Below are 57,671 nucleotides of genomic sequence, written 5' to 3'. Positions count from 1 at the left end.
TTCCGGACTTATCGCCCAGAATACGCAACTACTTCTTAAATTGATAAACGACGTTCTTGACTTCTCACGCATAGAGTCTAACAGGGTACAGCTTAATCCAGAGCGTGTGGAACTCGTCGGCCTGGCTCGTTCTCTGATACAGACAGAGACACAGAGTAATTTGAAGAATGGCGTAAAACTACGTTTCATAACGTCTTACGATGAGCTGTGGTATATGATAGACGTGCGCTATTTGCAGCAGGTTATCATCAATTTGCTCAATAACGCGATAAAGTTTACGGACGAGGGCACTGTAACTCTGGAATTGCAAAAGGAAAAGAGTGAGATCGTCTTCTCGGTTACCGATACGGGAATAGGTATTCCGCTTGAAAAGCAGAAACTTGTGTTCCGTCGTTTTGAGAAACTGGATGAGTTTAAGCAAGGCACTGGATTGGGGCTGTCTATCTGTCAGACAATCATAGAGAAGATGGGTGGCAGGATATTCGTGGATCCTGAATACAGGAATGGAGCACGCTTTGTGTTCACTCTTCCGTTGAAAAAATGAATGTGGCCCTGCTGAAAAATTGTATAGCCCTTTATTTCGTCGGTTTGTAATTGGGGGTGTTATACTTCAAGTAAATAATCGGACTGACGTTAAAATAAAAATCGCTTGGACACGCATTTGCGTCCAAGCGATTTTTTATTGTTTACGGATCAGATCCGTAATTGGAGATCGCTGAGTGTTTGGAGGAAGCCAATAATGTTTTTTCTGATAACATTAAAGATTGCTTCTTAGTTCCTGAACACAAGCCCTTCTCCGAATGAATCTATTATGATAGGTTTGTCTTTGTTCACGTCTCCTGAGAGGATTTTCTTCGACAGGTCGTTCAGCACGAGGTTCTGGATGGCTCGTTTTACCGGACGGGCACCGAATTCCGGGTCAAAACCGGCTTCTGCCACGGCATCTATAGCACTCTCGGTCACTTTGAGGACAAGTCCCTGTGCGGCGAGCATCCTGCTGACACCGTTCATTTGCAGTCTCACTACATCGGCGATCTCATTTTGTGTGAGCGGCAGGAACATGATTGTGTCATCTATTCGGTTGAGAAACTCCGGCCTTATCGTCTGTTTCAGCATGTTGAACAGTCTGGCTTTGAGCGCGTCGGTCTGGCTGTCGCTCATCGTTCCTCCGTTTTTCTCGATATCTTCCCTTATCGTCTGGCTGCCGAGATTGCTCGTCATTATGATGATGGTGTTTTTGAAGTTAACCGTTCTGCCCTTATTGTCAGTCAGACGACCGTCGTCAAGCACTTGCAGCAGTATGTTGAAAACATCCGGGTGAGCCTTCTCTATTTCATCGAACAGTACCACCGAGTATGGTTTGCGCCGCACTGCTTCTGTCAGTTGGCCGCCCTCGTCGTATCCTACATATCCCGGAGGCGCTCCGATCAACCGGCTGACGCTGAACTTTTCCTGATATTCGCTCATGTCTATGCGGGTCATCATCGTTTCGTCGTTGAACAGATATTCGGCCAATGCTTTGGCAAGTTCTGTTTTCCCTACGCCTGTCGTTCCGAGGAATATGAACGAGGCGATTGGACGTTTGGGATCTTGCAGACCGGCACGGCTGCGTCTCACGGCATCGCTTACCGCCCTGATGGCCTCTTCCTGTCCTATTACCCTGCGGTGAAGTTCCTCTTCGAGGTGCAGCAGTTTCTCCCGCTCGCTCTGCATCATCCGTGTGACCGGTATCCCTGTCCAGCGGCTTACAACTTCGGCGATGTCGTCGGCAGTCACTTCTTCCCTTACCATCGCTTCGGCACCTTGGGCGTTTATCAGTTGGCTCTGTATCCTGTCGATGTCGTTTTCAAGTTCTTTTAGCTTGCCGTATCTTATTTCGGCCACTCGTCCGTAGTTTCCTTCGCGTTCGGCCCGCTCAGCCTCGAAGCGCAGTTGCTCCATCTCTTGCTTGTGCTGTTGGATTTTGTTGACGAGCGCCCGCTCGCTTTCCCACTTTGCCTTGAACTGCTTTTCCTGGTCGTGCAGGTCGGCGATGTCCTTTTCAAGCTGCTTCATCTTATCCCCGCTGCCGGCATGCTCCGTTTCTCTTTTCAGCGATTCGCGCTCTATTTCCATCTGTTTCAGCTTTCTTGTGATTTCGTCAAGCTCCTCAGGCACGGAGTCACGTTCCATCCTTAACTTGGCCGCGGCCTCGTCCATTAGGTCTATCGCTTTGTCCGGCAGGAAGCGGTCGCTGATGTATCGTTCCGAAAGACGTACAGCCGCAATGCATGCGTCGTCCTGGATGCGCACTCTATGGTGGTTCTCGTACCGCTCTTTCAATCCCCTGAGGATGCTTATCGCGCTCAGTTCGTCCGGTTCTTCCACAAGAACGGTCTGGAAACGACGCTCCAGTGCCTTGTCTTTCTCAAAATACTTTTGATACTCGTTGAGCGTTGTTGCGCCGATGGCACGCAGCTCGCCTCGTGCCAATGCCGGTTTGAGGATGTTGGCGGCGTCCATCGCTCCCTCGCCGCCTCCCGCGCCAACGAGTGTGTGTATCTCGTCGATGAATAGTATAATGCGGCCTTCCGCCTTTGTGACCTCGTTGATGACGGCTTTCAACCGCTCTTCAAACTCACCTTTGTATTTCGCTCCTGCCACGAGTGCTCCCATGTCGAGGGAGTACAGTTGCTTCTCCTTGAGGTTCTCGGGAACATCACCACGCACGATACGTTCGGCCAGCCCCTCTACTATCGCGGTCTTGCCCGTACCCGGCTCGCCTATTAGTATGGGGTTGTTCTTGGTGCGGCGGGATAGTATTTGGAGCACTCGGCGAATTTCGTCGTCACGTCCGATGACTGGGTCGAGCTTGCCTGCACGAGCCTGCTCCACGATGTTTTTCGCGTATTTGGACAGGCTTTGATAGTTGTCATCAGCGCTTTGCGACTGCACCTTCTGGCCTTGCCGCAGTTCATTGATGGCCGCTCGCATGTCTTTTTCGGTCATTCCGGCATCTTTCAGTATTCTGGATGCCGTAGAGTTTACGGCCAATAGGGCTTGCATTATCGGTTCCACCGACACAAACTCGTCGCCCATGCTTTTGGCTATGTCCTGCGACTTGAGCAGCACATTGTTCGATTCGTTGCTTAGATACGGCTGTCCGCCACCCTGGATACGGGGCAGGTGCTGTATCTCATTGTTTACTAAGTTTTCTATTTGTGCGGCATTTACGCCGAGCTTTTGAAATATGAAGTTGCTGACGTCTTTGCCTTTCGATATGATTCCGTACAGTATATGCACCGGTTCTATACTTTGCTGTCCTGCGCGTTGTGCGGTGTTGACCGCTTCTTGTACGGCTTCTTGTGCTTTAATGGTAAATTTTTCCAATGTCATGTCTTTGTCTCCTTTCTTTTGTTGTGTTATTGATTATCCCGGGTCGTAAGAAAAGAGACAAAAAACATGCCCGCACTTTATATGCTGACAGTTTGTCAGTAGCTAATGTTTTTTGTTCCCGTGCATTCCTTTATTTCTTTTGGAATATACTCTTGAGGTGTTCTGTTTGGTATTAAGTTCGTCTATTTCTTTTTCCTGGTTGGTATTTGTTTTGTTCGCTTTTTCCGCTTTTCCCTGTGTTTTTTGCTGTATTTGTGGCTTGGCGGGTTGGATGTTCCGTTTTTTCGGTATTGTGTGATTGCGTTCTTTGATAGTTTTTTTCATCTCGTACCATTCCGGCCTGATGCAATCCGTGAAGTTGTTGTTGCTGAAATCGAGTTCGGGCAGTTCGATGTTCTCGTTCGGCCTGAACGGGACTATTGTGGTATTCACAGGTGCCACCGATACCATTGCCACACCTTGGACGAGTATTCCGAGCTCTTTTGCCGCCCGCCATGATAGGTCTATTATGCGTCCGCGTCCGAATGGCCCCCTGTCTGTCACTCTTACGATGACCGATTTCCCGTTGGCCGGGTTTGTTACTTTTAATCTTGTGCCGAAAGGGTGGGTGCGGTGTGCGCAGGTCAGACTGTCATGGTGCAGTCTTTCGCCGCTGCTCGTTCTCGCTCCCGTGGCTCTTTTGGAATAATATGAAGCCTTACCCTTCTGCGGGTTTTGTGCCCGCAGAGGAGTAAGGCATAATAGGGATATTGCTAATATTAACGTTTTTCTTATGTGGTTCACGTTCACGGTTTTGGTTTTACACTATTCCTTGTGCCATCATGGCATTGGCTACTTTCATAAATCCGGCAATGTTTGCTCCCTTTACGTAGTCTATGTATCCGTCAGGCTGCTTTCCGTATTTCACGCATTGCTCGTGTATATTGTGCATAATGCCGTGCAGTTTTTCGTCGACCTCGGCATCGCTCCAACTCAGTCTTATGGCATTTTGTGTCATTTCCAGTCCTGACGTGGCGACTCCGCCGGCGTTTACGGCCTTACCGGGAGCGAAGAGCGTTTTCGCAGCTATGAATTTCTCTGCCGCTTCTGCCGTGCAACCCATGTTGGATACTTCCGCTACACACAGCGGCTTGTTTGTCAGAAGCATGTCGGCATCGTCACCGTTAAGCTCGTTCTGTGTGGCGCAAGGCAATGCGATGTCACACTTCACCTCCCACGGCTTTTTTCCTGCAACGAATGTGGCCTCGGGGAACTCATCGGCATACGGTTGGCATACGTCGTTTCCGCTGGCACGCAGTTCAAGCATGTATTCTATTTTCTCGTCATCGAGTCCTGCCGGGTCGTAAATGTAACCGTCGGGTCCCGATATCGTTATTACTTTCGCTCCCAGTTCGGTGGCTTTCTTGGCTGCGCCCCATGCCACGTTTCCGAATCCGCTGATAGCGACAGTCTTGCCTTTAATGTCGTGTCCGTGTGTGTGCAGCATCTTGTTTACGAAATACAACGCTCCGTATCCTGTGGCCTCGGGACGTATTCGCGAGCCGCCCCATTCGAGCCCCTTTCCTGTCATCATGCCGCTCCATTCGTGAGTGAGCTTCTTGTACATTCCGAACAGATAGCCTATTTCACGTGCTCCCACACCGATGTCGCCAGCCGGAATATCCTCGTCTGGTCCGATGACACGGTAAAGCTCTGTCATAAAAGACTGGCAGAAACGCATCACTTCGTTGTCCGAACGGCCTCTGATGGAAAAGTCGGAGCCACCTTTGCCTCCTCCCATAGGAAGAGTGGTCAGGGCGTTTTTGAATGTCTGTTCGAATCCGAGGAATTTAAGAATGGAAAGATTTACAGACGGGTGAAATCTGAGACCTCCTTTGTATGGGCCTATGGCACTGTTGAACTGTACACGATAGCCGATGTTCACGTGTACTTCTCCTTTGTCGTCTACCCATGGTACACGGAAAGTTATCACACGTTCCGGTTCCACGATGCGTTCTATCAGTTTCGCTTTCTCGAATTCCGGATGTTGGTTGTATACGTCCTTTACGGATTCGAGCACCTCTTTGACGGCTTGCAGGTATTCGGCCTCGCCCGGATGTTTCTGTTCCAGGGCTTGCATTATTTTTTCCACTTCCATAGTAATGTATTTTTTAAAGGTTTGAAAAACTCTTTGTCATTTATGTTATTTGTACACTACAAAAATAGTGAAAATCTCTCATACGGCAAAAGTAAAGCAAAGAAAAAATATCCGTAAGGTTACAAATTGTTAAATGCTGATACCCGTTTTACCCTTTTGCGCCTACGTGTTTGTAAAATAGTAAAAAATGGCAAAAACATAGATTGTTATCAATAATTTGATATATCTTTGCAACGGCAATCCGTGACTGTTTTTCGGGTTGTCATACTTGCGTTTTCATTGAGAGGCAGGGATTTTGTTATTAATATAATAAAGGTGTTTTTACTAATATAATAAAATGTGATTATCATGAGCGGCACAACAGACAAACATATATTAAAGAATGTGCGTCAGGCACAGAAAGACCTTTTTTTCATCAGTTTTGGTATATTGCTTTATGGCGTGGGATATACGGCTTTCATCCTTCCCGAGCAGGTTGTCATGGGAGGAGTGTCGGGTATTTCGGCGTTGCTGTTCTATGCCTTCGGCTTCCCCCCTGCCATATCCATATGGGTTCTCAATGTGACGATGCTTTTGATCGCTTTCCGTGCGTTGACACGTCAGTTTACGGTGCGTACCATAATAGGTGTCACGATAATGTCTGTGATTATCGGTGTTTTGCAGCCTTTTTTTTCTGCCAACCCCATAATAACGGCGGGTGAGGATAAATTCATGCATGTGCTTATCGGCGGTGCCATGAGCGGTGCCGGCCTTGGCCTGGTGTTCTCTCATAACGGTTCTACCGGTGGCACGGATATTATCATAGCGTTGCTTAACAAGTATTTCCGTATGAGTTTCGGACGTGCCATGCAGTTCATAGATATAAGTATCATTTGCTCTTCCTATGTCCTGTTCCACAGTGTTGAGACAATTGTATACGGTGTGGCTTTCACCCTGGTGGCCAGTTTCGTATGTGATTATGTTATCAACGGTTCCCGCCAGACGGTGCAGTTTATAATAATATCGAAAGAATACGAGAAGATAGCCGACACGATAAACACGAAAGTCCGTCGCGGTGTTACCATGATAGAAGGCAAGGGCTGGTATTCCAAGAGCGATGTGAAACTGCTCATTGTACTTGCCCGAAAGTATGAGTCGCAGGATGTTTTCAACTGGATTAAGGCCATAGACCCTTATGCTCTTGTTTCGCAGTCGTTCTGCCAGGGTGTGTTCGGTGAGGGATTTGACAAGATTAGGTAGTAAAAGAGGCGGAGCGTCGGCTCCGCCTCTTTTACTATGTTTTTGCCTGCTTACCGGAACAACCGTCCGGTAAGTTTTTTTTGTGTTACCATGATAGCTCAGAGAGCTTTGTCAAGAGCCTGCCTGATATCATCGAGGATGTCATCGACATTCTCTATTCCCACAGACAGCCGTATCAGGTCAGGGGCAATGCCTGCTTCTTTCAGTTGCTCTTCGCTCAGTTGGCGGTGGGTGTGGCTTGCCGGGTGCAGCACACAAGTACGCGAGTCGGCCACATGGGTGGCTATGTTCACCATTTCAAGTGAGTCCATGAACTTTATAGCCGTATCGCGGTTGCCTTTCAGGCCGAATGCCATTACGCCGCAGCTGCCTTTCGGCAGGTATTTTATGGCAAGGTCGTGGCATTTGTCATCTTTCAGTCCGGGGTAGTCTATCCATGCCACGCGCGGATCGTTGCCAAGAAATTCGGCCACCCGCTGTGCGTTTTGGCAGTGCCGTTCCACACGCAGGTGCAGCGTTTCGAGACCGAGGTTTAGCAGGAATGAGTTCTGCGGTGCAGGAATTGAGCCTAAGTCGCGCATCAGTTGGGCCACAAGCTTGGTCATATACGCCATCTTCCCGAATGTTTTGGTATATGTCAGTCCGTGATAAGACTCGTCGGGAGAGGTCAGTCCGGGATATTTTTCCGCGTAATCATCCCATTGGAAATTGCCGCTGTCTACCACGCAGCCGCCTACTTGCGTGGCGTGCCCGTCCATGTATTTTGTAGTAGAGTGTGTCACGATGTCGGCTCCCCATTCAAACGGACGGCAGTTTATCGGTGTGGCGAAAGTGTTGTCTATCATGAGCGGCACGCCTTTTCGGTGGGCTATGCGTGCGAATTTCTCAATGTCGAGCACTTTGCATCCCGGATTTGATATGGTCTCCCCGAAAAGCAGTTTCGTGTTCGGCCGGAACGAAGCCTCAATATCCTCTTCGCTCGCTTCCTGGCTCACGAAAGTGCAGTCTATTCCGAGTTTCTTCATCGTCACTCCGAACAGGTTGTATGTTCCGCCGTATATCTCGGTCGATGCCACAATGTGGTCGCCGGCCTCGCATATATTGAACACTGCGTAGAAGTTTGCCGCCTGTCCGCTCGATGTCAGCATCGCCCCGACTCCGCCTTCGAGAGCCGCAATCTTTGCTGCCACGGCATCGTTTGTCGGGTTTTGCAGCCGTGTGTAGAAATATCCCTCTTTTTTCAGGTCGAAGAGCATCGCCATCTCTTCGCTGTTGTCATACTTGAATGTGGTGCTTTGCACTATGGGCAACTCCACCGGCTCCCCATTTTTCGGTTTCCATCCTCCGCGTATGCAGAGTGATTCGGTTCTTAGTTTGTTTGCCATTATAATTATGTATTACTCGTCTTTTACCATTTTTTGCTTTCAAACTGTTTTGTTTGTCGTCCGCAAAGTTACGATATTAAATTGAAAAAGAAACGGAAAAGAAAGCATAAATTGACTTTAAAGCGGATATGTCGCATTATGGATTTGCAAATATCAATGTGTGTTGTCGACAGGGCTTCAACTGACGGAGAAAGCAAAGCCATGGATTTGGTTTATTGAAGATAAGGTGGCTCGGCGGTATGGCTCCAACCGTGTTTTGTGTGGCGGCAGTTGGATGGAAAAAGAGAGAAGTCCGCGACGGTATGGATTGGAGTCCGGAAATAACTGCGCCCCAAAGGTTTTGGAAAACTTTTGGGGCGCGGTTCGTAATCATTAATCTTGGTGCCGGGCATGGCTTTTGCGCATTTTCCGGCGCGCCGGTTTATTCCTCACGGCTGTATTCGGCTATCTCTCGCTCGCCGGAGCGGGCAAAGCCGTAATGTTCGTCGTGCTGGCTCATGTCGAGTCCTATAAGTTCGCTGCCAGCCGACACCCGCATCGGAATCATGCTGTCTATGAACCGGTATCCGAGATAGCTCATCGTAAACGTATATGCGGCAACCGTCACCACGGCCAGCAGATGGTAAAGGAATATTACCACTCCCTCCCATGAGCCGGATACCAATCCCTCACGGATGAAAATACCTGTAAGCACGGTGCCTACAATGCCTCCGGTGCCGTGTGTGGGGAATACGTCGAGCGCGTCGTCTATGCGTGTATGGCTGCGCCAATATACGGCGATGTTGCATATTATGGTGGTCACGAACGATATGAAGATGCTCTGTCCAACGCTGACATAACCTGCCGACGGCGTTATGGCCACCAGGCCTACCACGCATCCCACGGCAGCCCCCATGGCCGATGGCTTGCGACCGCGGAGGCAATCGAAGAAAATCCACGTCATCATGGCTGTGGCCGATGCAGTATTGGTGTTGAGAAAGGCCTTTATTGCGGTGCCGTCGGCCATGAGAGACGAGCCGGCGTTAAATCCGAACCACCCGAGCCACAGCATGGCGGCGCCGAGAAGAACAAACGGTATGTTGGCCGGGGTGGAGCGGCGTGTGGACGTGCGGCGGCGTCCGAGGAATATGGCACCTGCCAAAGCCGCCACGCCGGAAGAGGCATGTACCACTATTCCTCCTGCAAAATCGACCACGCCCCAGCGCATGAACAGTCCGTCGGGATGCCATGTCATGTGGGCCAGCGGACAGTATATGGCCACGAAAAAGAACATCATGAAAAACATGTAGGCCGAGAACCTCACGCGCTCGGCAAAAGAGCCTGTGATTAGCGAGGGGGTGATAATGGCAAACTTCATCTGGAACAGGGCAAAGAGAGCCAGCGGGATGGTTGCTCCTCCGAGTGTCTTGCCGGTATCGGTGGTATATACCGAGGCGCCTACGCCGTCGAGCATGAAGAATGTCAGCGGATTTCCTATCACGCCGCCTATGTCATCGCCGAAGCACAGGCTGAAACCGAACACTACCCACATTACCGATATGACTCCCATGGCGATGAAACTTTGGAGCATTGTCGATATCACATTCTTGGCGCCGACCATTCCGCCGTAAAAGAATGACAGGCCGGGAGTCATCATAAGGACGAAAATGGTGGCTGTGATGAGCCATGCCACATCGGCGGCACTTATAACGGAAAAGTCGCACTCAAACGAAGGCTCGTCTGTAAACAGGCCGGTGACGGCGGTAAGTGCCATGGCCGTCATCAATATAATCCATCTTTTTTTCATAACCATTATATATATGTTTGTATTGTCATCGCAGCCCCTTTCCGCATTATTGCCGCCGGTTTATAACGGCATCATGCGGGAATTATGGTGCAAAATTACAACATTATGACATGAAAAGATGCCTGTTGTCCGGCATATTGTTGTTTAAATCCGATGTATTGTTATATAATTATTGGTATCAGTCTTGTTTTGTTGCAATGTGTAATCGGTGTGCCTTGTTTGTTTTTTAAATTGTAAGTTGGGTTGTGCGTGCTTTTCTTTCTTGTGTGGTCAGCCGTTCCGATGGATTAAATAATCATGAATGTCCAACCTGCCCCCAAAAAAAATAGGCATAAAAACAAACCACCGAAAGTAGTGTTTTTACTTTCAGCGGTTTTTGGTTGCGGAGGCAGGACTCGAACATGCGACCTCCAGGTTATGAGCCTGGCGAGCTACCAACTGCTCCACTCCGCGATGTTATTTCTTAATTGCGGGTGCAAAGGTAAGGCTTTTTTTTGTTATATGCAAATTTTTGCATGACTTTTTGACGCGAAATATTTGTCAATACGTATTAAATGTGTTTTCGGCTGTGTCTGATACAGTAATAAATTGTAAATATTATTATCCGAAAAAAGCGTGTTCTGAAAAGTCCGTTTTAGAGCCGAAACCGATATACAACGATATATGTATATCGTGCTTCCGGCGGTCTTGTTTTGTAACGGGATACTCGTTGGGAGGCGTTTGGCGGCATATTGCTCGGCGTTTAGTATCCCGTTGGCTTCCGACGGGTATCTAAATGCAACACAACGAGCGGCTTAATGCAATCCAATAAGGTGCTTATTGGAAAAAACGGGATGGGCGGGTATGGCATGGCTGGCCGTTGTTTCCGGATGTGCGGATGTATGACTTTGATTGACAGGTTGTTACGTAAAAGCTCGAAATACGGCGGTTTTTCCGGCCTCGGGATTTATATTTTAAAATAACCGAGTATTCAGAATGCTTTTGTTGGATTTATTTACCGCTTTGGCGGGCTGTTTGTTTTCTTTGATAAATCTTTGTGTCTTTTAGTGTTTGAGTACGGTGAATGTAAATGATGGATGTGTCTTCCGTTTCCATTTATGGTGTTTGTCGGTCACAGATTGCCTTCTGTGCTAAAAAAGGCCACAAAATACGATTTATCGGCTAATTATTTGTATGTTTAAAATTTAATTAATAAATTTGCGCATGATATTTGCGATGTGCAATATTGTATTTTTAGAGGAGAGGCGTATATATGTCAATATCAAAAACGAGACAGAAACTGGTGGATGTGGCACGGCAACTGTTTGCCAAGAACGGATTAGAAAACACGACGATGAACGATATCGCCATGTCTTCGGGCAAGGGACGCCGTACGCTGTACACATACTTCAAAAGCAAGGAAGATGTATATTACGCCGTAATAGAATCCGAGCTCGAACGTCTCTCCGACAAACTCGATGAGGTGGCGGGCAAGAAAATACGTCCGCAAGACAAGATTATAGAATTGATATACACCCATCTGAGCATGATTAAGGAGACGGTGGTGCGCAATGGGAACCTGCGTGCCGAGTTCTTCCGCAACATCTGGATGGTGGAGAAGGTGAGGAAGAAGTTTGACGAGGACGAGATAGAGCTTTTCCGTAAGGTCTATGCCGAGGGCAAGGCCGACGGGGAATTCGACATAGATAATGTGGATCTTGTGGCAGACATTACCCACTATTGTATAAAGGGACTCGAAGTTCCGTATATCTACGGCCGAATAGGCCATGGAATGACCGAGGAGATGAGCAAGCCGTTGGTGGCTAAGGTCGTATACGGAGCGCTGGGAAAGAGCATGATAAAATAGAGTTTTCATATAACGAACAATAATAAAAAACAGAAAAATGGGATTATTGACAGGTAAGACAGCCCTGATTACAGGTGCTGCGCGCGGTATCGGAAAGGCTATCGCGCTGAAATTCGCCGAGGAAGGTGCCAACGTCGCGTTCACCGACCTTGTAATCGACGAAAATGGAAAAGCCACCGAGGCGGAGATTGCCGCCAAGGGAGTAAAGGCAAAAGGATATGCAAGCAACGCCGCTGATTTCGCTCAGACGGAGGAAGTGGTGAAATTGGTGAAAGAGGAGTTTGGCTCTGTGGATATCTTGGTGAACAACGCCGGTATCACGAAAGACGGTCTGATGCTCCGTATGACAGAGGCTCAGTGGGACGCTGTCATAGCCGTAAACTTGAAGAGCGCTTTCAACTTCATCCATGCCTGCGTGCCGGTGATGATGCGCCAACGCGGCGGTTCGATCATCAATATGGCATCTGTCGTGGGTGTTCATGGAAATGCCGGCCAGAGCAACTATGCCGCCTCGAAAGCCGGTCTGATAGCTCTTGCCAAGAGTGTGGCTCAGGAGATGGGTCCGAAGGGTATCCGTGCCAATGCCATTGCCCCGGGCTTCATAGATACGGCCATGACCCAGGCCCTGTCTGACGATGTCCGTAAGGAGTGGGCAAGCAAGATACCTCTCCGCCGTGGCGGTACGGTAGATGACATTGCCAACTGCGCGGCTTTCCTCGCGTCGGATATGTCAAGCTATATCAGCGGCCAGGTGATACAGGTAGACGGCGGCATGAACATGTAATGCCGTGTCAATGGATATATGTAACTTATGGTTTTATAATGGCTGCGCCGTAAAAACAGCGCGGCCATTATATTTTGGCGGATGGCACGTGCTGCCGTTTGCATATGGCTGCTAATGCCGTGCCGGACATCTGTTGACGAAGCGTTGGCCGCTTGTCCGCACGACGCCCATACATTTCCGGCAGGTAATATTTATTTTATCGGCTGATAATTATAATAATCCACAAATCAAACATCATCGTAGCGCATGACGGTTCTTTACGAAGATAATCATATAATTATAGTAAACAAGGAGAGCGGGGAGATCGTGCAGGGTGACAAGACCGGCGACACGCCTCTGTCGGATATTGTCAAGGCATATATAAAGGAAAAATACGCCAAGCCGGGCAATGTATTTCTCGGTGTGGTGCATCGTCTGGACCGCCCCGTGAGTGGAATAGTGGTCTTTGCGCGCACGTCTAAAGCGCTGTCGAGGCTCAATGAGATGTTCCGGGACGGCGAGGTACACAAGACATACTGGGCCATAAGCCGCAACACGCCTGAACGTGATGAGGGCACGCTTACGGGATGGATAGTACGCAATGAGCGGCAGAACAAGAGCTATGTGTATGACCGTGAGGTGCCGCAGTCTAAAAAGGCGATGCTGATGTATAAGGTTATAGGCCGAAGCGACAATTACACGCTGATGGAGGTGAGGCTCATGACCGGCCGGCATCATCAGATACGTTGTCAGCTCGCGGCCATGGGATGCCCCATAAAAGGCGACTTGAAGTATGGCGCGCGTCGCAGTAATCCCGACGGGAGCATATCTCTCATGGCGCGTCGCATAGAGTTTGTACATCCCGTCAGCAAGAATACCGTGTCGGTGGAGGCTCCCCTGCCGTCCGACAACCTGTGGCGGGAGTTTGTCTAATAATAAAGAATTGTTGTTTTTTTTCGTAAAAACATCCTGCTTTCTGAGGATTTTTTGCTTACTTTGCAGTTTTGTTTAACGTTGTAGTGTTGAAGTAAGCGAGATGAAAAAAATCTTTTTGTGGATAGGTCTCATCCTTTTGAGTCCTATTCTGCTGTTTATCATATTGACAATAGCCCTCTATCTGCCTCCCGTGCAAAACTGGGCGGTGGATAAAGTGGTGGAATATGCGTCTGAGAAAACCGGATATGGGATAACGGTAGACAGGGTTGACCTTGTCTTTCCGCTTGATCTCGGGATAAACGGGTTCTGTATGGTTCAACCCAACGACTCGCTGCCTCAGGTGAACGATACTGTGGCCGATGTGAGAAAGTTGGTCGTTGATGTCAGTCTCATGCCTTTGCTGGACGGCAAGGTGGTGATAAATAGCTTCGAACTGAACCGGGTCAAAGTCAATACGGCCGATTTCATAGCCTCTGCCCGTGTGTGTGCCACGCTCGGCAAGTTGAGCCTTTCGAGCCGTGGAATAGACCTCAACAGGCAGATAGTGGATCTGAACGACACCCGGTTGAGCGATGCCCGCATCAGCATTGAGCTTAGCGACACGGTGCCACCGGACACGTCGGCCAGCAAGACGATGTGGCGGATATATGTAGACAGCCTCAATATATATCGTACAGACATTACCGTCCGCATGCCCGGCGATACAATGGGCATCCGGGCATATCTCGGCCATGCCTCGGCACGGGGTGGAGATATAAACCTCGGGACAGAGAAATATGGGATAAACCGTTTTTTCTGGCATGACGGCGCACTAGATTATGACAACCGTTTCGAGCCCGAGGTGGATGGGCTGGACTACAATCACATATCTCTCACCGGTATAAACATAGGCATAGACAGCTTGTCATATAGTGCTCCAGACATCGGCATGAACCTGCTTTATTGCCGTATGAAGGAGAAAAGCGGTCTCGAGATAAGCAACCTGTCAGGCCCCGTGAGTCTCGACTCTGTGCGTCTGAACCTTCCGTCCCTAATTCTCCGTACTCCCGATTCGGATATCGAGGCGCAGGTAAAGATGGACCTAAATGCCCTCGACAGCATAAATCCCGGTAAGATATATGCCCGTTTGCGCGCTTCTGTAGGTAAACAGGACATCATGATGTTCTGCGGTGGCATGCCCGAACAGTTTGTACGCCGCTATCCCAATCGCCCGTTGACAGTCCGTGGCTCGGTGGACGGCAACATGCGGCGTGTGGATATATCGGGGCTTGAAGTGAGTTTGCCCACAGCTTTCAATATGTCAGCACGCGGGTTTGCGGCCAATCCCACGGACATGAAACGCGTCAAGGCAGAGGTTAGACTGAGCGCTCAGACATTCGATCTCGGCTTTGTCACTTGTTTGCTTGACCCTAAGGTTATGGCCGACTATCATATCCCGTCGGGAATAAAGCTTGATGGTGACGTAAAGGCAGACGGCCGCCGCTACTCCGCCGATGTGAGAGTGCGTGAGGGCGGAGGGACGGTCGACCTGAACGGTCGTTTCGATGCCTCGTCCATGAGCTATAAGGCGTCGGTGGGAGTAAAAGACATCAATATTCACCATTTCATGCCTAAAGACTCGCTCTACAATCTGACGTGCGACATAGACATAGAAGGGCATGGAACAGACCTCTTGGCCAAAGGAAGCCACCTCAAAGCGAATGGAAAAGTAGACGCTTTCCGCTACGGAAGCATGAATTTCGACAGGATAAGAACCGACATTCTTATTGCCAACGGTATCGGTAAGGTGCGGCTTGACAGTAGGAATGAGCTTCTTGACGGTACGATAGACGTAGATGCGCTGCTCGATCCTAATAGAGTGCGGGCTACAGTGAGTACAGACTTGTCGAAAGCAGACCTTTATCGTCTCCGTGTCATAGACCGGCCGTTCACCGCCGCTATGTGTGCTCATGTCGACATAGCGTCGGATCTGAAACAGTCGCACATGGTGAAGGGCTTGTTCAACGATTTCACGGTGCGTGATGCCCGGCGGACCTATCGCCCGGCTGATGTCGTTCTCGACGCTTCCACCAACCGTGATACTACTTGGGCAAAACTGTATAGCGGCAATCTCGAAATGTTCTTCACCGCATCGGGAGGCTACGAGTCTCTTATGGATGAGGGAAAGCGTCTCGGTGACCTGATAACGACCCAGATTGATAATAAGACCATCGACCAGCCGGCAATTCAGGCCATGCTCCCGACAATGCAGATACGCCTCAAGAGCGGTAATGAGAACTCTTTTGCCGGCTTTCTTAAAGCGAAGGGGGTGGAGTTTGATGATTTGTTTGTAGACCTGTCCACATCGCCTGCGGAAGGTATAGAAGGAAATATGCATCTCTATTCGCTTGTTGCCGACAGTATGCAGATAGACACGGTGAGCATGACCATAACGCAAGATGACACCAATGTACGCTTCTATGGGCAGGTGCGCAACAACAAGAAAAATCCCCAGTTTGTGTTCAACAGCCTTTTTGAAGGCTCCGTCTTGGAGCGCGGGGCTGAACTTAGCGTAAAGTATTACGATGCGTCTGACAGGCTCGGAGCCTCTCTCGGAGCGCGCGCCGAGGTCTGTGACAGCGGTATCACCGTCAGATTGTTCCCCGACAAACCGATACTCGGGTATAAGGCGTTCAATCTTAATAAGGACAACTTCGTGTTCCTCGGCCGTGATAAGAGGATACAGGCCGGCATAGATCTGGTGGCCGACGACGGGACAGGTGTGAAGATATACTCCGACGACAACGCCGGAGATATGTTACAGGACATCACTGTCAGCCTTAATAAATTTGATCTGGACAAGCTCACTTCCGTAATTCCGTATGCGCCGCGCATGAGCGGACTGCTGAACGGTGACTTCCACGTGATGCAAGATCGCAACGAGAAGTTCACGGTGATATCCGATATGGGAGTGGACAAGATGACATACGAGCATTGTTATATCGGAGATTTGAACAGTGAGTTCTCTTACATGCAGAAAGACGAGAACTCGCATTACGTCTCTGCCAATCTCATACTCGACGGAAGAGACATAGGTGTGCTTTCCGGTACTTATACGCATGGTGACAAGGGTTATTTGGATGCCACGTTCGATATGAGCCGTTTCCCGCTATCCATGATAAACGGATTTATTCCTGATCAGATAATGGGATTTGAGGGATATGCCGAGGGAAGTGTTGCCGTGAGGGGAGAGCTTGACAAACCGCAGGTAGACGGCGAGGTATATCTCGACTCTACACATGTAATAAGTGTGCCGTACGGTGTCAATCTCAGGGCTAATGACAAGCCGGTGCGTATTGTGGGCAGTAATCTTCTCTTTGAAAATTTCGCGCTTTATTCCCATAATGACAGCCCGTTGAACATCAACGGCAATGTTAATTTCGCCAATCCCGATAAGATTCGTCTTGATATGAGGATGCAGGCGCGAAATTACCAGATTATCGACGCCAGGCAAACACGCAAGTCTGTGGCATACGGCAAGGCTTTTGTCAACTTCGGCGCCGTGCTGAACGGGGCTTTGTCAGACCTGAAAATGCGTGGACAGCTCGATGTTCTCGGTAAGACCAACATGACATATATACTTAAAGACTCGCCGCTTAACACCGACGACAGGCTTAAAGATCTCGTGACGTTCACCGACTTCCGTGACACAGCCGAGGTGAAGGTGAACCGCCCGGAACCCGGAGGGCTCGACATGCTTCTGATGATGAACATCGAATCGGGGGCGAGGATATTCTGCGCCCTTAACGCAGACCAGTCGAACTACGTTAATATCGAGGGTGGCGGCGAGTTGCGCATGGTATACAATCCGACTGATAATCTGCAACTTTTCGGCCGTTATACCATCAATTCTGGCGAGATGAAGTATGAGTTGCCCATCATTCCGCTCAAGACATTTACGATAAGACAGGGCAGTTACATAGAGTTTACCGGCGATGTGATGAACCCCACGCTTAATCTTTCGGCCACGGAGCAGGTCAAGACCCTTGTGGCCGCGGAGACGGGAAACAGCCGCAGCGTGCTGTTCGATTGCGGAGTGAAGGTTAGCAAGACGCTCAGCAACATGGGATTGGAGTTTACGCTTGACGCTCCCGAGGACATGACGATAAAGAACGAGCTTGCTGCCATGAGCATGGAGCAGAGAGGCAAGCTTGCCGTGACCATGCTGACGACAGGCATGTACCTGGCTGATGGAAACACGGGAGGCTTCTCCATGAACAGCGCCTTGAACTCGTTCCTGCAAAGCGAGATCAACAGTATTACGAACAGTGCCATGCGTACTGTGGATCTCAGTCTCGGACTCGACCAGAGTGCCGATGCGTATGGCAACACGCACACAGACTATTCGTTTAAGTTTGCCAAGCGTTTCTGGAACAACAGGGTGAACTTCGTGATAGGAGGAAAGATTTCCGGTGGAGGCGACAGCGGCCCGGAAGAACAGGACCAGACCTTCATCGACAACGTGTCGCTCGAATACCGGCTCGATCAGACGGCCATGCGTTATGTAAGGATGTTCTATAACAAGTCTGCCTACGATATGCTTGAAGGCCGTATCACGGAGTATGGTGCCGGTTTCATGTGGAGGAAGAAAGCCGATCGGTTCTGGCAACTGTTCAATTTCAGAAGCGATGACAATACAACTGAAAAATCATTGGAAAACGATACGGTAAAGGTAAATGAAGAAAAGCGATAAAATCATCTTGTCACTGACAATGTCTCTCGTGTGTGCAGGCTGCTCCACGACGAGCAATCTTCCCGAGGACGAGGTGCTGTATACGGGGTTGAAGAAGATAGACTATGTCGACCGGGCCAAAGACGAGCATTACGTCACTATGCAGGAGGAGGTGGAGGCCGCACTGGCCTGTGCCCCGAACGGAGCCTTGCTTGGCAGTTCTTATTATCGCACACCCATTCAGTGGAAACTGTGGATATACAACAAGTATGCCAACTCGACATCAGGGTTCGGTAAGTGGATGCTCAAATCTTTCGGACACGAACCCGTATTGATGAGTTCTGTCAATCCGGAGGTGCGGGCGCTGGTCGCCAGAAACGTGCTTCGTGCCAACGGATATTTCGACGCCAAGGTGGACTATAGTGTCATACCGCAGAAAAACCCGAAGAAGGCAAAGCTCAGTTATACCGTCACCAACAACAGGCTTTATACTTTCGATTCTATCCAACACATAGGTTTTTCCGCCGGGGCAGACAGCCTGATACGTGCCACGGCCGACCAAAGCTATCTCAAAAGTGGCGAGGCGTTCACCGTGGCTAAGCTTGACGCCGAGAGGAATAGGCTCAACAGTCTGTTCCGGAATAACGGATATTATTATTATCGTGCCGACAATGCGGCCATACTGGCCGATTCCGTGTCTAATCCGGGGCGTGTGGCGGTGCGCTTGCAGCCTGTCGCCGACATGCCCGATGAGGCCCGGCGTCGCTGGTATCTCGGAAAGATGAGAGTAGAGATGCGCCGCTCGGTCATGGAACCGTTGACCGACTCTATCGTGCACCGCAACCTTTCGGTATACTACTCGGGCAAGAAACCGCCTATCCGTCTGCGTACCTTGTTGCGCGACATAAAGCTGAGACGGGGCAAGCAGTTCAGCTACGACGAGTACATGGAATCCTCGGGAGTGATAAACAGTCTCGGATTGTTCAGTCTTTCCGACTTCACGTTCACCCCGCGCGATACCACTTCGACCTGTGATACTCTCGACATGAGACTGAATTGTGTGTTCGACAAGCCTTACGATGGGTCGATAGAGGCAAACTACTCGTTGAAGAGTAACGATCGTACAGGTCCGGGACTGGTGCTCAGCATGAACAAGCGTAACGCTTTTCGCGGAGGAGAGAAGCTGAGCGTGAGCCTGAAAGGATCCTACGAGTGGCAGACGGGGAAGCGTGTGGCCGGTAGCAGTTCCACTATTAACTCATACGAGTATGGTGCCGATGTGTCGATTGAGTATCCGCGTCTCGAAACACCGTTCAAGGTGTTCCGGCGGCGCCGGTTCTTCACCCCGCCTTCTACGTTGTTCTCCCTGTCGGGCAACGTGCTCAACAGGGCTGATTTCTTCAAGATGCTCACTGTCACGGGAGCCGTGACATATAAGTTCCAGACATCGGCCAATTCGAAACACGAGTTCAGCCCCTTGCTTCTCGACTATAATTACTTACAGAGCACCACGGAGAAGTTTGACCAGATAATGACGGACAATCCCGCCGTATATGTGTCAATGCGCAACCAGTTTGTGCCGAAGATAAAATACACATATATATACAGCAGTCCGGCGGCATACAAAAATCCGATAGCATGGGAGATAACCCTCACCGAGTCGGGCAATATCCTCTCGGCGGGATATGCCATGGCAGGTAAGAAATTCAGCGAGAAGGAGAAAGGGATGTTCGGAAATCCGTTTGCACAATTCCTCAAACTGAACACCACCTTGCGCAAAACATGGGTCACCGGGTATAAGTCGGAACTTGTGGGGCGTGTGGCGGCAGGAGTGCTGTGGGCCTATGGAAATTCGGAGCGTGCTCCTTACAACGAGCAGTTCTATGTGGGCGGCGCGAACAGCATACGCGCTTTCACCGTGCGAAGCATAGGTCCCGGCAAGTATGTGGCACCAAACTCCACCTACTCATACCTCGATCAGACCGGTGATGTTAAGTTTGAGGCCAATCTCGAATATCGTTTCAATCTCTTCGGCAGTCTGTATGGGGCGGTGTTCCTCGACGCTGGAAACATCTGGTTGCTTAAAAAAGACCCAAACCGCCCCGACTCCGAGTTCAAGCCTACCACTTTCTTGCGGCAGCTTGCCACCGGTACCGGTGCCGGATTGCGCTACGACATGGATTTCATAGTGCTACGCCTTGACCTCGGTGTGGCCTTGCATGTGCCTTATGATACGGGCAAGGGCGGATACTACAACATCCCGAAGTTTAAAGACGGGCTTGGCTTCCACTTCGCCATAGGCTATCCTTTCTGACGGATGTATGGCGATGTGTATCGCGATAAAGTTTGTTTTTCAAGGCGTTTTGAGCTATATTTGATGCCTGAAAATAACAAATCAAGCGATATGACAATGAAAAAAGCATACAAAACGAACCGTGCCGGATGTATATTCATGCACTTGCCGGCACCCGTGATATTTGATAATGCGTTCCCGCTGCCGTGCCACGGCCTCTCGTTTGGGTGCGCGGAAAGCCCGCCCGGCGGGTAAAGTGACATTTATATGTGCGTCTTTCGCCTCGCTATGCGGGGCGGGACAGTGCGCCTCGGCAGGCGCATGAATATGCACGGAGTATATTCGTGCGTGCCGGAAAAGGCCTCGTTTCATCGAAATGAGGCCTTTTTTGTATTGCGAAGGGATAGCGGCAGGCGTGCGTTTGGCCGCCGGATGGAGCGCAACGGAATACTAAACGCCGGCCAACCGCTATCCCGTTGCGTCATAGCGGCCGCCCCGTTGCGAAACGGCGGTCGTATTGTCGTTTTTCATTCGATTTTCGTATCAATAATCACAGTGTTTTCTTCGTTTCTCGTTCGTTTTTCCCTCCGTTTTGCATAAATATGCGGAGCTGCCGTGCCGGGCATCGTGTGATATAATGTTTACAAATGCGCATAGTCGTAAATATGCTATCCAGTTATTTTGTAGTTTTACAGTTTGTGAAATTGGATTGATAGATAAATATTGTCATCCAATATATATGATTCCAATAATTGAGGTCTGTCATTAGAGAAAATTATCTGTTTTTTCGTATCTTTGCATTTGAATTAATAAAATTGAAAATGGATAAGGATACTTTTTTACAACTTCTTACGGATGAAGTTAATACATATAAATCTCTTATGGAGACTGATTGTGGAGATTGGATAGTTAAAGGATTCATAGATATAGATAAGAATGTTTATACTATTACTAATGACACAAAGGTAGTATCTAAAATTATAGAGATAATGTTAATACCACGATTGAATGATTTTGCCGTGAGGCATGGAATGTCGATAGTGTTGCCATCTGCGCAAAATTTTTATCCTGATATTACATTCAAAGATATAGAAGGTAATCTTTATGCGCTTGATTTCAAATCAAGTTTTTATGCGAATGGTCGTTCATGTGGTTTTACACTTGGTTCATATTGGGGATATTTTAGGCAAAGAGACAAAAAGAAGAATACGGATTACCCATATAATGAGTATAAATGTCATTTAGTATTGGGGATATTATATAAGCAATGTACTGAAACATATAATGAGAAAACTCTATATAGTATAGATAAACTTGATGTGATAAAGTCTGTTATCCGTGATTTTACATTTTTTGTTCAACCCAAATGGAAAATTGCGAGTGACCGTCCCGGTAGTGGCAATACACGTAATATTGGTAGTGTGTTTGGATTGGATAATTTAGTGAATGGTAAAGGAACGTTTTCTGAGTTAGGTGAAGATATATTTGATGATTATTGGATAAATTTCTTTAATACAGTAGATGCGCGTAATGCTGGTATGGAAAAACCACATTATACGAATATTTCAACGTATAAGGAATATTTGAAAACACAACAAGATTTGTTGAAAAAGTTGGAATAATGTCTATAATAATTCCTCCAATAAAATCACAGGGTATCAAAACAAAACTTGTTCCTTGGATAAATGACTTGATACTTAGTTCCGGTATCCGGTTGGATGCCAATTGGATAGAACCTTTTTTTGGAACAGGTGTAGTTGGATTTAATTCGCCTATGCGTGGTCAGCATATAGTAGGTGACACAAATCCTCATATTATCAATTTCTATAAAGGGATACAAAATGGAGTAATAAGTTCTTATTCTATGAGAAAATACCTTGAACGTGAAAATAGTTTACTTAAATTCTCGGAAGAAGAAGGATATGTGCATTTTCGTGAAGTCCGTGACCGTTTTAATTCAGAATATAGTCCTTATGATTTTATTTTTCTTTCTCGTGCCGGTTTTAACGGGATGATGCGTTTTAACCGTAAAGGTGAATGGAATGTTCCATTTTGTAAAAAAGCGAATCGTTTTTCTATGGCATACGTTACAAAGATTTGTAACCAAATAGAACGTGTAACCCAGATTATACGAAAAAAAGATTGGAGCTTTAATAATGTGTCTTTCATTGAAACGATAGAAAAAGCGGGAGCGGGTGATATTATATATTGCGATCCTCCGTATTTCGGACGTTATGTGGATTATTATAATGGCTGGACAGAGAATGACGAGCAAAGTCTTTTTGAGGCATTGTCCCATACTTCAGCTAAGTTTATTTTATCAACTTGGCATCATAATGATTATCGTGAAAATAATATGGTCAATAAATATTGGAGACAATTCAATGTTATGACGAAGGATCATTTCTATCATAATGGTGCACGGCTTGAAAATCGTCGTTCTGTTGTTGAAGCGTTGATTTTTAATTTTGATGTAAAGGAAAGGATAGAAACAAAACAGGTATGTCAATTAAATCTGTTTACGGAAATTGTTTGAATATGATTTATTTCCAATATGGTTTTATACGTTATATAAGTTACGGCTTTTCTTATAAATAACATGACATTCGTTATTCCGTTTCGGAAATATTTATTACTTTTGCATACAAACAAAAATAATAACCTAACAAAGCATAACTTAAACATGAAACCGACTTTATTACTCCTGGCTGCCGGCATGGGCAGTCGCTACGGAGGCCTGAAGCAGCTCGACGGGCTGGGTCCCAACGGCGAGACAATCATGGACTATTCTATCTATGACGCTATAAAGGCCGGATTTGGCAAAATTGTTTTTATAATCCGAAAGGACTTTGAGGATGACTTCCGGGAGAAGGTTCTCAAAAAATACGAGGGGTATGTGCCTGTGGAACTTTGTTTCCAGAGTCTCGACGCTCTGCCAGAGGGATTCGAGTGCCCCGCCGACCGTGTTAAGCCATGGGGCACAAATCACGCCGTGCTCATGGCGAAAGACGTGGTGAAAGAGCCGTTCTGCGTGATAAACTGCGACGACTTCTACAACCGTGACGCATTCATGGTGATCGGCAAGTTTCTCGCCGACCTTCCCGAGGGCAGCAAGAACAACTATGCGATGGTAGGATTCCGTGTGGGCAACACCCTGTCCGAGAACGGAAGCGTGGCCCGCGGCATCTGCTCGAAAGACGATGCCGGGCACCTCACGACCGTTGTCGAGCGCACGGAGATTATGCGTGTCGATGGTCCGATATGCTATAAGGACGAAGATGGCTCGTGGGTTCCTGTGGACGACAACACTCCCGTGTCCATGAACATGTGGGGATTTACTCCCGACTATTTTGAGCACAGCGAGGCATATTTTAAGGAATTTCTCTCAGACCAGAATAATATGGAGAACCTTAAAGCCGAATTTTTCATTCCGCTGATGGTCAACAAACTCATTTGCGACAAGACAGCCACTGTGAAAGTGCTCGATACCACGAGCAAATGGTTTGGCGTGACATACTCGGCCGACCGCCAGTCTGTGGTCGACAAGATACAGAACCTTGTCGACGAGGGGGTATATCCGGCCGGTCTGTTCTGATATTCGTTTTCTTACAGTCCACGGATATATTATCTACATATACAAAGAACAATATAAACAGCGTGCATGCTTTCGTGATACAGGCGGCACGCTGTTTATGTTTGCCTCATTTTCAATAATATTTCGTTTTCCCGATACTTCCTTGTCATTATTGGTATAAAGTCTGATCTTTTTAGTACCTTTGCGCCATTATGCTTAAAGATATATTGTCCAAGGATGAGCGCGACGTGCTGGAGACGCTTGTCGAAGAGTCGGAAAACATAGTGTTGTGTTGTCATACCAATCCGGATGGCGATGCCATAGGCTCATGTCTCGGCATGGCCGAGTATATGCGTTATCGTGGAAAGAGGCCGTTGGTAATTGTTCCGGATCTTTTTCCCGACTATTTGCAGTGGATGCCCAATACCGAGAAAATATTACGTTACGACAAGCATACCGCCGAAGCGGATGCCGTGATGGCAGGTGCCGATCTGATATTCTGTCTCGATTTCAACCAGACGAAGCGCACTGATGCCATGGCGGCCTCTCTCGAATCGGCAACGGCACGCAAGGTGATGATAGACCATCATCTGGAACCTGATATGGATTGTACCCTTGTCATTTCAAGGCCCGAGATGTGTTCTACCTGCGAGATGGTGTTCCGTATCGTGTGGCAGCTCGACTGTTTCACGATGATGACCTCGCAGTTTGCCGCTCCTATATATTGCGGCATGATGACAGATACCGGCGGGTTTGTATATAACAGCTCGTCGCCTGATATATTCTTCATCATAAGCCGGTTGCTGACAAAAGGGATAGACAAAGATAAAATCTACCGGAACGTATATAATAATTACAGTGAGAACCGTCTGCGTCTGATCGGCTATGTGCTTTACAGCAAGTTGGTTGTCGTGAGCGACTATCACGCCGCCTTTTTTACGCTCACCAAGCAGGAACAGCGGCGTTTCCGTTTTATCAAAGGCGATGCGGAGGGACTTGTAAACATGCCTTTACAGATAAAGGGACTCAAGCTTTCCATATCATTGCGTGAGGATACCGAACGGCCGAATGTGGTACTTGTCAGTCTGCGGTCGGTCGGGAACTTCCCGTGCAACAAGGTGGCAGAGGCGTTTTTCAATGGCGGCGGACATCTGAACGCTTCGGGCGGACGTCTCGAATGCGGTATTGACGAGGCTGTCGAGATAACCAAAAAGGCTTTGTCTCATTTCGCAAGCACGTTAAAGTAGAATAAGATTGCCCGTATTTGACGATATTTTATTAATTTTGCGGGTTGTGAATATTATAAATGAACCTAAGAATAAACAGATGATAAGAATGAAAAAGCCTTTATTCATGCTGGTCGCGCTTGCGGCGGTGATGTCGTTTGCCTCTTGCGACGATTATGAGACATACGGTGAAAAGAAGGAAAGAGAGCGCGACGCTATCAGCGAATACATCAGGAGCGAGAAGATAAACGTGATTGACGACAGCCGTTTTCATGCGCAGGGAGATTCCACTTCCGTAGAGAAAAACGAGTTCGTGTATCTGCCCAACAGCGGTGTTTACATGCAGATTGTGCGTAAGGGCGCCGGCGAGAAACTTGAAGAGAACAAGCAGGTCAATCTGATTTGCAGATACATGGAGTATAACATATTCGACAAGGCAGTGCAGTCCCGTAATGACTACAATCCCAGAAACTACGACAAGATGTCTGTCACACGCACCGGAAGCCAGTATACCGCATCGTTCAGTTCGGGAGTGATGTTCAGTACCTATGGCGCGTCGGTGCCGGCCGGCTGGCTTGTTCCGCTGCAATATATCAGGGTGGGACGCCAGACCACACCAGCCGATGAGATTGCGAAGGTCCGCCTGATCGTGCCACACACCCAGGGACATTCATACGCCACTTCGAGCGTATATCCGTGCTATTATGAGATAACCTATCAGAGGGAGAAATAAGCATATTGCGGTATGTGTCGAGTATATCCGGGAGTGACGGTAAGCGTGCTCTGGAATACGGACATACGTGTTATTGCGCGGTGATAATCATATAATAAGACGATACCGGTACACCGTTAGATATGGAATGTGTGTTATCGGAAATCAGAAAAGGTACATCAAAGATATAAAGGAATGACTCTTATAAAATCAATATCAGGCATACGGGGTACTATCGGCGGCGCTACAGGCGACACGCTGAATCCTCTCGACATAGTGAAGTTCACCACGGCATACGCCACTTTCATACACCGCAATACACCGTCGGGTAGCGGTAAGATCGTGGTCGGTCGTGATGCGCGCGTCTCAGGCGAGATGGTTCGCAGCGTAGTGTGCGGCACTCTCATGGGCGTGGGTTACGACGTGATAGACATTGGTCTCGCGACAACGCCCACCACCGAGCTTGCTGTTCGCATGTCGGGTGCCGATGGCGGTATAATCATTACCGCAAGCCATAATCCACGTCAGTGGAATGCTTTGAAACTGCTTAACAATGAGGGAGAGTTTCTCACCAAGGCAGATGGAAGCGAGGTGCTGGCGATAGCCGAAAAAGAAGATTTCGAGTATGCCGATGTCGACCGTGTCGGGCATTACACGGTTGACGATACATACAACAGGAAACACATTGACTCGGTGCTTGCCCTCGCTTTGGTAGACGGGCAGGCGGTGAGAAGTGCCGGATTTCGTGTCTGTGTGGACGCTATAAACAGCGTGGGAGGCATCATCCTGCCCGAATTGCTTGATCGGTTGGGTGTGAAATACAAGTTGATTAACGGTGAGCCTACCGGCGATTTCGCCCATAATCCGGAGCCGTTGGAGAAAAATCTCACGGGAATAATGGATGAGATGAAAAGCGGCGGCTATGACCTCGGTATCGTGGTGGATCCCGATGTGGACCGTCTTGCGTTCATCTCGGAAGACGGCACGATGTTCGGTGAGGAGTATACGCTCGTCAGCATTGCAGATTATGTGCTCTCGCACACACCCGGCAATACGGTGAGCAATCTCAGTTCTACCCGTGCTTTGCGCGATGTGACTGTCGCTCACGGCGGTGAATACACGGCGGCGGCAGTCGGTGAGGTGAATGTCACCACGAGAATGAAAGAGGTCGGCGCGGTAATCGGCGGAGAAGGAAACGGTGGTGTGATATACCCTGAGAGCCATTATGGCCGTGATGCGCTTGTGGGCATAGCGTTGTTCCTGTCTTCTCTGGCTCATAAAGGGTGCAAAGTGAGCGAGCTTCGTGCCTCGTTCCCGAATTATTTTATAGCCAAAAACCGTATAGATCTCACCCCGACGACCGACATCAATGCCATACTTGACAAGGTTAAAGACATGTACGGTGACGAGAAAGTGAACGATATAGACGGTGTTAAGATAGACTTTGCCGACAAGTGGGTGCATCTCCGCGCCTCAAATACAGAGCCGATAATCCGGGTTTACAGTGAGGCTGCCACTATGGAAGAGGCCGACACGCTCGGAAAGAAACTCATGCAGGTGGTATACGACATGCAGAAAAAATAACAACGACCGATAAAAAACAGCCGAAAGATTCTTTTCTTTCGGTTTTTTTTTTATCTTTGCCACCGTAGCATGTATTGTAATGCATGCCTTGACTAATACTTAAAACTATCAATCATGGGTAAATCCGCATTCGTTAAATCATTGTTCAGCATCATTCTGTTTGCCGCTTGGCATATAGAAGTGTCCGCACAGGTTGAGGCCCGTGTGGAATGGGACAATAAGGGTGACTACAACAATAGTTACGTAGAGTCTATGAAAGAGAAAGGCGCTCTGCTTCTGCAATTCGCCAAGGAAAGCACCGGCGGCCTCCACTATTTCAAGATAAGCCATTACGATACCGGCCTGCGGCTTGTCCGCTGCGACTCCTTCCTCATCGACAAGCATCTCGACATGTATTCGTTGTTCCCCGACGGCGACATGCATTACAGCGTGCTGCGCCGTAAGAACGGGGAGATGGCAGTAGTGGCCTACGATCTCAATACAGGCGAACACCGTGTGTACGAAAGCGATTACAGTCGCAAGTCGCAGATGTATGACGAGCAGATACACGGCGGCAAGATGATATTCAGCAGCAGCCGCAAGAACTTGAAGCGCGTGGGCATTCTCGATCTCGCGAGCGGCGCGATAACACATGCCGACATGCACTTCAAGGGTGTCAGCGACTCAAAGGTGAACATAATAGAGACCACCGTTGTCGACGGCGAGATAAACTCCATAGTGCGTCTCGACAAGGAAGTATGCCTCTTCAAGATTGATATGCAGGGAAACATCATCAGTCGAACGAAACTCGATTTGCCTGCCGGCAGGATACTTGCGTCGGGCTCCGTGTCGAAGACAGGCGGCAAACGCTTCCTCACCGGCACATACGGCGACAAGCCCGGACGGTCGCAAGGCATATATTTTGCCGAGCTTGGCAACGACAATCTCCGCTTTGTCAGGTTCTACAACTTTCTCGAGCTCAATAATTTCACTGATTATATGAGCGAGCGCGGACAGAAGAAGGCCGCACGCAGGGTAGAGAAAGCCAAGAAGAAGGGAAAGGAGTATACACGCAACTATCTCATGGCCGGCCACGATATCATTTCCCACGGCGGCGCATACTACTATCTCGGTGAGGCTTATTATCCCACTTACACAACCACGATGGTTGGCAACACCGTGCGCACGACATTCTCAGGATATGCCTACACGCATGCCGTGCTTGCCAAGTTCGACGCCGGGGGCAACATTCTGTGGGACAATTGTTTCGAGATGGCGCCGCGGACGAGACCTTATTATGTAAAGCGTTTTGTCAGTGCAGGTGTCAGAGACGGCAATATGGCGATGCTCTTCGGCGACGGTAAGAAAATCTTCAAGAAGGTAGTCAGCGACCGTGACGGTTCCACTTTGCATGACCGTGAGTCGGAGATACTTGCCACCGACGAGGAAAATGAAGACGTAAAGAAAGCTCGCAGCACCAACACGCAGCATTGGTTTGGCGACTGTTTCCTTGTCTACGGCAATCAGATAGTGAAGAACAAGCAGACCGGAGAGCGCCGCCGTGTGGCTTATATCAACAAGTATGTCATCAAATAGCAGGCCAATGACTGTCACTGAAATGAGCATAATTAAGAGAATGGTGCTTCTGCTCCTTCTCGTATCCGGTATCAGGGATGCCGGGGCACAGGCTTTTGACGGAAATTTCGACTTCAAACTGTATGCCGGTTATATGACGGTAGACTTCGATCCCGGCTTCGAGATAGGTGCAGACTACGGGTGTAACGACTGGCTGTCGTTAGGCACGGGTGTCAGATACCGTATTGCAGACAAGTCTAAGTTTGACGAACCGCCGCAGGGTATGGATGGACTCGATGTAAAGACGCATGCCTACATCCACGGGCAGCACCTGCTGGGACTGCCCTCGTGGCTCGATGTCTATGCCGGTCCGTTTGTGGGTTTCCATACCGGTGGGATGTGTGGCGGCGTCCGCATGAATTTCAGCGAGTGGATAGGTGTGTATGCCGATTGTGCGCATCCGCTGTTCAACACTTTCAAGAACAAGTCGAATGACGACCTCGGCCTGTATCGCGGCCATACTGTCATATCAGTCGGATTGACCGTAAATCTCGAATGAGGCCATGCCTGCTGTGTGCCGGGTGTCACGCGGCGTTTATAACAGCGACACGAGCCAGCCTCCGAGTTTCACGAGCAGTACCGCCATGGCTGCTATCAGCCCGAGCAGCACGATCATCATAGCAACGGCTCCCAGCGCCTTCCGGTTCACCTCGCCCACAATCCTGCTGTCTCCGTTGACAAATCCGATAATCATTTTCAGATTGCGCAAGTTCGACCGGTAAAAGAAGTCGAGCACGTTGCCTATGAAAAACGGCACCATTCCCACGAGCACGTCGCGAAGCGTGTTGTTGATGACGGCCAGCGTGAGAGGCATCGACCTCGCCACCACCAGCGTGAAATATACGAACGGCACTGTGCACAGAGCCGAGAATACGTCTCCCATGCCCGGCACGAGGCCAATCACGCCGTCTAAATAGTATTTGTCCATATACCGTGCAATCCGTTCGAGCGTGATGAACATAGGGTGCTGTTTCAGCTCTTTCCTGTCTTTCATATCCTTATCCTCCATTATTTAAAGTCATATCATACGGCAAATATACGAATAAGCCCGCTTTTGGGCGAATAATGGTATCTTTGTGAGGTGTTTTTTAGCATCGTCTAACTATTTTTTCGGCTACATTTGCAATTCCATGAACCGACACGGGCTGCGCGGAACGGCGGACGGTGAAAAGTCTTGTCCGTATGTTCCGTGCAGCCCGTGCCGGTCTGTATTGTTGTGAGGGAGCCTCAGTCCTTATTCTCCGGCAATTACTTTGGCTCTTGCTATAGCCTGATCTATATGCCCGCAGATATTCTCTTCACCCACAATATCGTTAAATCCGGCTTTTCTCAGGGCTTTCTGTACCTTGTCGTTCACTCCGGAAAGCACTATCCGTATCCCTTCTTTAGCGCTCATTTCGCAAAGGTTTGTGAGGTTGTGGATACCGGTCGAGTCAACAAACGGCACCTTTCGCATGCGGATTATGCGCACCTTCGGACGGTCGCCGAAAGATGCCATGATTTCCTCAAACTTGTTTCCCGCTCCGAAGAAGTAGGGGCCGTTGATCTCATAAACCTCCACCCCCTGCGGTATCGTGAGATGTTCGAGGTTACCGGAGTTGATGTCTGCCTCGTCGTTGGGATCGATTTCGTCCATGATTACTTTCACGTCGGTAGTCTCCGACATTCGTTTCATGAAAAGCAGACATGCTATTATCAGTCCCACTTCAATGGCGATGGTCAGGTCGAAGATTATGGTCAGGAAGAAAGTGATCAGCAGTACGCTGACATCGCTCTTAGGGTTTCTCATCAGCGCCTTGAAAGAGCGCCACCCGCACATGCCGTATGCCACCACGACGAGCACTCCCGCAAGGCAGGCCATCGGTATATACTGAGCCAGTGGCATGAGAAACAGGAATATGAGCAGAAGCACGGCAGCGTGTATTATGCCAGATACGGGTGTGCGTCCGCCGTTGTTGATGTTGGTCATGGTGCGTGCTATTGCTCCGGTTGCCGGTATACCGCCGAACAGCGGAGAGGCAAGATTGGCCATGCCCTGTGCCACAAGCTCGGTGTTTGAGTCGTGGTGGTCGCCAACCACGCCGTCGGCTACTGTGGCGGAGAGCAGCGACTCGATGGCTCCGAGTATCGCTATCGTGACAGCCGGCGACACGAGGCTCTTTATTGTGTCCCAATTCATTTGCGGAACATGCACTTCCGGCAGTTCGCTGCTTATCGAGAACCTGTCGCCTATTGTCTCGATAGTGGTTACCCCGGCCATGTTTTTCAGCAGCAGCGCCGCTACCGTCATTATTATTATGGCTATGAGCGAGCCGGGTATCTTCTTGCTGAATTTCGGGCTTACGGCAATCACCGCCACGCTAAGTATTCCCACCGCAGCACTCCACGGGTCTATCGTGGCCATGTTTCGTCCGTAGGCAATCCATTTCTCTATGAAGTCGGCCGGTACGCTGTCCATAGTCAGTCCGAGCAGGTCTTTAATCTGTGTGGTGAATATAGTCACCGCTATACCGCTTGTGAATCCTACGATAATCGGGTAGGGAATGTATTTGATGATCGTGCCGAGCCGCAGCACGCCGAAGAGCACGAGAAAGGCTCCGGCCATGAAGGTTGCCACGGCCAGTCCTTCCATTCCATACTGCTGTATGATGCCGTAGATGATGATGATGAACGCTCCCGTAGGGCCGCCTATCTGTACTTTGCTGCCGCCGAATACGGATATTATCAGTCCTGCCACGATGGCCGTGATGATACCTTTCTCGGGTGTCACGCCCGAGGCGATGCCGAAAGCGATGGCGAGCGGCAGGGCTACGATGCCCACTATGATGCCTGCCATGATGTCGGCGGTGAGTGTTTTCTTGTCGTAATGTTTCAGAGTAGAGACAAGTCTCGGCCTGAATTGAAATGTTTTCATTGTTAAATAATTTATGTTATTCTGAAAAAACGTTGCAAAGGTACTTCTATTAGTCGAAATGACAAAATGTTTTTAAACTTTTATGATGCCTTGTTGACACTCGGAATAATTATTACAAAAGGCTGTTTGTATTTCGGTTATTTTGAAATTAAAGACCCCGTGGCCGGAAATATCGCCGTATTTTTCGGTTTCGCATAACTGTTTGTGTCTCAGTTTGATATACTTGCGTTCGGTGATGTTTATATATAATAAGCCGTTCGTCCATATCTGATTTTCCGCAATAAGCGCCTTATTGCGTCGCATTTAGCGGCCCGTTGGAAGACAACGGGCCGCTAAACGCATTGCAATAGCATGCCGGATGCAGACCAACGGGTGTCCCGTTGCAGGATTTTGACTTGTTGTTCGGTTTGCGGAATGCGCACTATCGTATTGTATATAGCGGTACGTATCGTGTCGATTTTTCCGGAATGAGAAAAAACAGAGCCGCTTTTTTATGATATAAATATTACAATTCGTTCCATTGCGGAAATGTATCCGTTTTATTGGCGGTATGTGTGACAATGCCTGAAACGGCTTTTTGTACACATTACGGCAATCAAGTATCAATATTTTTCCGTATCTTTGCGACTAAAACAAATCTACTGATCTGATGACTGGTTATATCGCAAAATTTTCAGCCGGGCGAATGGTGTTGCTGTTCGTTTTCGGCTTGTCGGCCGTTGTGCTGATGGCGCAGACAAAAACAGTTTCCATTCTCGGTGACTCGTATTCCACGTTTGAGGGATTTATCACCCCGAAGTCCAACTACACATGGTATAATGCCGCTCCCGACTACAAGAATACTGACGTGAACAGTGTACGGCAGACGTGGTGGCACAGGGTGATTACTGACAACGGATGGCGTCTTTTTGTCAACAACTCGTTCTCCGGGTCAACCGTGTGCTTCCGTGGATATCACGGTAGCGACTACCGTGACCGCTCTTTCATAGCCAGGATGGATAATCTCGGGTGTCCCGATATTATCTTAATATTCGGTGGGACAAACGACAGTTGGGCTGGTGTGCCCGTCGGTGAGTATCGTTATGATGGAATATCGGAAGCCGATTTATACACGTTCCGTCCCGCCATGGCTTACATGCTGGCGTATATTAAAGACCGTTATCCGAATACTGAGATATATTTCCTGCTCAACGACGGACTGAGAGACGACATTTCATCTTCCGTCAAGACCGTATGCAGGCATGAGGGAGTGCCTTGCATAGAGTTGAGAGGGATAGACAAGAAGAGCGGGCACCCTACGATAAAGGGACACGGGCAGATAGCCTCGCAGGTAAATCAAGCAATTGGAAAAAGGAAATGAAGCATAAGTTTATTTTTATCATCGCCTGCCTGTTATGGACATCCTGTCTGTGGGCACAGAATCCGGCCGTGGCATGGGATGAGCATAGTCTAATGATAGACGGCCGCAGGGTGATGCCCGTGATGGGCGAGGTACACTACTCGCGTATTCCGGCCGGCGAGTGGGAGCGTGAGGTGCGCAGGATAAAGGCCGGTGGTGTGACAGTCATTGCCGCATACGTGTTCTGGAATCATGTGGAAGAACGTGAAGGAGTGTTCGACTGGAGCGGATGCAGAGACTTGCGGCGCTTTCTCGAGATATGCGGGAAAGAGGAAATGCCGGTCGTTTTGCGTCTCGGCCCGTTCTGTCACGGCGAGGTCCGCAACGGAGGCATACCCGACTGGATGTTCGACAAGGGGTGCAGGATGCGTGAGGAAAATCCTGTGTTCATGAAGTATACCGGGCGGTTGTACCGTCAGATATTCGCCCAGGTGCAGGGTTTGCAATGGAAAGACGGCGGACCCGTCATGGCGGCGCAGTTCGACAATGAGTATCGCGGTCGTGGCAGCTATCTCATGGCATTGAAGAAAATGGCTCTCGACATCGGGTTTGACCTGCCGTTTTACACCCGTACCGGTTGGCCCGAACTCCGCACACCGGTTCCTTTCGGCGAGATGCTGCCCTTGTATGGCGACTATGCCGACGGTTTCTGGGAACGTTCGACGGCCGAGACAGCCGGAAACTACTATAAGGCGTTTAACTTCAAGGCTTTCCGCAGCAGTACGGCGATAGCCACCGAGCAGCTCGGCGAGCAGAAAGAAAAGCTCAACAATGGCGATGAGCGTTACCCGTATTTCACCTGCGAACTCGGAGGCGGCATGATGACATCCTATCACCGCCGTCCGTATATCTATCCTGAAGACGCTTACTCTCTCGCTATTGTGAAACTCGGCAGCGGCAGCAACCTGCTAGGCTACTACATGTATCACGGAGGCACCAACCCAGAGGGGTATACTTATCTGAACGAAACGCAGCGTACCAGAGCCACGAACTATAATGACCTGCCTGTGAAGACATACGACTTTCAGGCCCCGCTCGGGGAGTTCGGACAGGCAAATCCGCATTATTTCACTCTGCGCAAGCTCCACCTGTTCATGAAGGACTACGGCGAGACTCTCGCTCCGATGACCGCTTCTTTCCCGTGCCGGCAGGAGATTAAGAAAGGCGACGACTCGTTTCTACGCTGGTCGTACCGCTCCAGGGACGGCAGCGCTTTTGTGTTTGTCAACAACTACGAGCGTCTGCAAAACCTTTCGGCCAAGAAAGGGGTTACGTTCGATGTCTGCGGAGTGCGTTTCCCATCGAAGCCGGTCACCATTCCGTCGGGCACGATGTGCATATTTCCCGTCAATGTAGACGGTATCCGCTATGCCACCGCACAACTTATAGCCCGTCGCGACGGCAATATATATATGGAACAGATCACCGGTGTGCCTGTAGAGATAGCCGTGGACGGCAAGGTATTGAAGAACGTCAAGGCACGGGGATTGGGCAAGCCGGTATATAAGAATATCTATTTGCTTGCTGGCGATGAGGCGTCGAGGCTGTTCTATGAGGATGAAGGCGTGGAAGACATAGGGTCGGATGCCGCCTGCGTGAAGGTGAGAGACGCCGCTCCGCAGCAGCGTAAGATAACAATCGGAGTGCAGAAAGTGGCCGAAGAGCCGACGGATGACGACTTCGGGAGTGCCGCCGTGTATCGGATTACCGTTCCGCAAGAGTCTGCCGGCAAGTTCCGCAGGATGCTGGAAATAGACTATCGTGGAGATGTGGCGCGTCTTTATGTGAACGGAAAGCTCGTGGCCGACAACTTCTACAACGGCCGTCGTTTCCTTTTCGGTCTTTGGCGGTTGCCCGAGGGATGTACTGAAATGGAACTGCGGATACTCCCTTTGCAGGAGAACATGCCTGTATATTTCCCCCGTGAGGCTAAAGCCGGCAGGCCGGGAGAGGAAGTCGTGGGCGTGAAGATAGTTCCTGTGCCGTGATTTCACGGCGGGTATTGTGATTAAACGCGCCGTCACGGATGTGTGTATGGCATGATTTAAACAAGCCCAACTATTCGGTATAGGCGTAATGAATACGTAATGAGGCCGGATACAATGGATAACGGAAATAAAACAAATAGCATATGACAATGAGAAAATACATTTTTGCGCTTCTGGCTGCCTTTTGTTCGGCAACCGTGGCACAGACCATAGACTTGTCGGGAGAGTGGAATTTCGCCATGGGCGACAAGCCTGAATATAATGATAAGATAACCTTGCCGGGCTCGATGCTAACCAATGGCAAGGGCGATGAGGTGACGGTAGACACCCGTTGGGTGAGCAGTCTTTACGATTCCTCGTTCTTTTTCAATCCCTACATGGAGAAATACCGGGTGGCCGGGAAGATGAAATTTCCTTTCTTCCTCACTCCCGGCAAGCATTATGTAGGCCCGGCGTGGTACATGAAGCGTGTGGATGTGCCAAAAGCGTGGCGCAAGGGCCGTGTGCTTCTTTATCTCGAACGGCCGCATATCGAGACTACGGTCTACGTTAACGGCCGCATTGCGGGGCGCGACTCGTCGCTGAGCGTGCCTCATGAGTTTGACATCACGCCCTATGTGAAGTCCGGTCAGGCCAACGACATCGCAATACGGATATACAACGGCATTGAGAACGTGTGCGTGGGGCAGGACTCACACAGCGTGACCGACCAGACACAAGGATGCTGGAACGGTATCGTTGGCAGGATAGAGCTGCGCAGAGTGCCGCGTGTTTACATCGATGACGTGCAGGTTTATCCGGACGTGCAGGGCAAAAAGATACGTGTCGAGGTGCGGACGGCAGGTGACAAGGGGCGTAAGAAAATTTCGTTCTGCCACCCGCTGTTGCTCAAACCCGACGGAACATCGGGGCGAAAGGAGACGGTAGCGGTAGTCAATACATCCGACGACACCGCTTCGGTGGTGCTTGAAATGGGCGGTGACGTGAGGCTTTGGAGCGAGTTCGAGCCTAATCTTTATGAATTGACCGTCTCGGTGGGCGATGATGAGCGTCGTGTCACGTTCGGAATGAGCGAGATTGCGATAAAGGGAAAGCAGTTTTACCTCAACGGTAATCCTATATGGATGCGCGGTACGGTGGGCAACTGTTGTTTCCCGCTTACCGGTTATCCGCCGACGGACGAGCAATCGTGGCTTGCCATATTCCGCAAATGCAAGGAATACGGCCTTAACATGATGCGTTTTCACTCGTACTGTCCGCCGGAGGCTGCCTTTGCCGCAGCCGATAAGGTGGGTTTCTATCTGCAACCCGAAGGCCCGTCATGGCCCAATCACGGTGTGCGTCTCGGCAGGAAGATGAATATAGATCATTATTTGCTCGAAGAGACGCGGCGCATGGTGAAGGCTTATGGCAACCATCCGTCGTTCTGTATGCTGGCGGCCGGCAACGAACCGGCCGGCGACTGGGTGCGCTGGGTGGGCGATTTCGTAGACTACTGGAAGAGCACGGGCGACCGTCGCCGTGTATATTGCGGCGCGTCGGTCGGCGGAGGATGGGCCTGGGACCCGAAGAGCGAGTACCATGTCAAGGGCGGCGCGCGCGGACTCGACTGGGACAGGCATGCCCCGCAGTCGGAAGACAACTACGCCTCCGCAATAACGAGCTTCACACAGAAGGGCCGCAAGCCGCTGACATTCGAAATAAACGAACCGTACATAAGTCATGAACAGGGCCAATGGTGCGCGTTCCCCGATTTCAAGGAGTTAAATCAGTATACAGGTGTATACAAAGCCGGAAATTTCGAAATATTCCGAGATCTCCTTCGCGATAACGGAATGGCCTCGCAAGCCGAAAAATTCCTCATGGCCAGCGGTAAGTTGCAGACTCTGGCGTATAAATACGAGCTTGAACGCAACCTGCGCACCAAGGACTATGCCGGTTTTCAGCTTCTCGGCCTGAACGATTACAGCGGTCAGGGCACGGCGCTTGTGGGCGTGCTGAATGTCTTCTGGCGTGAGAAAGGCTACTGCACGGCTGACGATTGGAGCGGATTTTGCGCCCCGATAGTGCCTCTTGCCCGTTTTCCGAAGTTCGTTTACACCAACGACGAGACACTGGCTGTGCCTGTGGAACTGTATAACGCATACAAGGAAACGTTGGTGGGAGCCGTGGCTGAGTATACTGTTTCATGTGATGGGAAGGCCGTCTTTGCCGGAAAGACAGACGGTAAGGACATTGCCGTGGGGAAGAACCATGGCCTGTGTGATGTGGTTTTCACCCTTGCAGGTATACAGGAGCCCAAGAAACTGTCTCTCAATGTAGCCGTAGTGTCGGACAATGCTCCAAGGGCAGAGAATAAATGGGATTTCTGGGTATATCCCAAGACCGTCGGTATGCCGTCGGCCGACGGCATACATATCACCGACACTCTCGATGCCAAGGCACTGGCGGTGCTCGAGCGTGGCGGCCGTGTGCTTATTGCTGCCGCTGGAAAGGTGCGCATGGGCAACGATATAAAGCAGACATACCTGCCCGTTTTCTGGAATACAAGTTGGTTTAAGATGCGCCCTCCGCACACCACCGGTGCCTCGATAGACGTATCACACCCGCTGTTCCGTTGTTTCCCGACCGATGATTGGAGCAATCTCAACTGGTGGGAACTGCTCAACAAGGCTCAGGTGATGAACCTGCGCGAGTTTCCTGCCGATTATCAGCCGCCGGTACAGCCGATAGACACGTGGCACATAAGCCGCAAGATCGGCATGGTCGTAGAAGCCAATGTGCTGAAAGGCAAGCTGCTCATGACTACGATAGACATTGATAGCGATCTTGACCGTCGTGTGGTTGCTCGCCAGATGCGCAAGGCTATGATAGAATATGTGGGCGGAACCGATTTCAAACCGTCTTTGACACTCGAACCGCAGACAATAACAAACCTCTTCGAGAAAGAGGCTCCGGCGGTGAATATGTTTACGAAAGACTCTCCCGACGAGTTGAAACCGAAGTTGAAGTAGGTGGATCAGGAGTTGAGGAGTAAGGAGGATAGCGACATAAGTTAAAGAATGCTTTGTTACTATCCTCCTTACTCCTTAACTCCTGATTATTAGAAATTCACTCCGCAGTTGATATACAGACATCCGTTTCTTGATGAGTCGAAATCGCTGTGGCATATATTGGCAAGGCCGAATTCGTAGGCAGCCTCGGCATAAATCATGCTGTATTCAAGGCCGCATCCGATGCGCAGACCGCCATCGAAGCGTTTGAAATAATCCGAAGAAAACGATGAGCAGCTCTCCCTCTCCTTATAGTTTTTCACTTTTCCACCTATGCCGAAAGCGATATACCCGCCGCCGAACGGTTGAATGGAAAAGTTGTCGTCCAACTCATATTTGTATTTCACAAGAATGGGAATCTCTAAATAGTTGAGGTCGAAAGTGAACTTTACACCGTCTATGACACCCTTTCCTCCTTTTTCAGTGTAGAAAAGACCGGTTTCAAGACATACAGGAGTGGTGGGTGAAAGCTGTATACCGACCACACCGCCGAAGTTTAAACCCGACTGGCTGCTGCCGCCGTCGAGTCGCGGGTCGTCGGAATGTACCGAGCCTACGGCCAAACCGAGCCGCAGGCCGTAGTAGATATTGTACTCGTTCATAAAGTTGGAATATCCGTTATCCTGAACCCTGTAACTGTCGTATTGCGCGCATGCCGGCAAGGCCATGACAGCGGCAATTATTGCAATGATGATCTTTTTCATGTCGATGTAAAAAATAAAGTCTATGACGGATGCAAAGATATACAAATAATCTGATAAAACTGCCATGGGTGATGCAGATTTTTTGATTGTCATGCTTTGTTTGCTATCAAAAAACATACAAAACAACTTCCAGAACCCGCTTGTCTTGAAAAAAAGCAATCTGCCGGTCGGAAGTATTCGTATATCTGGCGGGTTTTGTTAATTTGTTGACCGCCAATGGCGTATGTGTGGTTGCGGTAAAGCCGTGCTGTCGGAGGGCATTTACAGTCTGCGTTTATTGCAACGGGCGTCCGAATGCGGTCAAGACCATTGTGATGTGCTTGTGGATGATACCTGTGTATCGGGTCTTGTAATAGGAATGCCGTTTTATTTCGTGGAGAGATAAAATGTTAGATTTATGACATAATGTTTACATTAAGGTCGGAGTGGGTCTTCAAGGAACGGTTTGGCGGCAAGCAATTAACGTTATTTTTTACTTTATATTAATATGTGAATGATATTTTGTGTAACTTTGCATTTCAATATTAAAGACAGTCATGAACGATAAAAAGACAGATAACACAAAACGCATAAACCCATTTTTCGAGCCTTACGGCACACCACACGACACGGTGCCTTTCGACCGTATCAGGCTTGAAGACTACGAGGAGGCTTTCATGGAGGGCATACGCCGTGACAACGAGCAGATAGAGAAGACGATAAACAACCCCGAGAAGCCAACATTCGATAATACGATAATCAACAAAGACGAGACACGTGAGGGCTATTATGATTTGCTTTCACGTGTTTCTACTGTGTTTTTCAATATGCTCAGTGCCGAGACCAACGATGAACTCGATGCCCTGGCACAGAAAATGCAGCCAATATTGACGCAACATGCCAATGATGTGCGCCTTAATCCGAGACTGTTTGACCGCATTAAGGCCGTGAAGCGGCATCACCGGAAGCTCACTCCTGAGGAAAAAAGGTTGCTTGACGACTGCTATGACGGTTTCGCGCGCAGCGGAGCGTTGCTCGACGATGATGGCAAGGAGCGTCTGCGCAAGCTCACCGAGGAAGCAGGCATGCTCTCGCTCCAATTCTCGCAGAACCTGTTGAAAGAGGAAAAAGCGTTCACGCTACACATCACCGACGAGAAAAACCTCGAAGGCCTGCCCGACACGGCGCGGGAGGCGGCCGCCGTGGCCGCCCGTGAGCACGGCAAGGATGGGTGGATAGTGACGCTCGACCATCCGAGCTACGGCCCGTTCATGACATATTCCGCCAATCGTGAATTGCGGGAGCGTCTTTATATGGCGAAGAACACCGTCTGCACGAAAGACAATAGCGAGAACAACATCGAGATATGCAAGCGCATCGTTAACCTAAGGCGCGAGATAGCGCAACTGCTCGGCTACAAGACATACGCCGACTACGTGCTAAAACACCGTATGGCTACAAATACCCGGAATGTGTACCGCCTGCTCGACGACCTCACTGAGGCATACAGGCCAGCGGCGTTGAAAGAGGTGGATGCCTTGGAGCGGATGGCACGTAAGATGGAGGGCAGGGACTTTGTGATGCGTCCGTGGGATTTCAGTTTCTTCTCTCATAAGTTGCAGTTGCGGAAATACAATCTCGACGCAGAGATGCTGCGCCCATATTTCGAACTGTCGAAAGTGATAGACGGGGTTTTCGGGCTGGCCAACCGTCTTTATGGAATAACATTCAGGGAAAACAAGGACATACCTGTATATCATCCCGATGTGAAGGCTTACGAGGTGTTCGATGCCGACGGGTCTTATCTTGCCGTGTTCTACGCAGATTTCCACCCCCGCAAAGGCAAGCAGGGAGGAGCGTGGATGACCGAGTACCAAGGACAGTTTATCGACCGTAAGGGTGAGAACGTTAGACCCCATGTGAGCGTGGTGATGAACCTTACCAAGCCGACAGACGAGAAACCGGCGCTGCTCACGCTCAGTGAGGTGGAGACATTCCTGCACGAGTTCGGACATTCACTGCACGGCATGTTCGCCAACACCCGCTTCGAGAGTCTGAGCGGAACGAATGTGTGGTGGGACTTCGTCGAGCTGCCTTCGCAGTTCATGGAAAACTATGCCGTGGAGAAAGACTTTCTGCGCACGTTCGCTTTCCATTATCAGACCGGCGAGCCGTTGCCCGACGAACTGATAGACCGCATAGTGAAGAGCCGCAATTTCATGGCGGCCTACGCTTGTATGCGGCAGGTGAGCTTCGGACTGCTCGACATGGCTTATTATACGAAGAAAGAGCCGTTTGACGACGATATCATCAAGTTCGAGAAAAAAGCATGGGCGAAAGCCATTGTCACCGAGCAACTGCCGGATACGTGCATGACGGTGCAGTTCGGCCATATAATGGCAGGCGGATATGCCGCCGGATATTACAGCTACAAGTGGGCGGAAGTGCTTGATGCCGATGCTTTCAGCGTGTTCAGGCGCCGCGGAATATTTGATCGTCAGACGGCACAGAGCTTCCGTGACAATATACTGTCACGCGGCGGTACCGAGCATCCTATGACGCTCTACAAACGTTTCCGCGGCTGCGAGCCTACTATAGACGCTTTGCTGAGACGTAACGGGATAAAGAGACCTAAGAAAAGAAAATAACAAGAAAGAATATAAGGCGGTGGACGAAAAACAAAGAAAACTCGACCTGCGCTATCTGCGTATGGCACGCATCTGGGCGGAGAACAGCTATTGTCGACGCCGTCAGGTGGGAGCGCTCGTGGTTAAGGACAAGATGATAATCAGCGACGGATATAACGGTACGCCGAGCGGATTTGAGAACGTGTGCGAAGACAGTGCCAACATCACTTTCCCATACGTGTTGCATGCCGAGGCCAATGCCATAACGAAGCTCGCCAGAAGCTCTAACAACAGCGACGGAGCCACGCTCTATGTCACGGCATCGCCTTGCATAGAGTGCTCTAAGCTGATAATACAGGCCGGCATAAAGCGGGTCGTGTATGGAGAGCACTACCGTCTGGAAGACGGCATAAACCTGTTGAGAAAGGCAGGGATAGAAGTGATATACCTAAATCCGGAAGAATAAATGAACAGAAACAAGTCAAACCGTCTCATGCCGCTCATCATGGCGGTGTGTGTGGTCGTGGGAGTCGTGATAGGAACGTTCTATACGAGCCATTTCTCGGGTAACAGACTCAGTATAATCAATTCAAGCGGCAACAAGCTCAACAACTTGTTGCACATTGTCGATGACCAGTATGTGGACACGGTGGACATCAATAAACTCGTGGAAGATGCCATGCCGCAGATTCTTGCCGAACTTGATCCGCACTCGGTATATATCGGGGCGAAAGACGTGCAGGCCGTGAACGACGACCTGAAAGGCTCGTTCTCGGGAGTGGGAATAGAGTTTACGATACGTGAAGATACCATAAGGGTGCAGAACGTGGTAAATGCCGGTCCGGCAGATCGTGCCGGAGTAAAGGCCGGAGATAAGATAGTGTCTGTCGACGGAAAGCCGTTTGTGGGTAAAATAGTCACTAATGATGAGGCCATGCGGCGCCTGAAAGGTCCTAAGGATACTAAGGTGAAACTCGGACTGTTGGGGTATGGTGAGAAAAAGGTGAGATATGTGACCATCACGAGAGACGATATTCCGCAGCGGAGCATCAGCGCCACGTATATGATAAATGATAATACGGGGTATATCAAGGTGAAAAGTTTCGGCGAGAACACATATCCAGAGTTGCTCATTTCATTGGCGAAGCTCTCTCAGGAAGACCTGCAAAACCTCATTGTCGACCTGCGCGGCAATGTGGGAGGATATATGATGGCTGTCATTCAGATGGTGAACGAGTTCTTGCCCAAAGACCGTCTTATCGTATATACACAGGGACGAAAGTCGCCAAGGCAGGAATATCGAAGCGACGGGCGCGGCAGTTATCAGAAAATACCACTTGTCGTGCTTATAGATGAAGGTTCGGCATCGGCATCGGAGATATTTGCCGGTGCCATACAGGATAACGACCGTGGCACGGTCATCGGCCGGCGGTCGTTTGGAAAGGGACTCGTGCAGCAGCCGATGGCTTTCAATGACGGTTCGATGATAAGGCTTACGATTGCCCGTTATTATACTCCTTCCGGACGTTGCATACAAAAACCGTACACATCCGGTTCTGACAAGGATTATGAGGACGACTTGATGATGAGATATCAGCACGGCGAGTATTTTTCGCAAGACAGTATCAAGCATGAGGGTCCGGAGTATCACACGAGTATCGGGCGCACGGTGTATGGCGGCGGAGGTATAACCCCCGATATATTCGTGGCCGAGGATACTCTCGGTGTCACGTCTTATTACAAGGAAGCCGGCATGACCGGATTGATATTTCAGTTTGCCTATGACTATACCGATGAGAACAGGGCCAGACTTGGAGAGTTCACGGATATGGAATCTCTGCTTGATTATCTCAAGAAACAGAATATGGTGGAGCGCTTTGCTTCATACGCTGACCGAAAGGGACTGCGCCGCCGCAACCTGATGATAAGGAAATCACACCATCTGCTAGAACGGTTTATTGACAGTAGGATAATATACAACATGCTCGATGATGAGGCATGGATAGAATATCTCAATCTGGATGACCCGGCAATAGAGAAGGCTGTCGATGTCTTTAAGGCTAAACAGGCTTTCCCTAAGAAAGCCGTTGAGCCTCGGAAAGCGGGCAAAGGGGGAAAGACAGCCATGACGGTTTTCGGTAAAGGATATGATTATCGGGGTACTCATGTATCTTGTTCGCCTACGGCAAAAGGATAAAATCAAGGTGAGTAAATGGAAGAAGCGGTTTAAAGACAATAATAACAAGGCAAAAGGAATAGCTTTGAAGTGGAGAAAAAAGAGCTTAGAAACATTATAAGGGCCGGGAAGCGGCAGTTTACGCATGATGATTTGCGCAGATTGTCGCTTCCTGTTATTGAACGGTTGATGGCCCATCCTCGTTTTGTCGCGGCACGTACAGTGATGCTTTATCACTCGTTGGCCGATGAGGTGGATACCCGCCTTCTGCTGAATACGGTGAGTGATAAGCGTGTCTTACTGCCGAAAGTGACTGGTGAGGGCATTATGGAGCTGCGTGTATATACCGGTCCTGACGACCTTAGCATCGGAGCCTATGGAATAATGGAACCTGTCGGTAGTCTCTTTAACGACTATTCGGCTGTAGACCTTGCCGTGGTTCCGGGTATGGCATTTGATAAATCGGGCAATCGTCTCGGCCGTGGAAAAGGTTATTACGACCGTCTTTTGCCATTGATAGGATATAAATATAAGATAGGTATATGCTTTCCGTTTCAGCTTTTGGATTCTATACCGGTCGAACCGACAGACGTTCCTGTGGATGAAGTCATTTGTTGAGCGGTCAATTGTTTCTCAAATTATGACTTCCGTTTTTTTCTTAGTATGGTTTTCATAGTCTGTTTTTCGTATTTTCATAAAATGGCTTTCATGTCTTGAATCTGTCGGATTAATCCAAAATAGGAATGTCGGGTGACAATAGCCTTTGCCATTTGACTTATCGGAAAACAAAGTTTTAACTCTTCTGAAACAATCCGTTGTCAATTAAACCTTATATCTATGATGACATTGCTTCCGACATGGTTGTTCAGCAATCTGACAAACTCCTGTCTTCTCATGCTCAGATCGGCGCGCAGAGCCGGATTTGTCAGTTGGACATACATGGTCTGGTTTCTTATGTATGTCTCTCGTGTATAGCGTTCCACTGCCGGACCGGCAATCAGCGGCCATGCGTCCATCACCCGTTTTTGAAGCAGTGGTGTTTCGAGTCCCTGAACACGCATGTTGCGCATTATCAAATCTTTAATGGATTGTACTTCTCTTTTGAACATCCTTCCCGAAATATTATATGTATATCAATGTATCCGATGGTATGGTGGGCTGGGTTGTCTGTATGGACAGCTGTATGGGCAAATCGTGACTGTCATTATGCTGTGATGCGATTGTTTGCGTATAAATGTTCGGAATCATAGTCCGAGGTTAATATTACGGTTGCAGTTGTGTTTCAATTACGGTTGCAGTTGTGTTTCACGCTCGATAATCTCTCCGTTGTCCACGAGGAAAATCTTATAGTCGAACGAACAGTCGCTGAGAATACTCCCGAGGTGATCGCGGTTGGTGTCTGTTATGAATATTTGGCCGAACCCTTCGCCTGCCACAAGCCGCACTATCTGTTCCACTCGCTCTGCGTCGAGCTTGTCGAAAATGTCGTCAAGCAGCAGCAAGGGGGTTGTCTGTGAACTTGTACGCTTCAAAAACTCGAATTGCGCGAGTTTCAATGCTATTACAAATGTCTTGTTCTGTCCCTGGCTTCCTTCGCGTTTCATCTGATGACCGCCCAGTGTGAACTCCAAGTCATCGCGGTGAACACCATGCAGCGAGTAGCCCACCGCAAGGTCTTTATGTCTGTCTCGGCGTATGACATCAATCAGAGCGCCACGCTGACAATGGGAGATATAGCTCAAGCCGACCTCTTCTTTGTTTGATGATATTGTGCTGTAATAATCTTGAAATACGGGCGTTAGCTCACGTACGAAAGCATCTCGCTTGGCATATATTTTCTCTCCTTCCGCTGCCATGGCCTCTTCCCATATTGAAAGCATTTCAAGATCTGGTGCAGGTTCCGCTTTGAGCAGTGAGTTTCGCTGTTGCAGCGCTTTGGTATATCTGTTCAACGCATCTATATATCCGTGGTCATACTGCGATATTACGATGTCCATCAGTTTGCGTCGCTCCTCGCTTCCGCTTTCGATCAGCATGGTGTCTGAAGGCGATACAACCACGAGCGGTATCAGTCCGATGTGTTCAGACAACCGTTTATATTCTTTCTTATTTCGTTTGAAGTGTTTTTTCGTGCCACGTTTCATGCCGCAGTATACAGCCTCCGGTTCCCCGCCTTCAGTCGTGTAGTCGCCCTCTATCACGAAAAAGTCCTGATTGTGTCTTATGATCTGCGAGTCGATGGGATTGTGTGCGCTTCTGCAAAACGACAGGTAGTAAATAACGTCAAGCACATTGGTTTTCCCCGCTCCGTTATTGCCTATAAGGCAGTTCATCTTCGGAGACATGGCAAGGGTAGCGGTCTTTATATTCCGATAATTGATAATTGACAGTTTTCGCAGAATCATCCCTCTGATTTATAGCTAATTTATTGCAAAGTTACGTGTTTTATCAGTCAAAAACGAAAAAAGTTGATGATAAATTTCACTATATCCGATAAATTAAGTAATTTTGTCTGCGATTTTGATAACAGAAAATTATAATTATAATGGCAAATAACAAAGACCGCATGAGCGCTCAGAACGTAGAAGAGACCCTCAGCAGACAAGACGCTTTCTTTGATAAATACAAGAAAGTCATCATTTATGGAGTGATAGCCTTGATAGTAATCATAGCCGGAGCTATAATCTACAACACATACGTTGCTGGTCCTCGTGAGGAAAAGGCAAGCACGGAACTGGCCAAGGGACAGGAGCTTTTCGGTGAAGAGCAGTTTGATAAGGCACTCAACGGTGACAAGGCGGGCTTTGCCGGATTCTTGAGCATTGCGAGCGATTACAGTGGAACAGATGCCGGAAATCTTGCTAATCTGTACGCCGGACTATGCTATGCCAAGCTTGACAAATGGACGGAAGCGGCAGAGTATCTTGAAAAGTTCGATACGAAAGGTGACATGATGATAAGCCCCGCTGCAATCGGTGCTCTCGGAAACGCATACGCACATCTCAATCAACTTGACAAGGCGGTAGATTGTCTTAAAAAGGCGGCCAAGAAGGCGGACAACAACAGTCTTTCGCCAACATTCCTTATACAGGCGGGCGAGATACTCGAAAGCCAGGGAAAGAAAGAAGAGGCTCTCAAACTTTATGAAGAGGTGAAGAACAAGTACTTCAACTCCATGCAATATCAGACTATCGACAAGTATATCGAACGCGCAACCACTAAGTAAATGGCAACCGCATTACACAACTTGTCAGACTATGACTTCGAGAGTATTCCCGACGCAAGCAACATGTGCTTCGGCATTGTGGTGGCGGAGTGGAATCCCGAGATAACAGGTGCGTTGCTCGATGGTGCCGTGGGCACGCTTGAAAAGCATGGGGCAATCCCCGAAAACATACATGTCAAAACCGTTCCAGGCAGTTTTGAACTGATATACGGAGCGCATCAGATGACTCTCAACGGCAGTTTTGACGCAATAATAGTATTGGGCAGTGTGATACGTGGTGAGACACCTCACTTCGACTACATCTGTCAAGGCGTGACGGCAGGTATCGCCCATCTGAATGCCACAAGTAAAATCCCCGTGATTTACGGTCTGCTGACAACGGAAGACTTGCAGCAAGCCAAAGACAGAAGCGGCGGAAAACTCGGTAATAAGGGTGACGAATGCGCCATAGACGCAATCAAAATGGCAAAATTCTAATAACTTTCAGGATTGATAACGACGAGGGCGGCCTGCTGAAAAGGCACGCCCTCATTTTTTTTCAGACAGTTTAAGGCTGTCTGCAGCGATATTGATGAAGTGTACAGTCGGTAACTGTTGGTGGAAATATTGTGGTATTACTATTGTCGCCAAAGGTTGCCATAGCGATGCATACGGTATACGGCCGTGGCATACCAGACGGGATTGGCGGCAGGGCATGAAAACAGTAATGATACGGTTTAAAAATCCGCTTTATCTCATGATTATATCAGGAGGAATGATTATCTTTGCCGAGCTAATGATATAAAAAATAGGACAATGAAATTCATATCTTGGAATGTTAACGGTTTAAGAGCTTGTGAGGGAAAAGGGTTCAGTGAGACTTTCAGACAACTGGACGCTGACTTTTTCTGTTTGCAAGAGACGAAGATGCAGGCAGGTCAACTCGATCTCGAATTTGAAGGATACAGGTCATACTGGAATTACGCTGACAAGAAAGGATATTCCGGTACGGCTATATTCACACGTCATGAGCCGTTGGGCGTGACTTACGGTATGGGTATAGATGAGCACGACCATGAGGGGCGTATTATAACATTGGAAATGAACGATTTCTATCTTGTCACCGTATATACACCCAATTCGCAAGACGGATTGCGCCGGCTCGACTACCGAATGCAATGGGAAGACGATTTCAGGAGATATATAATGCGGCTTGACGAGCGCAAGCCGGTGATAGTATGCGGTGACCTTAACGTGGCTCATAATGAGATCGACCTTAAAAATCCGAAGACCAACCGTCGCAGTGCAGGGTTTACGGACGAGGAGCGGGATAAGTTCACCACATTATTGAATAGTGGATTTGTAGATACTTTCCGTGCGTTGTACCCCGACAAGGTGACCTACTCATGGTGGTCGTACAGATTTAAGGCGCGTGAGAAAAATGCCGGTTGGCGCATCGATTATTTTGTGGCTTCAGAGCGCTTGTTCGGTAGTGTTGCCGATGCCGGGATACACACGGATATTTTCGGTAGCGATCATTGTCCGGTAGTTCTCGAATTGAGGTGACGTATAAACAAAAAACAACACTGGAAACGCTGTTTTAACATTCTGTATTCAAATAAAATGTATTAAGGATAAGGATGGTTAAAAGACAGAGGGATATTGGGCATTATCCCGATAAATGGCTTATCTTTGCAGACGAGTTAATACAAAAGGATAACATGTTTAATTTAAAAAGTGTAATTATGAAAAACGTACTTATTTTTGCCGCGGCGCTCGCAGTTGTCGGCGCGGCAGTTTACAACAGAAAGAGACTTGCAACTTATGCTCAGACGGGCAGTGTCAAGCTTAAAGACAAAGTTCAAGTGGCCGCCGCTGCTATAAGTTCCGCCGTGAAAAACGGAAAAGAGAGCATGGCAAGCACGGTGAAAGATACCGGTTATGCCATGAAGAAAGTAGCGGACAACTCCGCCAAAAAAATAGAGACAGCTTGACGTCAGGCATAAATACAAGTCTCTTTATTACGAAGTCTGACATTTATTTCGTACATTTGCAACCGAAATAAAGAAATCGTAATGAAGAGACTTGTATTTTTATTTTTTCTCGCCTCGGTGCTGACTGTCAGTGTTTTTGCACAGATGGCCGATCCGGTGCATTTCACTGCAAGCATGAAGATGCTTGGAGGCGATGAAGCCGAGATTGTTTTTTCGGCAAAGATAGACAAAGGTTGGCACTTATATTCAACCGATTTGGGAAGTGACGGCCCGACTCAGGCCACGTTCAATGTGAACAAGATGAGCGGAGTCGAACCGGTGGGAAAGTTGAGACCGGTAGGAAAAGAGATAGCACAGTTTGACGAAATGTTCGGGATGAAACTGCGTTTCTTTGAGAACAGCGGCTCGTTTGTCCAGAAAATAAAGTTTACCAAAGCCGAATATACCATTGATTGTTATCTGGAATACGGCGCATGCAACGATGAGATGTGCATGCCACCCTCACAAGTGGCGTTCGTGAAGAGCGGTAAGTCGCCTGTCATAGGCAAGAGCGATGACGTGAAAGCCGATGATAAAGTTGACGACGCATTGAAACAGGACACTATGGTTGCGGAAAAGCAAGACACGGCAGCGACTGATACGACTGTGGTTGCGGCAGCCGTGGCGCATGGTGACAAAGACCTGTGGACACCGGTGATAGACGAGCTTAAAGCATACGAAGACAATCCGACGGACAACTCGTTGCTCTACATCTTCCTTGCCGGGCTTGCCGGCGGTTTTCTTGCTTTGCTCACTCCATGTGTGTGGCCGATCATTCCCATGACGGTGAGTTTCTTCCTCAAACGGAATAAAGATCATTCCAAAGCAATTCGTGAGGCGATTGTCTACGGAGCGTCTATAGTGGTGATATATGTACTTCTCGGACTGGTGGTAACATGGCTTTTCGGGGCAAGTGCGTTGAATGCCCTTTCCACCAATGCCGTGTTCAATATCTTGTTCTTCCTGCTTCTTGTCGTTTTTGCGGCTTCATTCTTCGGAGCGTTTGAAATAACGCTGCCATCGTCGTGGAGCAACAAGATAGACCGTAAGTCAGAGAATACGACGGGCATGCTCAGCATATTCCTGATGGCATTCACTCTCACGCTCGTGTCGTTCTCGTGCACCGGCCCGATAATTGGCTTTCTTCTTGTGGCTGTATCCACACAGGGAAGCATCATCGCCCCTACGATAGGAATGCTCGGTTTTGCTATAGCTTTGGCAATACCTTTCACTCTTTTTGCCATGTTCCCGAGCCTGCTCAAATCGGCTCCCAAGTCGGGCGGCTGGATGAACGTCATCAAGGTGACCCTCGGATTTATAGAGCTGGCTTTTGCGTTGAAGTTCCTTTCCGTGGCTGATTTGGCCTATGGATGGCATATCCTTGACCGTGAGGTGTTTGTGTCGTTGTGGATTGTAATATTCGGACTGCTTGGAATATATCTGCTCGGATGGTTGAAATTCCCGCATGACGATGAGGGTAACCGTACTAATGTGCCGAGGTTTTTTATTGCCATGATCTCATTGGCATTCGCTATATATATGATTCCCGGTCTGTGGGGAGCGCCTCTGAAAGCGATAAGCGCTTTCGCGCCTCCGATGAATACTCAGGATTTCAATCTGCAAAAGTCGGCAGTGGAGGCCAAATACACTGATTACGATGAGGGAATGGCCGCTGCCCGGCGACTTGGCAAACCGGTGATGGTTGATTTCACGGGGTTCGGTTGTGTCAATTGCCGCAAGATGGAGGCCGCGGTGTGGACTGATCCTACGGTGGCTGAGATACTGAACGATAAATATGTTCTCATATCCCTATATGTGGATGACAAAACTCCGCTGGAAGAGCCTGTGCAGGTGATTGAAAACGGACAGCAAAGAACGCTGCGTACCGTGGGTGACAAGTGGAGCTATCTTCAACGGACGAAAGTAGGTGCCAACACACAGCCCGTATATGTGTTGCTCGATAACGACGGTATGCCGCTCAATGGCAGCCGCTCTTATGATGAAGATATCAGCGAGTACGTTAAATTCCTGCGCACAGGACTTGATAATTACTCAAAGTAGCATGCAGGACAAAGCATTGAGAGACCGTATAACGGCTCTTATAAAAAAGAACGTCGTGCCGGCCATAGGTTGTACAGAGCCTATGGCCGTGGCCCTTTGTACCGCCCGTGCGATGGAAGAACTCGGTTGTCGTCCTGATAAGATTTCGGTATCTCTGAGTGCCAACATTCTTAAGAACGCAATGGGGGTGGGTATTCCCGGTACGGGTATGATAGGATTGCCTATAGCAGTCGCTCTTGGAGCCATAGTAGGAAAGTCTGTCTATAATCTTGAAGTGTTGAAAGACGTGACTCCTGATGCGATAGAGGAGGGCAAAAGGTATATTGGAGAGAAACGGATTGACATCTTGCAGAAGAAAGATACTGCCGAGAAACTATATATAGAGGTGACGGTAACTGCTGTGTCCGGATATGCTACGGTGATAATATCGGGCAGTCATACGAACATAGTATATATAGAAAAAGACGGGAAAACAATTGTCGACAGACGGAAAGAAGGTGGAGATGTTGAGGACCTGGAAGACATTCACCTTGACATGAGGACCGTATATGATTTTGCTACAACGGCTCCACAGGAGGAAATAAGGTTTATTCTTGCCACGATGGACTATAACATGAATGCCGCAAAGGAGGCGCTGAAAGGCAACTACGGGCATAATCTCGGCAAGACGATAGACCGTCCGTTGAGCCAGGGCATATTCGGAAAAACAATTTTCTCGAAGATAATAGCCAAGACAGCCTCGGCATGTGACGCCCGTATGGGTGGCGCACTGATACCGGTGATGAGTAACTCGGGCAGCGGAAACCAGGGAATATGCGCCACTAATCCTGTGGCGGTGTATGCAATGGAGAACGAAAATACAGAGGAGGAACTCATCAGGGCGCTCACTCTCAGCCATCTTACGGCAATATATATCAAACAAAGCCTTGGCACGCTGTCTGCTTTATGCGGTTGTGTGGTGGCCGGAATTGGCAGCAGTTGCGGAATAACCTATCTGATGGGTGGTGATTATGAGCGTGTATGCCGCTCGGTGAAGAATATGATAGCCAATCTTACGGGTATGATTTGTGACGGAGCGAAACCCAGTTGCTCATTGAAAATATCATCAGGTGTGTCGACCGCCATACTGTCGGCCCTGCTATCTATGGAAGGCAAGTGTGTGTCGAGTGCGGAAGGGATAGTTGATGACAGTGTCGATTGCAGCATACGCAACCTCACCTCGATTGGTGCGGAGGCTATGGGCAAGACTGATGATATGGTGCTTGATATAATGACACACAAAGGTTGCTAAGTCTTTTACAAGTAGGAATAATATCAGACGGCATTATGATTTCATTATCTATATGCCGTTTTTTATTGAGTCAGAATGTTTCGATTCGGATAAGAAATCAGTCCGTCTCTTGATGGGGATAGAGTTACGTACTTGTTATATCGGACAGACGTTAGCTATGTTTTTTCTTTCATATTAAGTTATTGACATGTACTTCATTTGTCCAAAAGATGGATGCGATATATGGCCTTGTGTACATGTTCTTGAAATGCCGATATGGATATTTCCTGTTCCAATATTTGCCCGAATCGGATTTTATTATTACTTTTGCCATGATCATGGCATTGTCGTCTGGCGTGAAGACGGTGCCGATCTTAAATCCGGCCGATCGGCCGGTAGGGGTGCTCTGACTGTTGTCAGGGCTGAGATTATACCCGTAACACCTGATGCGGATAATGCCGCCGGAGGGACTGCTACCATACGTTTGTCTGTATCTGTAAACTATCGGATGCCGATGCGTTAATCTCAAAAGCTCCTTATTCGTATAATCCAAATAATAACCACTCGCAATGGAAAAATTGATTATTGCAGGTAAGGAATTTACGTCCCGGCTGTTCATGGGCACGGGAAAATTCAGTTCAAACACAATCATGAGGCGGGCCATAGAGGCGTCCGAGACGCAGATGGTGACCATGGCTATGAAGCGAATAGACCTCGCCGACAGCGGCGACGATATGTTGCGACATATCGCCATACCGGGCATCCGGCTTCTGCCCAACACTTCCGGAACGCGAAACGCCGATGAGGCTGTGTTTGCCGCCAAGATGGCCCGTGAGGCATTCGGGACCAACTGGCTGAAACTTGAGATCCATCCCGATCCACGCTATCTTCTTCCCGACCCGATAGAGACACTGAAAGCCACCGAACGGTTGGTGAAAGAGGGCTTTGTAGTGCTGCCTTATTGCCAGGCCGACCCTGTGCTTTGCAAGCGTCTTGCCGAAGCGGGAGCAGCCACTGTGATGCCTCTCGGTGCCCCAATCGGTACGAATATGGGTCTGCGCACACGTGATTTTCTAAATATTATAATCGAGGAGGCAACAGTTCCTGTTGTGGTGGATGCCGGAATCGGTGCTCCGAGCGATGCGGCCCTGGCCTTGGAACTTGGTGCCGATGCCGTGCTCGTGAATACGGCGGTGTCTGTCGCCGGTGATCCCGTGGCTATGGCCCGTGCTTTCAAGAAAGCCGTCGAGGCCGGACGCGAGGCATACGAGGCCGGACTCGGTCGACAGTCGATGGACATGACGGCGGAAGCCAGTTCGCCGCTGACCTCTTTTCTTAATGATTGAGCGTAATCACTATACCGCAAATCGAGCGTGACACTCGTGTTTCTCGGTATTCGATATTTATAAAACATACAGCAAGAGACAAGAAATGAAAATAAAAATCAACAACGAGATACATCAATTGGCTGACGGAACCACCGTAAAGACGGTTGCGGAAGCAAACAGGCTGCCTGATAAGGGTGTTGCGGTAGCGCTCAACAATGAGTTGGTGCCGCGCGAAGAGTGGGGTGTGCATGTGGTGAAAGACGGCGATGAGATAGTCATTCTTAAAGCGTTTTGCGGAGGATAATGGCTATGTTCATAGATGAAATAAGAAAATACGGCTGGTCGGATACCACCGACAGGATAATGGCCAAGACGGATGCCGATGTGCGCCGCGCACTTTCAAGGAAGCGTTGCGACATAGAAGATTTCATGGCCATGATCTCTCCCGCGGCCGACACATATCTTGAACAGATGGCACGGCTCAGCCGTATGTATACCCGTGAGCGTTTCGGCAATACAATCAATCTCTTTATACCTATCTATCTCACAAACTCGTGTGCCAATTCGTGTGTGTATTGTGGTTTCCATGTGCAGAACCCGATGGCCCGTACCATTCTCACCGAGGATGAGATAGTGCGTGAGTATGAGGCAATCAAGAAGCTCGGCCCGTTCGACAACCTGCTGATAGTCACCGGCGAGAATCCGGCTAAGGCCGGAGTGCCTTACATCGCCCGTGCCCTTGACTTGGCAAAGCGTTATTTCAACAACTTGCAGATAGAGGTCATGCCGCTGAAAGCGGAAGAGTATGCCGAGCTTCGAGGTCACGGGCTAAACGGAGTAATATGCTTTCAGGAGACTTACAACGAGGCGAGATACAAGGTATATCATCCCCGTGGGCCAAAGTCGGACTATGAATGGCGTCTCAACGGCTTCGACCGCATGGGCATGGCCGGGGTTCATAAAATAGGCATGGGCGTACTGGTCGGTCTTGAAGACTGGCGTACCGAGTATGCTATGCTCGCCCGCCACCTGCGGTATTTGGAGAAAACGTACTGGCGAACGCAGTACAGCGTAAACATTCCGCGTATGCGTGCGGCTGAGAACGGTGGTTTCCAACCAAACGTCATAATGTCAGACCGTGAGCTTGCCCAGCTCACTTTCGCCCTGCGTATATTCGATCACGACGTGGATATTTCCTATTCAACCAGAGAGCCGGCCGCCGTGCGCAACAATATGGCGTCGCTCGGCGTGACGACGATGAGTGCCGAGAGTCGCACAGACCCAGGAGGATATTGTCGCAAGCCCTCGTCTTTGGAGCAGTTCAGTGTCAGTGACAGCCGTACGGCACGTGAGGTGGAGCGCGATTTGCGTGCTCTGGGTCTTGAGCCGGTATGGAAAAACTGGGACGCCGTGTTTGATTTAAAGAAGAGCAGCTGATGAACGGCGGTAAGTTTGCTTATCCTGTGGCGCTCACCATAGCCGGAAGCGACAGCAGCGGAGGAGCCGGCATACAGGCCGACATCAAGGCGATGTCGGCGGTAGGGTGCTATGCGGCTTCTGTCATTACTTCAATAACAGTGCAGAACACTATCGGAGTGACTGCCGTTCAGGCCGTATCGCCCGATATCGTGGCGGGACAGATACGTGCGGTAATGGACGATATACGTCCGAAAGCGCTCAAAATAGGTATGGTTAACGACCGTTCGACCATCCAGGCTATAGCCGCCACTCTCCGCGAATATGCCATTGAGCATTTGATTGTAGACCCGGTGATGGTTTCCACGAGCGGTTCGAGGCTCATGCAGGAAGATGCCCTTGATGTGTTTAAGGCCGAATTATTGCCTTTGGCTACTCTTCTCACGCCGAATGTACCGGAGGCCGAAATCCTCAGCGGCATCAAAATAAGAGATAAAGATACGATGGATGAGGCTGCCCGGCGGATAATGTCTCTTGGGTGCGCTGCCGTCTTGATAAAAGGCGGTCATCTGTGCGGCTCCAAGATCGATCGCCTTTATGGTAGCGGACAGTATGAATATGGGTGTGGCGACATCCCGACGTACAATACTCATGGCACAGGCTGCACGCTATCGTCGGCCATAGCGTCGTATCTCGCCTTGGGTTGTACGTTGATGGAAGCCGTGGCAAGCGCCAAGGAGTATGTCACCGAAGCCTTGAAAGCGGGTGCCGATGTCGTGATAGGAGCCGGCCATGGTCCTGTAAACCATTTCTTTGCTCCTAAGTCACTGGTTAAATTGCCGCTTGAAGACGGCAACGCAGACCGTAAATTAGAATAAAAACAAAATCCCGTATACGGCAGACAGAACTGCAATCGAAGTGAAATGACGGTAAGAACGATAGCGGATCATGAGTAAGTCGGCCGGGAAACAATAACGAGACAATAATAAAGCAATGAAACAATTACAGTTTATCACACATAGCAATGACCGGTATACGTATGCCGACGGTGCCCGGATGGCTCTCGAAGGGGGCTGCAAATGGATACAGTTACGCATGAAAGACGCTACCGACGACGAGGTACGGCAGGTCGCCGGCATTGTGCAGCCTCTCTGTCGTGAGCACGAGGCCGTATTCCTGCTTGACGACCGTGTCGGACTTGCCAAGGAACTGAAGGCCGACGGAGTTCATCTGGGCCGCAACGACATGCCCGTCGATGAGGCTCGGCGTATTCTCGGTGAGGAGTTTATCATCGGTGGCACGGCAAATACGTTTGAAGACATTGAGCGGTTGTGGCGTCTGGGAGCCGATTATATCGGATGCGGTCCGTTCCGTTTCACGTCTACAAAAAAGAATCTGTCGCCAGTGCTCGGTCTCGACGGTTACCGGTCGATAATCGGCTCCATGCGTGCCGCAGGGATTGAACTGCCGGTTGTTGCTATCGGCGGCATCACTGTCGATGACATTCCGGCCGTCATGGCCACGGGAGTAGACGGTATTGCGCTCAGCGGGGCAATCCTGAATGCCGGTGATCCTGTGCGGGAGACCGCCCGGATAATGAGTTTATAGAGTGTGCCGGCATTGCATTCAGGCTTTGTCAATACAGTAAACTTGGAAATGCGATGCGGTAACATCAATGGGTATAACATCTTTACATCAATATAACAATTTCTTAAAACCAATAGCAAACGATATGAACAACAACATTAAAATCACTTATCCGAGTTCGGAGAAAGTATATATTGGCGGTTCGCTTTATCCCGAACTGCGTGTCGGCATGCGCCGTGTGCGTCTCACACCGACGGTAAACATAGAGAACGGAGAGAGAAAAATTACGGAGAACGCCCCCGTGTATGTATACGATACGAGCGGTCCTTACAGTGATCCGAACGTGGAAATTGATCTTGCCAAAGGTCTTCCGAAACTCCGCCGGCCGTGGATTGAGAGCCGCCGGGACGGAGAAACGCAGATGTCTCTGGCAAAGCGCGGGATCATCACCCAAGAGATGGAGTACGTAGCCATTCGCGAGAACATGAACTGTGCCGAGCTTGGCATCCCGACGCATATCACCCCGGAATTTGTACGAGATGAGGTGGCCGCAGGCCGGGCCGTCATTCCCGCCAATATAAACCATCCAGAGGCCGAACCGATGATTATCGGAACAAACTTCCTTGTCAAGATAAATACCAACATAGGAAACTCGGCCACCACGTCGAGCATAGATGAGGAGGTGGAGAAAGCCGTGTGGAGTTGCAAGTGGGGCGGCGATACGCTCATGGACCTGTCTACAGGCGACAA

44 protein-coding genes, 1 tRNA gene and 1 riboswitch (2 of these 46 cut by a window edge) are annotated in these 57,671 nt (G+C 49.2%); of the genes, 34 read left to right on the top strand and 11 right to left on the bottom strand.

The features are described 5' to 3' along the window. On the top strand, window positions 1–544 hold the 3' end of the coding sequence (locus HPS53_RS02300) for a HAMP domain-containing sensor histidine kinase (protein ID WP_172204090.1). 1,361 nt of this gene lie to the left of the window's left edge; only the last 544 of its 1,905 coding nucleotides appear in the window; its start codon lies beyond the left edge, outside the window; the stop codon is at window positions 542–544. Between the two features lie 227 nt (window positions 545–771). Here HPS53_RS02300 and clpB read toward each other — a convergent pair whose 3' ends face one another. The 3 genes from clpB to gdhA all read right to left on the bottom strand — a co-directional run bounded on the left by clpB (window position 772) and on the right by gdhA (window position 5,512). Continuing rightward, entirely contained in the window at window positions 772–3,375 is a 2,604-nt protein-coding gene (gene clpB / locus HPS53_RS02295) for an ATP-dependent chaperone ClpB (RefSeq protein WP_172204088.1), read from the bottom strand. Window positions 3,376–3,477: 102 nt separating this feature from the next. Next, window positions 3,478–4,158: a septal ring lytic transglycosylase RlpA family protein gene (locus HPS53_RS02290; protein ID WP_172204087.1), complete on the bottom strand. Its 681-nt coding sequence runs from the start codon at window positions 4,156–4,158 to the stop codon at window positions 3,478–3,480. 16 nt (window positions 4,159–4,174) lie between these two features. Then, the gene (gene gdhA, locus HPS53_RS02285) at window positions 4,175–5,512 is read right to left on the bottom strand and encodes an NADP-specific glutamate dehydrogenase (RefSeq protein WP_104370209.1); all 1,338 of its coding nucleotides are present in this window, start codon (window positions 5,510–5,512) and stop codon (window positions 4,175–4,177) included. A gap of 348 nt (window positions 5,513–5,860) precedes the next feature. On the opposite strand from gdhA, the gene HPS53_RS02280 reads away from it, so the two are divergent. Then, on the top strand, window positions 5,861–6,751 hold the full coding sequence (locus HPS53_RS02280; RefSeq protein WP_104370208.1) for a YitT family protein: 891 nt from the start codon (window positions 5,861–5,863) through the stop codon (window positions 6,749–6,751). 98 nt (window positions 6,752–6,849) lie between these two features. Here HPS53_RS02280 and HPS53_RS02275 read toward each other — a convergent pair whose 3' ends face one another. From HPS53_RS02275 to HPS53_RS02265, 3 genes are all read right to left on the bottom strand, one after another. Next, complete coding sequence (locus tag HPS53_RS02275) at window positions 6,850–8,136, bottom strand: O-acetylhomoserine aminocarboxypropyltransferase/cysteine synthase family protein (RefSeq protein WP_172204086.1); 1,287 nt, start codon at window positions 8,134–8,136, stop codon at window positions 6,850–6,852. 421 nt (window positions 8,137–8,557) lie between these two features. Next, entirely contained in the window at window positions 8,558–9,922 is a 1,365-nt protein-coding gene (locus HPS53_RS02270; RefSeq protein ID WP_104370205.1) for an ammonium transporter, read from the bottom strand. A gap of 377 nt (window positions 9,923–10,299) precedes the next feature. After that, a tRNA-Met gene (locus HPS53_RS02265) sits at window positions 10,300–10,375 on the bottom strand. Window positions 10,376–11,174: 799 nt separating this feature from the next. Between HPS53_RS02265 and HPS53_RS02260 the strand changes: the two genes are divergently transcribed. From HPS53_RS02260 to HPS53_RS02200, 13 genes are all read left to right on the top strand, one after another. Further along, entirely contained in the window at window positions 11,175–11,768 is a 594-nt protein-coding gene (locus HPS53_RS02260) for a TetR/AcrR family transcriptional regulator (protein WP_104368582.1), read from the top strand. 37 nt (window positions 11,769–11,805) lie between these two features. Then, window positions 11,806–12,552: a 3-oxoacyl-[acyl-carrier-protein] reductase gene (gene fabG / locus HPS53_RS02255; protein ID WP_104368581.1), complete on the top strand. Its 747-nt coding sequence runs from the start codon at window positions 11,806–11,808 to the stop codon at window positions 12,550–12,552. A 246-nt stretch (window positions 12,553–12,798) separates the two neighbouring features. After that, complete coding sequence (locus tag HPS53_RS02250) at window positions 12,799–13,464, top strand: RluA family pseudouridine synthase (RefSeq protein WP_104368580.1); 666 nt, start codon at window positions 12,799–12,801, stop codon at window positions 13,462–13,464. A gap of 103 nt (window positions 13,465–13,567) precedes the next feature. Next, window positions 13,568–18,199: a translocation/assembly module TamB domain-containing protein gene (locus HPS53_RS02245; protein ID WP_172204085.1), complete on the top strand. Its 4,632-nt coding sequence runs from the start codon at window positions 13,568–13,570 to the stop codon at window positions 18,197–18,199. After that, window positions 18,183–20,492, top strand: a complete 2,310-nt coding sequence (locus HPS53_RS02240) for a BamA/TamA family outer membrane protein (protein WP_172204084.1) — start codon at window positions 18,183–18,185, stop codon at window positions 20,490–20,492. The genes HPS53_RS02245 and HPS53_RS02240 overlap by 17 nt, the downstream gene beginning before the upstream one ends. Window positions 20,493–21,292: 800 nt before the next feature. Beyond that, window positions 21,293–22,093: a type II restriction endonuclease gene (locus tag HPS53_RS02235; RefSeq protein WP_104368577.1), complete on the top strand. Its 801-nt coding sequence runs from the start codon at window positions 21,293–21,295 to the stop codon at window positions 22,091–22,093. After that, window positions 22,093–23,007, top strand: coding sequence for a Dam family site-specific DNA-(adenine-N6)-methyltransferase (locus HPS53_RS02230; protein WP_104368576.1), 915 nt, complete (start codon window positions 22,093–22,095; stop codon window positions 23,005–23,007). The genes HPS53_RS02235 and HPS53_RS02230 overlap by 1 nt, the downstream gene beginning before the upstream one ends. A 147-nt stretch (window positions 23,008–23,154) precedes the next feature. Further along, window positions 23,155–24,066 carry a nucleotidyltransferase gene (locus HPS53_RS02225; protein WP_172204083.1) on the top strand — a complete coding sequence of 304 codons (912 nt, stop codon included), beginning with the start codon at window positions 23,155–23,157 and terminating at the stop codon, window positions 24,064–24,066. A gap of 191 nt (window positions 24,067–24,257) precedes the next feature. Next, on the top strand, window positions 24,258–25,292 hold the full coding sequence (locus HPS53_RS02220; RefSeq protein WP_172204082.1) for a bifunctional oligoribonuclease/PAP phosphatase NrnA: 1,035 nt from the start codon (window positions 24,258–24,260) through the stop codon (window positions 25,290–25,292). Between the two features lie 88 nt (window positions 25,293–25,380). Then, entirely contained in the window at window positions 25,381–26,004 is a 624-nt protein-coding gene (locus HPS53_RS02215) for a DUF4827 domain-containing protein (protein ID WP_104368586.1), read from the top strand. Between the two features lie 174 nt (window positions 26,005–26,178). Then, entirely contained in the window at window positions 26,179–27,567 is a 1,389-nt protein-coding gene (gene glmM / locus HPS53_RS02210) for a phosphoglucosamine mutase (protein ID WP_172204081.1), read from the top strand. A 114-nt stretch (window positions 27,568–27,681) separates the two neighbouring features. Next, window positions 27,682–29,142, top strand: a complete 1,461-nt coding sequence (locus tag HPS53_RS02205) for a hypothetical protein (RefSeq protein ID WP_172204080.1) — start codon at window positions 27,682–27,684, stop codon at window positions 29,140–29,142. Between the two features lie 22 nt (window positions 29,143–29,164). Next, window positions 29,165–29,680 (top strand): DUF6646 family protein, encoded by a 516-nt coding sequence (locus HPS53_RS02200; protein ID WP_172204079.1) that lies wholly within the window; start codon window positions 29,165–29,167, stop codon window positions 29,678–29,680. Between the two features lie 36 nt (window positions 29,681–29,716). On the opposite strand, the gene HPS53_RS02195 is transcribed toward HPS53_RS02200, so the two are convergent. Next, window positions 29,717–30,190, bottom strand: coding sequence for a DUF4112 domain-containing protein (locus HPS53_RS02195; RefSeq protein ID WP_216651865.1), 474 nt, complete (start codon window positions 30,188–30,190; stop codon window positions 29,717–29,719). A gap of 225 nt (window positions 30,191–30,415) precedes the next feature. Next, entirely contained in the window at window positions 30,416–32,095 is a 1,680-nt protein-coding gene (locus HPS53_RS02190; protein ID WP_104368570.1) for a SulP family inorganic anion transporter, read from the bottom strand. Window positions 32,096–32,780: 685 nt separating this feature from the next. On the opposite strand from HPS53_RS02190, the gene HPS53_RS02185 reads away from it, so the two are divergent. From HPS53_RS02185 to HPS53_RS02175, 3 genes are all read left to right on the top strand, one after another. Further along, the gene (locus HPS53_RS02185; RefSeq protein WP_104368585.1) at window positions 32,781–33,455 is read left to right on the top strand and encodes an SGNH/GDSL hydrolase family protein; all 675 of its coding nucleotides are present in this window, start codon (window positions 32,781–32,783) and stop codon (window positions 33,453–33,455) included. Then, window positions 33,452–35,482: a beta-galactosidase gene (locus HPS53_RS02180; RefSeq protein WP_104368568.1), complete on the top strand. Its 2,031-nt coding sequence runs from the start codon at window positions 33,452–33,454 to the stop codon at window positions 35,480–35,482. The genes HPS53_RS02185 and HPS53_RS02180 overlap by 4 nt, the downstream gene beginning before the upstream one ends. Before the next feature lie 149 nt (window positions 35,483–35,631). Next, window positions 35,632–38,496: a sugar-binding domain-containing protein gene (locus HPS53_RS02175; protein ID WP_172204077.1), complete on the top strand. Its 2,865-nt coding sequence runs from the start codon at window positions 35,632–35,634 to the stop codon at window positions 38,494–38,496. Window positions 38,497–38,585: 89 nt separating this feature from the next. Here the strand turns inward: HPS53_RS02175 and HPS53_RS02170 are convergent, their stop codons facing one another. Continuing rightward, window positions 38,586–39,239: a porin family protein gene (locus HPS53_RS02170; protein WP_172204075.1), complete on the bottom strand. Its 654-nt coding sequence runs from the start codon at window positions 39,237–39,239 to the stop codon at window positions 38,586–38,588. Window positions 39,240–39,775: 536 nt separating this feature from the next. On the opposite strand from HPS53_RS02170, the gene HPS53_RS02165 reads away from it, so the two are divergent. From HPS53_RS02165 to HPS53_RS02150, 4 genes are all read left to right on the top strand, one after another. After that, complete coding sequence (locus HPS53_RS02165) at window positions 39,776–41,866, top strand: M3 family metallopeptidase (protein WP_172204073.1); 2,091 nt, start codon at window positions 39,776–39,778, stop codon at window positions 41,864–41,866. A 19-nt stretch (window positions 41,867–41,885) separates the two neighbouring features. Continuing rightward, the gene (locus HPS53_RS02160) at window positions 41,886–42,311 is read left to right on the top strand and encodes a dCMP deaminase family protein (protein ID WP_104369201.1); all 426 of its coding nucleotides are present in this window, start codon (window positions 41,886–41,888) and stop codon (window positions 42,309–42,311) included. Next, a complete protein-coding gene (locus tag HPS53_RS02155; protein ID WP_172204071.1) occupies window positions 42,312–44,042 on the top strand; it encodes a S41 family peptidase in 1,731 nt (576 codons plus the stop codon). It begins immediately after the preceding gene. Between the two features lie 69 nt (window positions 44,043–44,111). Further along, the gene (locus tag HPS53_RS02150; protein ID WP_172204069.1) at window positions 44,112–44,639 is read left to right on the top strand and encodes a 5-formyltetrahydrofolate cyclo-ligase; all 528 of its coding nucleotides are present in this window, start codon (window positions 44,112–44,114) and stop codon (window positions 44,637–44,639) included. 200 nt (window positions 44,640–44,839) lie between these two features. On the opposite strand, the gene HPS53_RS02145 is transcribed toward HPS53_RS02150, so the two are convergent. Continuing rightward, complete coding sequence (locus tag HPS53_RS02145) at window positions 44,840–45,130, bottom strand: DUF721 domain-containing protein (protein WP_104369198.1); 291 nt, start codon at window positions 45,128–45,130, stop codon at window positions 44,840–44,842. 177 nt (window positions 45,131–45,307) lie between these two features. Further along, entirely contained in the window at window positions 45,308–46,426 is a 1,119-nt protein-coding gene (locus tag HPS53_RS02140) for a DNA replication/repair protein RecF (protein WP_104369197.1), read from the bottom strand. Window positions 46,427–46,566: 140 nt separating this feature from the next. On the opposite strand from HPS53_RS02140, the gene HPS53_RS02135 reads away from it, so the two are divergent. From HPS53_RS02135 to thiC, 12 genes are all read left to right on the top strand, one after another. Then, window positions 46,567–47,247 (top strand): tetratricopeptide repeat protein, encoded by a 681-nt coding sequence (locus HPS53_RS02135; RefSeq protein ID WP_104369204.1) that lies wholly within the window; start codon window positions 46,567–46,569, stop codon window positions 47,245–47,247. Then, entirely contained in the window at window positions 47,248–47,724 is a 477-nt protein-coding gene (ribH, locus tag HPS53_RS02130; protein ID WP_172204067.1) for a 6,7-dimethyl-8-ribityllumazine synthase, read from the top strand. 318 nt (window positions 47,725–48,042) lie between these two features. After that, a complete protein-coding gene (locus tag HPS53_RS02125; protein WP_104369194.1) occupies window positions 48,043–48,792 on the top strand; it encodes an exodeoxyribonuclease III in 750 nt (249 codons plus the stop codon). 74 nt (window positions 48,793–48,866) lie between these two features. Further along, complete coding sequence (locus tag HPS53_RS02120) at window positions 48,867–49,220, top strand: hypothetical protein (protein ID WP_172204065.1); 354 nt, start codon at window positions 48,867–48,869, stop codon at window positions 49,218–49,220. An 81-nt stretch (window positions 49,221–49,301) separates the two neighbouring features. After that, window positions 49,302–51,320 carry a cytochrome c biogenesis protein CcdA gene (locus HPS53_RS02115; RefSeq protein WP_172204063.1) on the top strand — a complete coding sequence of 673 codons (2,019 nt, stop codon included), beginning with the start codon at window positions 49,302–49,304 and terminating at the stop codon, window positions 51,318–51,320. Window position 51,321: 1 nt separating this feature from the next. After that, window positions 51,322–52,611, top strand: a complete 1,290-nt coding sequence (locus HPS53_RS02110; RefSeq protein WP_172204061.1) for a serine dehydratase subunit alpha family protein — start codon at window positions 51,322–51,324, stop codon at window positions 52,609–52,611. 366 nt (window positions 52,612–52,977) lie between these two features. Further along, window positions 52,978–53,076, top strand: a riboswitch (TPP riboswitch). A gap of 83 nt (window positions 53,077–53,159) precedes the next feature. Beyond that, entirely contained in the window at window positions 53,160–53,936 is a 777-nt protein-coding gene (locus tag HPS53_RS02105) for a thiazole synthase (RefSeq protein WP_104369190.1), read from the top strand. Window positions 53,937–54,021: 85 nt separating this feature from the next. Further along, on the top strand, window positions 54,022–54,222 hold the full coding sequence (gene thiS, locus HPS53_RS02100; protein ID WP_104369203.1) for a sulfur carrier protein ThiS: 201 nt from the start codon (window positions 54,022–54,024) through the stop codon (window positions 54,220–54,222). A gap of 5 nt (window positions 54,223–54,227) precedes the next feature. Next, complete coding sequence (thiH, locus tag HPS53_RS02095) at window positions 54,228–55,355, top strand: 2-iminoacetate synthase ThiH (RefSeq protein WP_104369202.1); 1,128 nt, start codon at window positions 54,228–54,230, stop codon at window positions 55,353–55,355. Continuing rightward, a complete protein-coding gene (gene thiD / locus HPS53_RS02090) occupies window positions 55,355–56,212 on the top strand; it encodes a bifunctional hydroxymethylpyrimidine kinase/phosphomethylpyrimidine kinase (protein WP_172204059.1) in 858 nt (285 codons plus the stop codon). The genes thiH and thiD overlap by 1 nt, the downstream gene beginning before the upstream one ends. 115 nt (window positions 56,213–56,327) lie before the next feature. Then, window positions 56,328–56,942, top strand: coding sequence for a thiamine phosphate synthase (locus HPS53_RS02085; protein WP_104369188.1), 615 nt, complete (start codon window positions 56,328–56,330; stop codon window positions 56,940–56,942). 124 nt (window positions 56,943–57,066) lie between these two features. Next, on the top strand, window positions 57,067–57,671 hold the 5' portion of the coding sequence (gene thiC, locus HPS53_RS02080; RefSeq protein ID WP_172204057.1) for a phosphomethylpyrimidine synthase ThiC. Its footprint extends 973 nt past the window's final position; the window shows 605 of its 1,578 coding nt (coding positions 1–605); its start codon is at window positions 57,067–57,069; the stop codon falls past the right edge of the window.

This window comes from Prevotella sp. PTAC (assembly GCF_013166535.1).
Lineage (GTDB): Bacteria > Bacteroidota > Bacteroidia > Bacteroidales > Bacteroidaceae > Prevotella.
This window is presented reverse-complemented; position numbering and strand designations above follow the sequence as displayed.

Bases quoted from the DNA above. Each gene is read 5' to 3' on its own strand.
- ribH (WP_172204067.1), top strand. From the start codon at position 47,248: ATGGCAACCGCATTACACAACTTGTCAGACTATGACTTCGAGAGTATT.
- HPS53_RS02105 (WP_104369190.1), top strand. From the start codon at position 53,160: ATGGAAAAATTGATTATTGCAGGTAAGGAATTTACGTCCCGGCTGTTC.
- HPS53_RS02205 (WP_172204080.1), top strand. From the start codon at position 27,682: ATGGGTAAATCCGCATTCGTTAAATCATTGTTCAGCATCATTCTGTTT.
- HPS53_RS02120 (WP_172204065.1), top strand. From the start codon at position 48,867: ATGGTTAAAAGACAGAGGGATATTGGGCATTATCCCGATAAATGGCTT.
- HPS53_RS02260 (WP_104368582.1), top strand. From the start codon at position 11,175: ATGTCAATATCAAAAACGAGACAGAAACTGGTGGATGTGGCACGGCAA.
- HPS53_RS02225 (WP_172204083.1), top strand. From the start codon at position 23,155: ATGAAACCGACTTTATTACTCCTGGCTGCCGGCATGGGCAGTCGCTAC.
- clpB (WP_172204088.1), bottom strand. From the start codon at position 3,375: ATGACATTGGAAAAATTTACCATTAAAGCACAAGAAGCCGTACAAGAA.
- HPS53_RS02165 (WP_172204073.1), top strand. From the start codon at position 39,776: ATGAACGATAAAAAGACAGATAACACAAAACGCATAAACCCATTTTTC.
- glmM (WP_172204081.1), top strand. From the start codon at position 26,179: ATGACTCTTATAAAATCAATATCAGGCATACGGGGTACTATCGGCGGC.
- HPS53_RS02200 (WP_172204079.1), top strand. From the start codon at position 29,165: ATGAGCATAATTAAGAGAATGGTGCTTCTGCTCCTTCTCGTATCCGGT.
- HPS53_RS02135 (WP_104369204.1), top strand. From the start codon at position 46,567: ATGGCAAATAACAAAGACCGCATGAGCGCTCAGAACGTAGAAGAGACC.
- HPS53_RS02245 (WP_172204085.1), top strand. From the start codon at position 13,568: ATGAAAAAAATCTTTTTGTGGATAGGTCTCATCCTTTTGAGTCCTATT.
- HPS53_RS02235 (WP_104368577.1), top strand. From the start codon at position 21,293: ATGGATAAGGATACTTTTTTACAACTTCTTACGGATGAAGTTAATACA.
- HPS53_RS02280 (WP_104370208.1), top strand. From the start codon at position 5,861: ATGAGCGGCACAACAGACAAACATATATTAAAGAATGTGCGTCAGGCA.
- HPS53_RS02215 (WP_104368586.1), top strand. From the start codon at position 25,381: ATGAAAAAGCCTTTATTCATGCTGGTCGCGCTTGCGGCGGTGATGTCG.
- fabG (WP_104368581.1), top strand. From the start codon at position 11,806: ATGGGATTATTGACAGGTAAGACAGCCCTGATTACAGGTGCTGCGCGC.
- HPS53_RS02230 (WP_104368576.1), top strand. From the start codon at position 22,093: ATGTCTATAATAATTCCTCCAATAAAATCACAGGGTATCAAAACAAAA.
- HPS53_RS02145 (WP_104369198.1), bottom strand. From the start codon at position 45,130: ATGTTCAAAAGAGAAGTACAATCCATTAAAGATTTGATAATGCGCAAC.
- HPS53_RS02110 (WP_172204061.1), top strand. From the start codon at position 51,322: ATGCAGGACAAAGCATTGAGAGACCGTATAACGGCTCTTATAAAAAAG.
- HPS53_RS02250 (WP_104368580.1), top strand. From the start codon at position 12,799: ATGACGGTTCTTTACGAAGATAATCATATAATTATAGTAAACAAGGAG.
- HPS53_RS02185 (WP_104368585.1), top strand. From the start codon at position 32,781: ATGGTGTTGCTGTTCGTTTTCGGCTTGTCGGCCGTTGTGCTGATGGCG.
- HPS53_RS02180 (WP_104368568.1), top strand. From the start codon at position 33,452: ATGAAGCATAAGTTTATTTTTATCATCGCCTGCCTGTTATGGACATCC.
- HPS53_RS02195 (WP_216651865.1), bottom strand. From the start codon at position 30,190: ATGGAGGATAAGGATATGAAAGACAGGAAAGAGCTGAAACAGCACCCT.
- thiD (WP_172204059.1), top strand. From the start codon at position 55,355: ATGAACGGCGGTAAGTTTGCTTATCCTGTGGCGCTCACCATAGCCGGA.
- HPS53_RS02275 (WP_172204086.1), bottom strand. From the start codon at position 8,136: ATGGCAAACAAACTAAGAACCGAATCACTCTGCATACGCGGAGGATGG.
- HPS53_RS02115 (WP_172204063.1), top strand. From the start codon at position 49,302: ATGAAGAGACTTGTATTTTTATTTTTTCTCGCCTCGGTGCTGACTGTC.
- HPS53_RS02085 (WP_104369188.1), top strand. From the start codon at position 56,328: ATGAAACAATTACAGTTTATCACACATAGCAATGACCGGTATACGTAT.
- HPS53_RS02170 (WP_172204075.1), bottom strand. From the start codon at position 39,239: ATGAAAAAGATCATCATTGCAATAATTGCCGCTGTCATGGCCTTGCCG.
- HPS53_RS02220 (WP_172204082.1), top strand. From the start codon at position 24,258: ATGCTTAAAGATATATTGTCCAAGGATGAGCGCGACGTGCTGGAGACG.
- HPS53_RS02240 (WP_172204084.1), top strand. From the start codon at position 18,183: ATGAAGAAAAGCGATAAAATCATCTTGTCACTGACAATGTCTCTCGTG.
- HPS53_RS02175 (WP_172204077.1), top strand. From the start codon at position 35,632: ATGAGAAAATACATTTTTGCGCTTCTGGCTGCCTTTTGTTCGGCAACC.
- HPS53_RS02270 (WP_104370205.1), bottom strand. From the start codon at position 9,922: ATGAAAAAAAGATGGATTATATTGATGACGGCCATGGCACTTACCGCC.
- HPS53_RS02190 (WP_104368570.1), bottom strand. From the start codon at position 32,095: ATGAAAACATTTCAATTCAGGCCGAGACTTGTCTCTACTCTGAAACAT.
- thiH (WP_104369202.1), top strand. From the start codon at position 54,228: ATGTTCATAGATGAAATAAGAAAATACGGCTGGTCGGATACCACCGAC.
- gdhA (WP_104370209.1), bottom strand. From the start codon at position 5,512: ATGGAAGTGGAAAAAATAATGCAAGCCCTGGAACAGAAACATCCGGGC.
- HPS53_RS02155 (WP_172204071.1), top strand. From the start codon at position 42,312: ATGAACAGAAACAAGTCAAACCGTCTCATGCCGCTCATCATGGCGGTG.
- HPS53_RS02140 (WP_104369197.1), bottom strand. From the start codon at position 46,426: ATGATTCTGCGAAAACTGTCAATTATCAATTATCGGAATATAAAGACC.
- thiS (WP_104369203.1), top strand. From the start codon at position 54,022: ATGAAAATAAAAATCAACAACGAGATACATCAATTGGCTGACGGAACC.
- HPS53_RS02125 (WP_104369194.1), top strand. From the start codon at position 48,043: ATGAAATTCATATCTTGGAATGTTAACGGTTTAAGAGCTTGTGAGGGA.